The sequence below is a fragment of the Paraliomyxa miuraensis genome (assembly GCF_026337845.1).
GTDB lineage: Bacteria > Myxococcota_A > Polyangia > Nannocystales > Nannocystaceae > Paraliomyxa > Paraliomyxa miuraensis.
This window is the reverse complement of record NZ_JAOVZF010000163.1, coordinates 57672-115342: the sequence shown is the minus strand read 5'-3', so window position 1 is coordinate 115342 and position 57671 is coordinate 57672. Positions and strand designations below refer to the sequence as shown.

Here is a 57671-nt window from a genome sequence, read left to right as displayed (position 1 = left end):
AAGCACCTGCCACACCTCAAGACGCCGTTCTTCACCACCCGACCCGCTGGCTCGGGTCACATCGGGCTGGGGCTGTCGGTGAGCAACGACATCGTCACCTTGCAGCACCACGGTGAGCTGCGGGTACGAACGGTGCTGGGCGAGTACACGGAGCTGACGGTGCGATTGCCCAAGGACCTTCGCACGTCCTGATGCCTTCGGGGGTGGCGCGGGAGCCGGCGGGCGACGCGGAGCTGCGGACGGCCTGATGGCCGGCGGCGGCCCATTGAGGGTCAGTTGGGGCCCCCACTGGGGCCCCCCACTGGGGGTGGTAGACACCGCGATTTCGGTCGTGGCCGTTCGCGGCATCGACGGGCCTTGCCAGTTGGTGCCACGTTGCGTCGGATGGCCCATGCGAGGGCCGCAACGTGCTAGGGCTCGATCGTGGGAGAGTATCGCCGTGGCATCGAAGGCGAGTCTCGCCTGAGATCGCGGCTGTCGGCATTCGTCGATCGCTGGGTTCCCCCCGCGGTGAGAGCGGCGGGCGGCGAGCGTCTGCGCCGAATGCGAGTGGCGGTCGCGCTCGCGTGGATCGGCATCGGCCTGGTGCCCGTGATGGCGATCGAGTACGTGCAGCGGGGTCGCCTGCTGCTGGTCGCGGCGCTCGGCCTGGCCGTGCTCGGCTTCTTCGGGGTGCTGTGGCTCGTGCGCACTCGCGGCCTCGCGGGGCTGGCGGGCCACACCATGGCAGCGCTGCTCTCCGTCACCCTGCTCGAGAGCAAGGGGCTCTACGACCCGCCCATCCTCGGGCCGCTGGTGTTCCCCGTCATGGTGACGTTCGCGTCGGGCCGACGGGGAGGCTGGGTCTGGTGTGGCCTTGGGATCGCTGCGTTCGCGTGGCAAGCAGCCCGCACGCCCGGCGATGCGGCGGCCAACGGAGCGTGGGTCATGGGCCTGTGTCTCATCGTGATCTCGTTGACCGCGATGGCCCACGTGTTCGAGGTGGCCCAGGAGCGCTCGTTCCTCGCGCAGGAGCGGGCCCGCGAGGCGATCCAGAACGCCGTCGAGACCAAGAGCCGGTTCCTCGCCAACATGAGCCACGAGATCCGCACCCCGATGAACGGTGTCCTGGGGATGCTGGGAATCCTCCTCGACACTCCGCTGCGCGACGACCAGCACGAGTGCGCCAAGATCGCGCACGACTCGGGCGTGGCCCTGCTGGGGCTGCTCGACGACGTCCTCGACTTCTCCAAGATCGATGCGGGCCAGCTGGTGCTGCGCCGCGCTCCGTTCCGCCTCTGCGAGCTGGTCGAGAGCGTGCTGACCTCGCTCGAGGTGTCGGCGAGCCGCAAGGGGATCGAGCTTCGGGCCTCGTATGGTCTCGACCTGCCGCCGCTGGTGCTCGGCGACCAGCAGCGGGTGCGGCAGATCCTGATCAACCTCGTCGGCAATGCCATCAAGTTCACCGACCGGGGGTACGTTCGAGTGCGGGTCGAGGCGCGAGCGGCGGGCGGCGATGAGGCGAGGATCCACTGCTCGGTCGAGGACACGGGCATCGGGATCGCGGTGGACGAGCAGCCCAGCGTGTTCGACTCGTTCCAGCAGGTCGACGGCTCCACCACGCGGCTGCGCGAGGGGGTGGGGCTGGGACTGGCCATCGTCAGCGAGCTGGTCCAGATGATGGGAGGCACGCGGGGGGTCCTCAGCGAGCCAGGGCGCGGGTCAACGTTTTGGTTCGAGCTGCCGTTGCCGGCGGCCGACGAGGCAGCGGCGGCCGAGCACTCGGATCGGGTGCACGGGCAGGGGGGCCTGGACGGCGAGGCCGATGAGATCATCCGGGGCATGCGCGTGCTCGTCGTCGAGGACAACGCCATCAACCGGCGGGTGGCGCACAGGCTGCTGTCCAACCTGGGGTGCCACGTCGAGCTCGCGTGCGATGGCCACGAGGCCGTCACGTGCGTCGAGCTCGACGGCTACGATCTGGTGCTGATGGACGTGCAGATGCCCCGCATGGACGGGCTGCAGGCAACGGTCGAGATCCGCCGACGGGAGCAGGGACGAGGCCGTCGCCTCCCGATCGTGGCGCTCACGGCCCATGCGATGCTCGAGGATCGCGAGCGGTGTCTGGCCGTGGGCATGGATGGCTACGTCACCAAGCCGATCCAGCCTCGCGAGCTGGTCACCGCGCTTCGCGAGCACGGCCTGCGCGCGGGTCCGCGCGACGGACGGCTCTCGGTCATGTCGCCGATGCTCCCGCACGTGGCAGAGTGACCACGAACTCGGTGAAGGCTCCCTCCTCGCTGTGCAGCGAGATCGTGCCTCCGGTCGCCTCGATGAGCTCGCGGATGAGCGCCAGTCCGAGCCCGAGCCCGTCCTTGCTGCCCTTGGTGGTGAAGAACGGATCGAAGATCGCGGCGCGCAGCGACTCGGACACCCCGATGCCGTCGTCGTACACGCGAATCTCGACCTCGTCTCCGCGATCGCGCGTCTTGACCACCACGCGCGGCGGAGAGCCGTCGCGCAGCGCGGGATCCTTGGCCCGGGCGGCATCGCAGGCGTTCTGGACCAGGTTGAGCACGACTCGGCTCACGTCCTGCGGGGCCACCCGCACTCGTCCCGCGGCCGGATCGAGCTCGCGCTCGAGCACGACGTCGAGCTCTGGCTCGACCGTGCGCAGGCTGGCCTCGAACAGGTCGAGGTGCCGCGAGATCACCGGATTGAGCTCGATGTCCTTGGCCGGCCCTCGAGTTCCTCGCACCGTGTCCATCATGGTGCGGATGAGATCGGTGGCCCGCTCCGCATGGGCACGGATCTTCCCCAGGTTGTCCTCGAGTCCGGTGAGCGCGTCCTCGACGTCTGCGGCGGCCTCCGTGGCGGGCTGCGAGGACATCCCGGTGCGGAGCTCCTCGACCAGCTCCATCGACAGATCGGAGAAGTTGACGACGAAGCCCAGCGGATTGCGAATGTCGTGGGCGACCCCGGCCATCATCAAGCCGAGCGTGGCCAGGTGATTCTGGGTTGCCAGGGGATCGGGAGGCTGGCCCGGGAGGGCGACGGGTGCCGTGCCGGACTCGTAGGCGGCGAACAGCGCCTCGGGGTCGATGTCGAGCGCCAGCGTGTCGTGTGCCGAGAGCATGGTCTTGTCGGCGGGCTCGTCGGCGCGCCCGGCCGTGCTCTCGGCGGTCAGCCTGCGCAATCGAGCCGCCACGGCGGGCGCGAGCGCGGTGAACCTCACTCGCACCCGGTCGTCGTTCGCTCGCTCCACCACCTTGCCGTGGGTGGTGCTCGGCCGGCCCTCGTCGTCGTGGAGCCGCAGCGCCACCGCGGTGCGGGGCGGTAGTGTCTCCGCGGCGGCGGTGCGGAGCTCGCAGGTGGTCGACGAAGCCGCCACCAGCGCTCCTTCGTACTCTTGCCGCCCGGCATGGCCGCTCACGGAGAACCGCACGGGCAGCTCCGGGGCGAGCTGGCGCGGCTCGTCCTCGATGCTCGCGAGCGTGCGAGCGGGGTCGTCCTTGACCCCGCGGATCTCGTGGACGGTGACCGGCTCTTCGAATCCCTTGGCGGTGAAGGTGACCTGGTCCACGACGTCGAGCTCGAGGCCACAAGCGCGAAGGGTGTGATCCGAGATGAGCACCTGGTTGCCCACCGTGAGCGCTTCGATGCGCGCGGTGAGGTTGACGTGGCTGCCGACCACGCCGTACTTGGTGCGGCGGTCCGAGCCGATGTTGCCCACCACCACCTCGCCGGTGTTGATCGCGATCCCCATCTCGAGCCGGGGCAATCCCTGAGCCGCGCTGCGCTCGTTGACCGCCTCCATCGCTCGCTGCATGGCGATGGCGCAGCTCACCGCCCGGTCTGCGTGATCGGCCTGGTGCAGCGGCGCGCCGAACACCACCAGCATTGCGTCACCGAGCAGCTCGTCGATGGTTCCGCCGTGAGCGAGCACGGTGTCGATCATCGCGCCGAAGTAGCTGTTGAGCAGCGCCACGATGGACTCGGGAGGCAGGCGCTCGCACAGCGAGGTGAAGCCCCGCAGGTCGGACATCAAGATCGACAGCGCGCGCCGCTCCCCGCCCAGGCGTAGACCCTCGGGCTCGTCGAGCAGGGTCTGCACCACGGCGTCGTCGAGGTAGCGCCCAAAGGTCTCCCGGACGAAGCTGGCGCGCTGCTCGAGCTGCGCCTTCTCGTGCTGCAGGCGGCTGCGCTCGCGCAGCGAGTGGAGGTGCGACAGCGCCTTGTCGGTGGTGATGCGAAGGTCCTCGAAGTCGATCGGCTTGGTGAGGAAGTCGAAGGCGCCGCGGTTCATGGCGGTGCGGATGTTGGCCATGTCACCGTAGGCCGAGAGCACCAGCACCAGCGCCGACAGGTCGAGCCGGCGGAGCTCGTCGAGCAGCTCGAGCCCGTTCATCACGGGCATGTTGATGTCCGTGACGATGAGATCGAAGCCCTCTCGAGCGGCCGCGACCACCTCGAGTGCCTCGCGACCATGGCCCGCGAACGCGACCTGCAGCTCCCCGTGGCGCAGCTGCTTGCGATACTTCTGCCGGAGCAACGACTCGAGGTCGGGCTCGTCGTCGACGAAGAGGATGCGCGTGGGCATTGGGCAGCGACGATGGCATCGTACCCGATGGGAGGTGTTGGCTCGGGGATCGGCGCTACGGCGCGCTCAGGACCCGATGCAGGCGCTCGGCGTGGGTTCGCAGGGCCACCTCGCGGGGCGAGGGACCGACATCGCAGCGATCGTGGGCGCGGCCCGCCCTGACGAGCGCGCGCTCGGTCCTCGCCAGCTCGTGCCGCAGCCAGGCGACGAACGTGGGCGCCCGGTCGGCCAGGAGCCGCGGTCCCAGTACGAGCGCATCGTCGCTCCACGCGCTGGCGGGCCCGCGTCGAGGGGTCACCGTGAGCACCACGTAGAACTTGCCGCGATCCTCCACCATGCGCTCGCCCGTGAGCCTCCAGCCCCGCTCTGCGACGAGCCGACGGACGCCGATCCAGTCGGTGTTGGGCTGGAGCACCAGCGCCCGCAGACCCTCGACCCGCGCGGGCTGGGCCTGCAGCAGCCGCACGATCCTCGCGCCTCCCATGCCCGCGAGCACGACCACGTCGATCTCGCCGGGTGAGAGCGGCGCGAGCCCATCCCCTTGCCGCAGCTCCACGCCCTCGATGCCCGCGGCCGTCAGCGTGCGGCGGGCGTGCTCGAGCGGTCCCGGGACCACGTCGATGCCGATCCCCGCCGCGATGCGACCCCTCGCCCGCAGCCACGCCAGCAGCTGCGCGTGGTCGGTGCCCACGTCGGCCACGCGCGACCCCGGGGGAATGGCCTGCGCCACCGCGTGGAGGCGGGCCGAGAGCGGCCGGAGCCTGGCCGGCATCGGGCTCGGAATCGGGGCCGGCATCAGGGGCGCTTCCACGCCTCTCGCACGCGCCCCGGCACGATTCGATAGGCGCACGGCATCACCAGGAGGGTCAGGATCGTCGCGAACGAGAGCCCGCCGATCACGGCCACGGCCAGCGGCTGGCGCAGCGCCGCTCCCTCGCCCACACCGAGCGCCATGGGCAACAGCCCCAGCACCGTGGTCAGCGTGGTCATCACGATCGGACGAATGCGCACCCGTCCCGCGTCGACCAGCGCGGCATCCACGTCCATGCCCTCACCGCGGCGATCGTTGACCGCGTTGATCAGCACGATCGCGTTGTTGACCACGATGCCCCCCAGCACGATCACCCCGATGCCCACCATGGCCGAGAGCGGAAGATCGGTGATCCACGCGGCCAGCGACACCCCCGCCAGCGCCAGGGGAACCGTGAACATGATGAGGAACGGATGCAGCAGGCTCTCGAAGCTCGAGGCCATCACCACGTAGACCAGGAACACCGAGAGCGCCGTGGTGAGCATCAGGCTGCGCAGCGACAGCTCCATCTCGTTGGCCTGGCCCGAGAGCATGGCCTCGACCTCGGGGTCCTCGCTCGCGTGCTCGTCGATCACCAGCTGGACGCGGTCGGCGAGGCCTCCGAGGTCGACGCCCTCGCTGCGGGCCTGGATGCGTAGGCCGCGTCGTCCGTCGATGCGTCGGATCTCGGCGGGACCTCGTCCGGCCTCGACCACCGCCACCGCGTCGAGTCGCACGGGCACGCCGGCCGATCCGCCCGCGGCCGGGTTGACGGTGACCTGCACCCGGGCGACGTCCTCGACGCTGCGGCGATCGACCTCGGGAAGGCGCACACGGATGTCGAGCTGCTCGTCGGGGGCGTAGAGCGTGCTGACCACCTCGCCCTGGATCGCCCGCTGCACGGCCGTCGCCGCCGTGTCGACCGAGAGGCCCAGCCGGCCTAGGCGCTCGTGGTCGAAGCGCACCCGCACCTCGGGGCGCCCCTCGAGGTCGTCGGGCAGCAGATCGCGCAGGCCCTCGACCTCGGCCAGCGCAGGCAGCAGCCGCTGCACGTGGGCGGTGACCCGCTCGGGATCCTCGCCGAACACCTGCAGCTCGATCGGCGGCGCAAACGAGAACAGCGACGGCCGGCCCAATTGCAGCACGGTCGCCGGTTCCGGTCGGGCTCGGCTGGTGCCTGCGGCATCGGAGGCCTCTGGCTCGGGGCACGCGGCGCGCAGCACGTCCATGATGCGCGCCTCGATCTCGTCCTGGCGAACGATCGCCTCCGGTGGCAGGTGGATGTCGAGCTGCCCCAGGTGCGGGGCCACGAGGCTGCCTGCGGCGCTGCCGGCCTGGGTGATGCTGCCGATCCGGGCAAAGCGCAGCTCCACGTCGGGATCGTCGGCCAGCGCGCGGCTGAGCACCTGCATGGTCGCGGTGGTGCGCGGCAGCGACGTCCCCTGGGGCAGGCGCACCTGCACGAACAGCTCGCCCTGCGCCACCTCGGGCAAGAGCGTGCGGCCTCGATCCTCGAGTAGCCGAATGCTCGCCACGCAGGCCACCACCGCGCCGGCGATCACCAGCCAGCGCACCCGCAGCGCCACCCGCAGGATCGGCCCGTAGGTGCGCTCGAGCTGGTCGTAGGCGAAGGTCAGCGGCCGCGACAGGAGCCCGAGCAACGAGCCCGCTACGCGCAGCAGCAGGGCCAGCGGCCATGCGACGAGGGCCAGCGCTCCGCCGAGCAGCCACGCCAGCCACGAGCGGGGGCGCCCGGACTCGGCGTCTTCGTCCGCGCGGTCGCCGATCGCCTGGAGCACGGGGACCAGCGTGAGGCTGATCGCCATCGACGACAGCATGCTGAAGCTGACCGCGTAGCTCAGGTCGCGCACGAGCTGGCCCGCGACGCCCTCCACGAACGACATGGGGAAGAACACGGCCACCGTGGTGAGCGTGGAGGCCACCACCGACGAGGCGACCTCGGCCGTGCCCTCGATCGCGGCGACGCGGCGCGGAGGCACGGGGCTCCCCGTGCGCGCGTGCTCTTCGAGCCCGCGCTCGCGCACGCGGGCGATCGACTCGAGCACCACGATGCTGTTGTCGACCAACATCCCCACGCCGAGCGCCAGGCCGCCCAGGCTCATCACGTTGAGCGACACGTCGAGGGCCGACAGCGGGATGAACGTGGCCAGCAGCGAGATCGGGATCGCCACCGCGATCACCACCGTGGCCCTCAGCTCGCGCAAGAAGAACAGCAGCACCAGCACCGCCAGCGCCCCGCCCACCAGCGTGTTGCCCTGCACCTCGCGCACCGCGGCCTCGATGAACTCGGCCCGGTTGCTCAGCACCACCACCTCGTGCCCGGCGGGCAGCGGCAGGCGAGGGAGGGCCTCGCGCAGGGCCTGGGCCACCGCCACGATGTTGGCGTCGCCCTCGCGGTACACGGCCAGCTCCACCGCCTCGTGATCGTCGACCAGCGCCAGCTCCTCGCGCTCGGTGGGAACCCGATGCACGCTGGCGACCTGGTGCAGGCGCAGCTCCGCTCCGGCCGCACTGCGGATGATCGTCTGGGCGAGCTGCTCGGGCGTGCGCGACTCGTGCAGCGTGCGGATGAGCCACCGGCGGTGGCCCTCGGAGATCGCACCGCCGGGCTGGTTGACGTTGCTGCGCCGGATCGCCTCGGCGACCTCCTCGGTGGTGAGTCCCAGCGCGGCGATGCGCGCCGGGTCGAGCTCGACGAGCACCTCTTCTTCTTCACCGCCGTGCAGCTGCACCGCGGCCACCCCGGGCAGCTTCTCGAGCTGCCGCTTGACGATGCGATCGGCCTGCTGCCGCAGCGTCGCCAGGTCTCGGTCCGACAGCGCCCCCGCCCCCGCGGGGCCCCGCAGGGCCAGTCGCATGACCGGCTCGGCCGAGGGGTCGTAGCGCAGCACCACCGGGCGCTCGGCCGTCTGGGGCAGCTGTACGCGGTCGAGCTTCTCACGCACGTCGGCCATCGCGTGGTCGACCGCGGTCCCCCATTCGAAGTCGAGGATCACCTCCGAGAGCCCCTCGCGCGAGGACGACTCCACCCGGATGACCCCCGGCACCGCGCCCACGCGCTCCTCGATCGGCCGCGTGATCAGCTCCTCGATCTCGGCCGGCGCCGCATCGGCGTCATTGGTCTGGATGGTGATGGTGGGATAGCTCAGGTCGGGCAGCAGCTCGACCGGAAGGCGCGTTGCGGCCACCAGACCGAACACCAGCACCGCCACCGTGATCATGGTGGTGGTGACGGGATGGACCACCGTGGCGGCGATGAAGCCCCGCACTCGCGTCAGCTCCCCGCTGCGTCGGCCTTGGTCCGATCCTTGGCCTGGCCCTTGGTCTCGGTGGCCTCGGCCGCGGCAATCTCCGCCTGGGCAGGGGCGTCGCTCTCGGACTCTCCCTTTGGATCCACTGGGGTCAGCGGCATGCCCTCGGTGATCCCGGCGTTGCCCTCGGCCACCACGAGCTCCTCGGGCCGCAATCCCGCGAGGATCTCCACGCGATCGGTGCCCTCGAGTCCGAGCTGGACCTCGCGACGCTCGGCCTTCCAGCGCTTGGTGGGCCCCGGCTTCTCGCTGCCCGAGGCCTCCACCACCACGAACACGTGCGGCTTGCCCTCGACCTGGAACACGGCCTGGCGCGGCAGCCCGGGCGCGTCGGGGCGCGCGTCGAGCAGCACCTTGGCGCGTGCGAACGCCCCGGGAACCGCCCCGGCTGGCTTCTCGGGGCCGGTGCGCATGGTGAGCTTGACCGTGCCCGTCAGCGGATCGACCACGGGAGCGCGGCGCTCGATCTTGGCCGTGAACGTGGTGCCATCGACCAGCTCGATCTCCACCTCGGTGCCCACCGACACCGTGGCCGCGTCTTTCTCGGGCACGTGCAGCGGGAGCTCGAGCGCGGTCAGATCGGCAAGGTGGAACAGCGGGGTGGCCGTCGATGCGAGGTTGCCCTCGTCGACGTAGCGCGTCACGATCGTGCCCGAGAACGGCGCGCGGATCACCGTTTGCTTGGCTTGGTGCTTGGAGAGCTTGAGGTTGGCGCGGGCCTGCTCGACCAGGTAGCGCTGCTTGTCGATCTCCTCCTGGGAGATCGCATCACTGCGGACCGACTCGAGCCGACGCAGCTCCGCCTCGAGGTTCTGCAGCTCGACGGTGGCGGCGCTGGCCTGGAGCGAGAGCGCGCGACCATCGAGCCGCGCGAGCAGCTGGTCTGCGTCGACCTGATCGCCCTCGTCGACCAGCACCTTCTCGATGATGGCGGGCTGCACGGCGACCAGCTCCGCCGAGCGGATCGCCTCGAGGGTCCCCGAGCTTCGATACCAGCGCTCGATGGGCCCCGGTCGAAGTCGTACGACCTCGACCTGCATGGCCTCGTCGTCCCCTTCGGCCCCCGGTCCGCCGTGACCACGACCGCCTCCGCGCTTGCCCTCGCCCTTGCCGTGGCCGCCCCCACCCGGCATGCCGTCGCAGGCGGGACTGCCCAGGCTCACCACGGCCAGCAGGGCCAGCGCCAGGTGGCCGCGCGCGAGGGACGGGCGATGCATCGGGGGTTTTATGCCATGCTCCAGCCATGCCTGGGCAGACGCGTGCCGTGGCTCCCGCCCGGGAGCTGCTACTGGCCAACCACCGCTTCCCTGGGCCCTACGTGATCAAGGCCTTTGGTCCCGCCTCCGACGAGTTTCGAGCGGGCATTGCCGCTGCTGCCGTGCTCGTGGTCGGCGAGACCCGCGCCAGTGTGGCCCACCGCACGAGCAGTCGCGGTGGCAAGGTCTGCGTGACGGTGACCGTGAATGCCTTCACCGTCGATGAGGTCATCGAGGTCTACGATCGGATCCATCGGGTTCCCGACCTGAAGCTGATCTTGTGAGTTCTTTCACGGGTCAGACCAACCCTTCTATTCGCGGAGCGTGGGGCGCATGCTCCACGCACACCAACCCCCAAGCTCACTCGTCCGCCATGCTGAGGCCCCTCATGTTCCAACCGCATCGCTTCCTCTCGAACGCGCTGGTCGCCATCACCCTTTGCTCCGTGGGGCTGGGCTCGACGGGCTGCAAGCCCAAGGCGATCCGTGGTGGGGAGGGCACGGAGAACCCCGACTTCGACGAAGGAGCGATGAGCACCGGGCTCGATCGCAAGGACCTTCAAGACCTCATGAGCAAGAACATGGCGGACCTGGTGGGCTCGCCGCTGTGGGGTCAGTGGCGAGCCGCGGCCGCACCGCCGGTGGTCGCGATCTGGCCGATCAAGAACGACACCACCGAGCACCTCGACGACCAGATGCTGACCTTGCTCTCCGACATGGAGACCGAGCTCATCAACAGCGGGGTGGTCAGCGTGGTCAGCCGCGAGCGCCAGGCCGAGATGATGGCCGAGGTCGGCATGCAGCAGGGCGCGGACTTCAACCCGACGATGGCGGCCGAGCTCGGCCGTCAGATCGGCGCCCAGTACTTCCTCACGGGCAAGCTGCAGGCGGTCGACGAGCGCATCAACAAGGAGCGGCGGGTCCAGTACACCCTGTTCCTCCAGGTCATCGAGGTCGAGACCAGCATCGTGAAGTTCCAGACCAAGTCCGAGCGCACCAAGGGCATCGTGCGCTGAAGCGCGGCCACCCGCGAGCCACGGCCCACCAGAACGGAAGGCACACGAGGGGAACGGACCGGCCCATGGTGCGAGGGGTGCTTCGAACCGCGACCCGTCGACTGACGTTGGCGGGCGCGTTGGTCCTGGGGATGGCTCCCCTGGCCTGCGCGACCTACTCGGACAAGACCGAGGAGGCCCGCGCGGCCCTGCTGCGAGGGGACTACCCGGGCAGCGTCAAGCAGTTCGACAAGATCCTCAAGGTGCGCGACCACGACGAGCTGCCCGCCGAGTGGAAGAAGAACTTCGCGCTGGTGGTGCTCGAGCGCGCGATGGTGCTGCAGGCCATGCGCGAGTACGAGTCGAGCGCCAAGAGCTTCACGGCGGCCGAGAAGGAGCTCGAATTCCTCGACATCGCCCGCGACGGTGCGGGCAAGCTCGGCAAGTACGTCTATAGTGACAGCGCCACCAAGTACAAGACGTCGCCCACCGAGAAGCTGGCGCTGAACGCCATGAACCTCGTCAACTACCTGGTGCGCGGCGACCTGTCGGGGGCCAAGGTCGAGGCCAAGCGCTTCACCGTGATGCGCACGTACCTGCGCGACTACGATCCCGAGCACGAGCATGGCGCGTTCGGGTCGTACCTCGCCGGGTTCGTCAACGAGCGCCTCGGCAACGCCGACGAGGCGCTGCGCTACTACGACGAGGCGCTGCAGGAGCGCGACTTCGGCAGCTTGACCGAGCCGATCGCGCGGCTCGCCGCACGCGGGAGCTACCGGGGCGAGCGGCTCTTGGACTACCTGCCCGAAGGCACCCCACCCGTGCCCGCGCCGCCGGTGACCAAGCCCGAGCCGAGCGAGGCCGCCCCACCCGGGGACGGACCACCGGCGAGCCAGCCCGCGCCATCGAGCGGGACCGCGCCACCGAGCGAGGCCGCCCCGCCCATGCAGCGGCCCAGCGTCGATGCGCTCGGCAGCCCGCTGCCGCGCCCCACCGCATGGGTGGCACCCAAGGGCGGCCCGCCCACCGAGATCCTGGTGATCGCCAAGACCGGTCGCGTGCCCTTCAAGATCCCCGAGCGGATCCCCATTGGCGCCGCGATCGGCCTGGCCGGGGCCTATGTCACCGGCGACACCACCTTGCTCGAGTACGGGATGTTCAAGGTCGTCGTGTACCCAGAGCTGGTCAAGCCGCACAATCTGTTCGTGGACGCCGAGATGCGGATCGACGGCAAGCTGGTGCCGATGGACCAGGCCTCCGACCTCGGCGCCGAGATCGTGGCCGAGTACGAGGACATCAAGCCCAAGATCATCGGTGCGGCGCTCTCGCGCATGATCGTGCGCGCGGCGGCGGCCGAGGGCGCGCGGGCGGGGGGCAACGCCGCCGCCAAGGACTCCGGCGCCGGCGGGCTGGTGGGCTTTCTGGCCGCGGCCGCCATCGAGGGCACCATGGTGGCCCTCGACAAGCCCGACACGCGCAGCTGGTCCACATTGCCCGAGCGGGTGCACATCGGGCGGGCCGTCGTGCCCGCAGGGGCCCATACCGTCGAGGTGACGGTGTTCGGGCCCGGTGGCAAGGAGCGCCACACCGCCCAGGTCGAGGTCCAAGAAGGGGGCTTCGCCGTGGTCGACGTCACCACCCTTCGCTAGGTGTTCGTGCCATGCTGGATCCCATGCCGTCCCTCGCTCGTTCCGCCGCTGGTCGTCGTCTCCACCGTGGGCGCTCGGGTGCTCGCCGTCGGTGGGGTCTGACCGCGCTGGGAGCCACCCTGATCGCGGGCGGCGTGTGGCTGGGCTCGCCCGCGTCGGCCGAGGCCGCGGTGCAAGGGCGTCGCGGCATGGAGATCGAGGGCGCTCGCGATCGCCGGGGCCTCTACGTGGGCGGCGGGCTGGGCTTTGGTGGCACGTTCTTCTACTACGACGACTTCATCCCGGCCACGCGCCTCGACTTCGCGATCGGGGGCGGCGTCACCCAGCGCCTCACGCTGGGCGCCGACCTGCACGTCACGCCCTATCTCCAGCGCAGCGTGGGCGTGGCGTTCGGCGGCGACATCGAGTTCACCGGCTACGTGTGGCGCGGCTTCTACCTGCGTGGTGGGCTGGGCGCCGCGGGGGTGCCCAAGCGCGATCCCACCCGCTCGTTCGACGAGGTCGAGGGCATGACGGTGGGTCTGGGCGGCGCGGCGGGCCTGGGCTACGAGTTCTTCCTCAACGCGACCGCAGCCATGAGCGCCGGCTTCACCTACGACGCACGCTTCGTGCCGGGCGATACGTTCCCTCGCCAGGCGCTGCTCGTCGGGGTGCGCTTCACCTGGTTCTGACCGAGGCCGGCGAAGGGCCGGCCTACCGGCACAGCTCGACCACGTTGCCGAAGCTGTCGAACACGGGCTGGCAGGGGTCGTCGCGGTTCTCGGGGTCATCGAGCTGGATGCAGCAGCGCAGCGGCACGTCGTCGTCGGGGCAGGCCCCGCCCTTCTTCACGCAGCACGGCTCGTCCTGGCTCTCCTCGTAGGAGATCGAGAAGCAGCCCTCACAGGTCACGGTGGTGGGGCGAAGGTCGTCGCTCGCCGAGACGCACGTGGAGCTGGCCAGCTCGAGATCGAGGATGGAGCTGTCGAAGGCGTCGCCGTCGCACCACTCGGGGACGGCGGTGCTGCCGTCGAAGTCGACCAGCACGTCACCGCCCTCGACCTGGCCGTTGCCGCAGTAGCCGCAGCCGGTGCGATCCCAGCGGCAGTCCTCGCGGCACGAGCCGGCCGAGCCCGAGGTGTAGGGCCGCGTGTCGCCGTAGGGCGACGGCAGGTCGGCACACTTGGGCCTCGAGGCCAGTTCGGTGGGGTCGTCGACCAGGTTGGGGTCGCACTCCTCCTCGGGGTCGAGCATCCCGTTGCCGCAGCGCTTGCAGTAGGTGCGGTCGAGCTCGCACGTGTCGGTGCAGCCCAGGCTGCCCACCCCGCCCGGGCAGACCTGACCGTCGAGATCGTCCCCGTCGCACTCCTCGTCCTCGTCGGCGATGCCATCGCCACACACCGCGCATTGCTCCACGGTGTTGACGATGGTGCAGGTGAAGGGGTCGCAGTCGGCCTTGCCCTCGGGGCGGGTCGTGCCCAGGCAGGCGTCCTCGAAGCTGCCCGGGACCAGGGGGTCGCACTCCTCCCCGTGCTCGATGCTCACCGTGCCATCACCGCACGCGATGTGAGCGTCGAGGGGGAACGTGCAGGCAGCGCCTGCGATGGCGCCCACGAGCGTGCCCACGAGCAGGCTCCACCACCGCGGATGTCTGCGGCTGGTTGCCCGAACGCCATCGATGGCAGGCTCCGTGAGCCCCATGACGCGCGAGTATACCAGTCTGGCGCATCGGGCGGAGCCCACTCATGATGGGTCGAGGGGGCCTAGGGCCGATGGCCGCCCAACGCTTCGATCGCAGCCCGCGTGCGGCGAGGATCGTTGGTGAGGACCGCATCCACGTCGAGCGCAAGCCAGCGGCGCAGGTGATCGCCGCGATGGAGGCGCGGGTCGAGCGGACACACTCGCTGCCCGCGGCGATGCGCGTGTTCCACGTACCGGGGATTGAGCGACAAGAGCGGCCACCATGGGCCCAGCAAGTCGACGTTGCGGGCGCCCAGCGGATCGTGCATGGCGATGTGGCCGAGCACCAGGCCGGGTGCGAGCGCCCCGATGCGACGCAGCCATTGCAGCGAGGCGCACAGCACTCCGACCCGCCGCTCCCGGATGCGGGGGGCCAGGATCCGCCGCAGCCGGTCCAGCGGACCTGGCTCCACGATGGCGGGATCCTTGATCTCGAGCATCACCGGCACCTCGAGGGGCGTCAGCTCGAGCAGCTCGAGCAATCGAGGCACGCCCTCATGGCTCTCGCGGGTCTCGTCGCGCACGTGGAGCCGCCGCAGCTGCGTCGCGGTCAGCTGGCCCACCCGGCGCGGGTCTCCGGTCATTCGCCGCAGGGTCGGATCGTGATGACAGACCAGCTCGCCATCGCCGCTGAGCCACAGGTCGGTCTCGAGGAGATCGGCCCCGTGCTCCAGCGCCAGCGCGAACGCACCCAGCGTGTTCTCGGGGGCGAGGTCGCTCGCGCCGCGATGGGCCATGACCCACGGGCGCGGGCCCGGCAGCTCCAGCGAGGCGAGGGTCATGCCTCGGCCAGGGTGGACCGCCGCGGGGGGTGCTGTCGAGCCCGGGCTCCGCGCTGCGCGGCGGGCGAGCTATCATTCGCCCGATGTCGCTGGCGAACACCACCTTCCTCGACGCCTGTCGGGGCACTCGGCCCGCCCACACCCCGATCTGGGTGATGCGTCAGGCGGGCCGCTACCTGCCCGAGTACCGCGAGGTACGCTCGAAGGTCTCGTTCGAGGAGCTGTGCCGTCGGCCCGATCTGTGCGCCGAGGTCACGCGCCAGCCCATCGATCGCTTTGGTCTGGATGCCGCGATCCTCTTCAGCGACATCCTCACCGTGTTCGATGCCATGGGGGCCGAGGTCGAGTTCACGCCGGCGCCCGTGGTGGCCCAGCCCGTGCGTACCGCCGCCGACGTGGCGCGGCTTCGCTTCGGCAAGGCCGACGATCACCTCGGCTACGTCTACGACGCGGTCTCCGCGTGCAAGAAGGAGCTCGCCGACCGCGTCCCGCTCATCGGGTTCTGCGGCGCGCCGTTCACCACGGCCAGCTACCTGGTGGAGGGCGGAGGCAGCAAGGAGTTCTTCCACACCAAGTCGATGGCGTTCACCGAGCCCGCGTTGTTCGGCCGCCTGCTCGAGTCGATCACCACGGTGCTGGTGGACTACCTCGCCGGCCAGGTGCGCGCCGGGGTCGATGCGCTGCAGATCTTCGAGAGCTGGGGCTCTGCGCTGGCACCCGAGGACTATCGGGCTCACGTGCTGCCCCATCTGGCGCGCCTGGTCGCGGAGGCCAAGGGCCACGGGGTCCCGGTGATCGTGTTCGTGCGCGGCAATGCCAGCCTGCTCGAGCAGGCCAAGACGCTCGGTGCCGACGTCATGGGGATCGACTGGAGCATCGAGCTGTCGCGGGCCATCGAGGTGGTGGGCACCGATCAGGTGGTGCAGGGCAACCTCGATCCCATGGCCTTGTTCGCAACGCCGCAGGAGCTGGAGCGGCGAGCCCGGGCCATCGTGGAGGCGGGGCGGCGGGCGCGGGCGCACGTGTTCAATCTGGGGCACGGGATCTCGCGCTTCACCGATCCCGACGCAGTGGCACGGCTGGTGGCGGCGGTACACGCGGCATGAGGAGCACGACGAGACGGGTGGTGCTCGCGGGCTCGCTCGTGGGCACGGGTGGGCTGGCTGCGTGCGTGCTGGGCTCGGGCGGGGCGGGGACCAATGAGGGCACCGTGACCCCCAGCGTCACCGAGGCTCCGTCGGCCCTCGCGGGCCAGGAAGGACAGCCGCTCGAGTTGAGCGTGCCGCTGCTGGGCGGAGGACGCCAGGACCTGGCCGAGCTGCGCGGGCGCCCGGTGCTGCTCGAGCTCGCCGATGGCGGCTGGGCCGAGCGGGAGCCCACGCAGGCGAGGTACCGCGCGCTGGTGGAGCGTCGCGGGGACGGCATCGCAGTGGTGTGCGTCGCGTTCGACGCCGATGCGAGCACGCTGCCCGCGAGCTGGATCGACCATCCGCCGCCGTTCGTGCTGGGCTGGGATCCGCAGCAGGCGCTCGCGGCTCGGTTGCGGCTGCGGGTGCTGCCCACGGTGGTGCTGCTCGACGGGGCGGGCACGATCGTCAGCGTGCACGAAGGCGCGCCGCCCGACGACGCGACGCTGGAGCGCTGGGCCAAAGGAGGCTGACGAGCACGCGACCCATGCCGAGCACGCGGCGTGCACGAGAGATCGAGCGCCTCGAGGCGCGCATGACGGTCGACCAGGCGCGGGCGCGTTGAGCGGAGGATCGACTTGTGGCAGAACCCGGCCAACGCATGACCACCTCTGCCTCCGCACCCGAGACCGAAGCGCCCTGGACCGTGCGGCGGCTGCTCGGGTGGACCACCGAGCGCTTCGAGGCGGTGGGCATCGAGTCGCCACGGGTCGACGCGGAGCACCTGCTGGCGTTTGCACTTCGGTGCTCGCGGATGAGCCTCTACCTCGAGCACGACAAGCTGGTCGAAGCGTCCGAGCGCGCCGTGTTCCGCGAGCTGGTCAAGCGCCGGCTGGCGCGCGAGCCGGTGGCATACATCGAGGGCAAGCGGGGCTTTCATGCGCTGGGGCTCGAGCTGCACGTGGATCGCCGCGTGCTGATCCCTCGACCCGAGACCGAGCTGCTGGTGGACTGGGTGCTCGAGGAGCTCGCAGGGCCACGGCCTCGACCGCCGTGGCCCGAGGAGACCGAGGTCCTCGTCGAGGACCAGGACGAGGACGAGCCCGCGCTCGAGTCCGCGCCCGCGCCCGCGGTCGAGCCCGAGCCCGCGCCCGAGCCTCCGCCGCCCGACGAGCGTGCGGTGCTCGACGTGGGCACCGGCTCGGGTGCGATCGCCCTCGCGATCAAGCACGCGCGCTCCACTCTACGGGTCATGGCCTGCGACGTGAGCGAGGATGCGCTGGCGGTCGCCCACGACAACGCGCAGCGGCTCGGCCTCGACGTTCCCATGGTCCGCTCCGATCTGCTCTCGGGGATACCCAGGCCCGAGGGAGGCTGGGCGGTGATCGTGGCCAACCTTCCTTATATATGCGCGCCGGTGCTGCGCGCGCTGGCCCCCGAGGTCCAGCGCTTCGAGCCCATGCTTGCTCTCGATGGTGGTACCGATGGGCTCGACGTGATTCGTCGCTTGGTTGCCGAGGCACCGGAACAGCTCGCGCCGGGCGGCGCGCTCTACCTCGAGATCGGCTACGACCAGGGCGACTCGGTGCCGGCCTTGCTCTGCGCCCGAGGGCTCGTCGACGTGGCCGTGCGCAAGGACTACGCGGGCCATCCCCGCATCGTTCGCGGTCGTCGAGCGGGGTAGGGGCCTTCCCGTTTCCGCCGAGAATTTGGCCCTGCCCCGCAGCCGACCTAGCGTCGGGGCATGGCCCGACCTGCGCTCATCCCGATTCTGCTCGTGCTCGCGGCTGCCCCGGCCTGTGCAACCGGAGACGGGATGCAGGAGAAGCTCTACGACGCGACCGCGGCCTACAACCGCTCGGTGCGATGGAACGACTACGACCGAGCCGCGGACTACCTGCCGCCCATGGCTCAGCCGGCGTTCCTCGCCCATCACGACGAGATCGGCGACGCGCTGGTCATCGTGGACTACGAGCTGACGCGGCTGGATCTCGACAAGCAGACGGGGATTGCGGCCTCGCGGGCGGAGATTTCCTGGCACACCGAGCGTCGGTTGATCCTTGAGACCACCGCGGTCGACCAGGTGTGGCAGTGGCACGAGGGTAAGTTCGTGCTGGTCGACGAGCGTCGCTCGGGCGGTACGCCGCTGACGATCTTTGCCGAGCCCGGAGAGGATCCGCACCCGTACCTCCCGGGGCTGCAGGCCTATCGTCAGGAGCACTCGATCGGCGTGGACGAAAAGGAAGCCAAGAAGGCCGCACGACGTCGGCGAAGGATGGCACGGGCCCAGGGCGGGACACCTCCCCAGCCGGCCGCTGCGCCGGTTTCGCCCGTACGCGAGCCCGTGGTCGTGGATGCCCCCCAGCCAGCTGCCGCTGCCGTACGCTAGATCGCCATCGTCGCGTGTGATGATCCGCCGGAGCGCTCGACGGGCGGTCGGCGATGATTCCGTGTGCGACCCGGTGGTCGCCAGCGAGGAAAACAGCGTACAGTTCCCGGAGATGAACCGCGGACGGGGCGATCGTCCGGGCTTTCCGGGTCTGCGCTTGGCGACCGGAAGCGGTGACCTCATCGAGGACATCCACCGGCAACAGCGTCGGCGGACCCTCAAGCGGGCCGCCCAGGTCACCGCCTTGGCCACCGCGATCGTGCTACTCGGGGTGGCGGCAAAGATCGTTCACGATCGCCACGAGCGAGCGACCGATCTCGAGGAGGCCTACGTCCACTACGCGATCGGGACGCCAGCCGAGCTCGAGCAGGCGATCACGAGCCTGCAGGCGAGCATCGACGACCTCTCGGCCGAGCACACGCCGACCCTGGTCGCGCGGGCCCTCGCCCTGGCCCACCGCTTCAGCGAGCTCGGCGAGGGCGAGGACGCAGCCCGTCGGGCGGTGGCGGAGCTCGCCGGCAACCCCCCCGGCGCCGCGCTCGCGCGGGGGTTGCTGCAGCTCGCCGATGGCGAGCTCGATGCGTCGGCCCAGAGCCTCGAGGACGATCGTGCGGCCGACGGCGACCAGGAGGTCGGGCCCTTCGTGATCGCCGAGCGGGCCTGGCTGGGCGCGATGCTGGTGGTGGCGCGGCAGCCCGACGATGCCGACGCTCGCCAGGCCGCGGTGGCCGAGCTGCAGGGCCGGCTGGCCGAGGCTCCCGAGCAGGTGGCGTTGCGACGCGTGCTGGCGCGGCTGCTGCTCCTGGGCGGCGATGCCGAGGCGGCGCTCCACGAGCTCGAGGAGGCGCAGAAGGGACCGGGGCGCTACCACGTGGCGCTGTCGGCCGACTGGGCGCTCTACGACGCCTACTGGCACGCCTCCGAGGCCGACGAGCTGCGCAAGGTGGCCAGCGTGGCCGATCAGCTCCTGCAGGGCACGGGCATCACCCTCAGCCCGCCCGACCGGGCGCACGCCCAGCTCGCGCGCGCGGTGGTGCACGTGCAGAGCGGGGAGGTCGAGGAGGGCCTGGCCCTGCTCGACGAGGCATGGGCCGGGCTGCCGTCGTGGGACCGACTCTCGCGGCGGCTGGCGATCCGCTCGGCGCTCGAGGCGGGCGATGCCTCGCGCACGGCCAAGTGGGTCGAGGCGGTGGCCTTGCCCGAGGCCGAGGCCGACATCTATCGCGCGTGGGCGGTGCTGGTCGAAGGCGACGTGATGGACGCGCTGGGGCGGCTGGCCAAGCTCCCGCAGGACGATCCCTGGGTCGGGTACCTGCAGGCGCTGGCGCTGGTCGACCAGGGGCGCTACGTCGAGGCCAAGGACTGGATCGATCACACCGAGCGCAAGCTGCCTGGGCGCGTCGAGCTCGAGGTGGCGCGGGCCCGCGTGGAGCTGCGCACCGGGGACAAGAAGGTGGCGCTGCGCAAGCTCGAGGCGCTGGCCCAGGAGGAAGCCCGCGCGCCGCGAGCGTGGACGGGCCTGGGCGAGGCCCACGCACTGCAAGACGAGCCCGACTGGGCCGAGGCTCGCAAGGCGCTGCGGCGCGCGGTCGAGCGCGAGCCCCACCCGGCCGAGGCCACGCTCTTGTTGGCGCAGATCGCCGATCGCAAGCGCGGCAAGGATCCCAAGGCCGAGACCGATGCACTCGCGCTCTACGAGCAAGCGGCCGAGGCCAACCGCCACCTGCCTCGCTATCGCGAGGCGCTGGCGATCTACCTCGACGACATCGGATTCCCCAAGCGCGCGCGCGAGCAGCTGCAGGCCGTGGTCGACGAGCCCGGCGTGGGCTGGGAAGTCGTGACTCGACTGGTGCGACTCGAGGCCGAGGCCAACGCCAAGGATCGAGACGGTGAGTTCGATCCCGAGCCGCTCCTGGCCAAGGCGGTCGAGCGCGGGGCCCCGCCCAACGAGGTGGTACGGCTGCGTGCTCGCATCGACATCGACAGTGACGACAAGGAGCGCCTGGTCGAGGCCCAGGAGGCGCTCGCTGTGGTGCTCGCCCAGGATCCGCAGGACGTGGACGCGCGGGTGATGTACGCGCAGACGTTCTCCAAGCAGTTCGATCGCAAGGCGGCCGAGGCGGCGCTTCGCAAGGGTCTGTCGGTGCTCACCGACGACAGCAAGGACGGGCGCCTCCTGTGGGCATGGGCCGAGATCGAGTCGCGGGCGGGCAAGAGCCGGCTGGCGGCCCCGCGTGCTCGTCGGGCCTTCGTGCGCATGCTGGCCGAGGGACGCCCCCCCTCCGAGCTGCTCGACGTGGCCGACCTGGCGATGCGGGTGTGGCTGCGGCTGGGCAAGGAGCGCACGGCGCTGTCGATCGCGAGCCAGCTGACCGATCGCCTCGGCTATCACAGCCAGGCCTGGACGCTGCGGGCCCGCACCGAGCTGGGCGCGGGCGAGGCCGCCTCGGCGCGGCAGAGCGCCGAGCAAGCCATCGCGCTCGACGACGACAACCCCCGCGCCCACGAGATCAACGGGCATGCCCTGCTGCGCTACGGCCTCAAGGACAAGGCGCGCGAAGAGTACGAGCGCGCGCTCGAGCTGGTGAAGGGCACGCCGCTCGAGTCGGAGTACAAGGTGAACCTCAAGCGGCTCTAGTCCCCTGGATCCGAAGCTCCGCGAGGAGCTTCGGATCCAGGGGACTAGAGGGTCCTTGTCTTGATGGAAGGGCTTCGCAGCCCTTCCCCCGGGCCGGCAAAGCCGTCCCGGGGCCCCCTTCCCGGCGGTCGGGCTTCGGCCTCCCTCTTCCGTCCGGGTGTTCTTCTCAGAGCGTGCGTTCGATGCTCTCGCGTAGGCCCCGGAACTCGTCGGCGGTCAGTGACAAGTGCATGCTCACCAGGTCGCCCTCGGTCTCGAACACGATCTTGGTAGGGACCGAGGCGGGAAATCCCATCGTGGGCAGCACGCCCTTGAACAGCTCGAACTGCTTGGTCAGCTCGTCGCGTACGCGGGTCGCATCGGCAGGCTCGCCGGCGTCGGCCTCGAGCCGTAGCTCGAGGTCGCCATCGCGCACCCGCAGGCTCAGGCTCATGTCGACGATGCTCGCCATCGGACCGCCGGCGAGCATCGTCGCGGGGAGCCCCTCGATCCGCCCCACCAGCCATGCCGAGGCGTTCGCGTCGACCCGCGCGATCGTGGGCCGGAGCCGCCCGTCGCTCGCGGCCGTGCCCTCGTTGCGCAGGCGCGCACGCACGTCGGTGACCCACTCCTTGCTCACCATCACGACGGTGTCGTCGTCCACCAAGTAGCCTTCTTCACCGTTGGTCTTGCCGCTCTCTCGGAGCTGGGGGCCCTCACCACGGGGCGTGCCGGTGAGGTCGAACTCGAGCGGCTTGCCGCGCGCGGCGGCCTCCTCGCGAAGGCAACGCCACGTGGCCTCGGTGCCCAGGCCCTTGGCCCGACCGATCATGGCCATGTGGCCCTGGTCGTCGAAGCCGAGCACCATGTGCTCGATCGCCTCGACGCCTCCCATGCACGTGCGCATCACGGCCAGCACCGTGCGGAAATCGTCATTGGACTCCTCGGCCTTGGACCACAGCGAGCGGAACTCCGAGTGGGCCAGGAACTCGGCCGGACGTACCAGTGCGACCCACTGGGCCGACTCGGGGACCAGCGCCAGGGGATCGGCGGCCTCGCGCCGAGCCTCATCGATCATCTCGCGCGCGAGGCGAGTCAGGCCACCGGAACGGGGGCTCGGCTCGGTCGGCGCGACGTCGACGGGAGCCGGAGCCTCGGGCGCGGCCGGGAGGACGGGATCCCGAGCGGGCGATGGAGCGGGCTCGCCAACGCCACATGCGAGGGCCAGCCCGATGGAGCCACCGGCCAGCCGATGCGCGAGAACGCGCAACGAGCCGTGGTAACGTTGTTCTGGTGCCCGCGCGGCCTGGCTCACGCGATGCATGGGATTCATGATTCCTCCCACGAGAGGGCGGCCTTGGGGCAGCCGCGAATGGCGGCCTCGAGTCGGGCCCGGTGGGCGTCGTCCGTCGGGGTCACCACGCGCAAGTGCAGCACGTCGTCGTCATCGAGCTCGAAGGCCTCGGGCGCAAGCCGTACGCAGACGCCATTGGCTTCACACAGGTCCCGGTCGACCACGAGCTTCATGAGCGAACTCTAGCAAGTTCTGGCCTGCGTCATACACCGTCATTTCATCCCGAGAAGAGTTCCCGTTCCGAGAGCGAAATCCCATGAGCACCGAGCCCATCGTCATCGACACCAGCGACCCCGCGTTCTTGGCCAACCCCTACCCGCTGTTTCGCCGACTGCGCAACGAAGCGCCCGTGCACTGGTGGGATCGAGGGCACATGTGGATGCTCTCGCGCCATGCCGACGTGGAGGCCACGCTCAAGGATCCGCGCTTCACGGTCGACAACCGCAAGTGGCGGTTCCATCGCGGGAACGACCAGCTGCCTCGCGAGCTGATCGATCAAGCAGAGAACGGCTTGTTCCAGCTCGGCTCCACCGACCACGCTCGCGTTCGGCGCCTGGTGTCGCCCAGCTTCACCCCGCGGGCCGCGGCCAAGCGCGAGTTGCTCGTGCAGGAGATCGTCGACGAGCTGCTCGCGAAGATCGATCCCCAGTCCTTCGACTTGGTGGCCGACTTCGCCGAGCACCTGCCGTTCCTGGTCATCGGTCGGATCCTGGGGATCTCGGCCGAGCACGAGCACGAGTTCCGCGAGTGGGGTCACGCGCTCATCCAGGTCACGTTCCCGCTGCTGCCCCCCGACGAGCACCTGGCGATGGCGCGCAGCACCGTGCCGGGGTTCGGGTTGCTCGAGCGCGTGATCGAGGAGCGCCGCCGGTCTCCCGGAGACGACATGCTCAGCAGTCTCATCCAGGCCGAGGAGGAGGGCGAGCGGCTGAGCTCGGCCGAGCTGGTGAGCTTGGTGGGAGGTCTGGTCACGGCCGGCTCGGAGACCACGGTGCACCTGCTGGCGTTTGCGGTGCTGGAGCTGCTGCGCCATCCCGAGACGCTCGCGCGCGTGCGCGAGGACCTCGGCCTCCTGCCCGGGGTGATCGAGGAGGTGCTGCGCCACGACAACTTCGGTGGGCTGGGCGTGGCCCGGTTTGCGCTCGAGGAGGTGGAGATCCGCGGCCAGACGATCGCCAAGGGCGACATGGTGATGCTGCTGCTCGGCGCGGCGATGCACGACGAAGACGTGTGGCCCGACGCGGAGCGCTTCGACATCGATCGCGAGCCGGCGCCCAACCTCTCGTTCGGTCGCGGGCCGCACTTCTGCCTGGGGGCCAACCTCGCCCGCGCCGAGGCCCGGGTGGCCTTGCAGACCCTGCTCACGCGATACCCCGACATGCAGCTCACGGGGGAGCCGGTGTTCCGCCCGCACCCGCTGCTGCGGCAGATGGTGTCGCTCCCGCTGCGCCTTCAGTGACCGCCGCCCGAGTCGTCGGGTACGGTCAGCCACTTGGCGCCGAGGAACACCAGCGCCATCACCGAGTAGCCCACCGCCCACGGCCACGCCGGTACGAGCTGGAGCACGGTGTCGCCGGCGGTGAAGCCATAGCTGTGCATGAGGCCCGCGATGCACATAGCAGCGGCAGCGCTGCACCACAGCGCGGCGGTGGTGAAGCGTCGCTCGATCACCGCCACCGTGGTCGCGGCCAGGATCATCGAGGAGAAGATGAAGCCCTGCTCGAGCGCGAACGCCCCGTGGATCCACGTGTCCGAGGCGGCGAAGCGCTCGACGAGCGCCGGGGAGAACGGCGGCCCGTCGGGCCCGCCCACGCCGGCGGCCCGCAGCCCGTTCTTGGCCATGATCGCACCCCAGGCCGCGACGCCCGGCAGCACCCCCATCACCACCGCGGGTGCATGGCTGCGCGGGGTGGCCTCGAACGCCTGCGCCGTGATCACGATGCCGATCCACAGCACGATCGCCATGCCCGCATCGATCGGCACCGCCCACGCGATGTGGGCCAGCGTGCCGCTGAGGCACACGATGGTCACGAACACCCCGTTCAGCACCGAGTAGCCGGCGCGCGCGCCCAGCCCCTTCCAGCCCGGATGCCCGATGTAGATCGTGGTGGGGAAGCACGAGCCGAACGCCCCTGCGGCCAGGGTGCCGAGGCCATTGACGGCCAGCGAGGGCCGCGCCTGATAGCGATCGCCCGCCGCCTCGGCCGACTCGATGTTCTGCAGCGAGCCCACCAGGTTGAACAGGCCCATGGGGGAGGATCACCGAGAAGTACGTGACGAGGTGGCCGCTGCCGAACGCATCGATCAAGTCGCCGATCACCGGCACCGGCACGTGGAAGCCGCTGCCGGTGGGGGCCTCGCCCACGGGGGCAAGTCCCGTCATCCACGCGATGAGGGTGCCCAGCGCCACCGCGACCAGCCCGCCGGGCAGGCCTCCCCGAAAGCGCACGCGCCCGAAGTAGGTGAGCATCACCAGCCCGAGCGTCGTCAGCCCCACCACCGGATGGGCGAAGGTGCGGAACAGGAAGCCCAGCGAGATGAAGCCCAGCGCAATCCCGCTGAGCGTGGCGAGCAGGGCGGCGCGCGGGGTGTGGCGGCGCAGCGCGTCGGCCACCCAGGCCCCCGAGAATTCGATGAGTCCCGATCCCAGCGTGGCCACCAGGCCCGCCTGCCACGCCACGCGCGCGGGGTCCTCCGCTCCCGCCGCGGCGGCCGCCAGCTTGGCCGGCAGCATCACCAGGAACACGTGGGCGAACAGCGAGACCGTGTTGATCCCGTAGGGCAACGCGCAGACGTCGTCGCGGCCTTCGGCCTGGGCCAGGCGCTTGGCCTGGTGCGCATAGTAGAGATTGCCCACCAGCAGCGAGACCGCGACCCCGGGCAGCACGCGCCCGTAGAGCAGCTCGTCGGAGAAGCCCAGCACGAAGCGACACAGCGCATCGATGAGCAGCAACTGGACGAGGTTGTCCAGTGCCAGACCGAAGAAACCGTCGACGTCGCCTCGGACGAGCCAGCGCATGGACAGGCGACTTAGCAGGCTTTCCGGGCTATGGTCCAGCGAGCCATGGACCACAGCTCCGACCGTCTCAGCAGCCTCGCGAACAAGACGTTGTTCATCACCGGCGCCAGCCGGGGCATCGGCAAGGCGATCGCCCTACGAGCCGCTCGCGACGGGGCGAACATCGTGATCGCGGCCAAGACGGCCGAGCCCCACCCCAAGCTCCCGGGCACCATCTTCAGCGCGGCCGAGGAGATGGAGGCCGCCGGCGGCAAGGCCCTGCCGCTGGTGGTCGACGTGCGCCACGAGGACGAGGTGCAGGGCGCGGTGGCCAAGGCGGTCGACACCTTCGGGGGCATCGACATCCTGATCAACAACGCCTCGGCCATCAGCCTCACCGGCACCCTGGTGACGCCCATGAAGCGCTACGACCTGATGCATCAGGTCAACGTGCGCGGGACCTTCCTGTGCTCGCAGATGTGCCTGCCCCACCTGCTGAAGGCCGAGAACCCGCACGTGCTCAACCTGGCTCCGCCGCTGAACATGAAGGCCAAGTGGTTTCGCAACCATGTGGCCTACACCATGGCCAAGTACGGCATGAGCATGTGCGTGCTGGGCATGGCCGAGGAGTTCCGCGGCAAGGTGGCCTTCAACGCGCTGTGGCCTCACACGGCCATCGCCACCGCGGCCATCGACATGATCGGGGGTGAGCCCATGATGAAGAAGTCGCGGATTCCCGAGATCATGGCTGATGCCGCGCACGCGGTCTTGGTGCGAGCCCATACCGAGTGTACGGGCAACTTCTTCATCGACGAGGACGTGCTGCGTAGCGAGGGCGTGACCGACTTCACCGGATATGCCGTCGACCCCACGCAGGAGCCGTTCATCGACTTCTTCCTCGACGGTTGATCGAGGGCGGCGCGCCGAGCTCGGACTCGGTGCCTCACTCGATCGAGTGCGTGGTGCAGGCGCTCGTCTCGACGGTGGGGGGTGCCTCCTCGCGGAGTCGATGGTTCCGCCCGTGCTCAGACAGTTGTCACGGGCCCAGTCGCAGCGTGCGTCGCTCGCAAGGGCCGGTGAACGACCAGGGCCGTGGGCAGGCCCTCGCAAACTCGCGCGGGCGGAACCATCGACTCCACGATCGGCACCTTCGTCGATCGAACCACCCTGCCCGCCACCCCCAGCGCTGCACCGTCACCCCTTCCACGCGAGGTGCTCGGCCAAGCCCATTGGCAAGAGAGGCGATGCCCGACCCATCGCGGCTGAGTTCCGCGGCTGCCGAGAGACCGCGGTGTTGCCGAGCACCGTCACCCCTTCCACGCGAGGTGCTCGGCCAAGCCCCGTGGCAAGCGAGGCGATGCCCGACTCATCGCGGTGTTGCCGAGCATCGCTGGTGGCATCGGGTACGCCGTGGGGGTGACGGAGCGCCGATCGGAGGGTCGAATGTTCCGCCCGCGCGAGTTTGCGAGGGCCTGCCCGCGGCTCTGGTCGTGCACCGGCTCTTGCGAGCGACGTACGCTGCGACTGGGCCCGTGACAACTGTCTGAGCACGGGCGGAACATTCGACCCTCCGAGGAGGCGCCCTCACCGGCACCCCCACCGCCCGCACCACGCCCTCACCACCCCACCGAACCGCGATCGCTACTAACTAATCAATAGAACCCCACGTCGTCGATCACGATCTCGAACGGCGATCCGCTCGGCGCTTCCCACTGCAAGCCCATCAGCGAGCTGGGATCCCAGGCTGCCCCCTGCCCCCAGCCGGCCTGGGCCAGCGAGGCAAACGGGATCACGTGCTGCTGCCACGTGGCGGTCAGCACCACCTGGGTCGCGTGGGAGTCGTTGCACGACCCGCCCGCGTTGCAGGTGCCGCCCTCGCTGGTGGGCACCACGGCCTCGGTCTGCGCCTTGAATTGGATCGTGCCCTGGCCGCGCGCCTGGAACGCGATGCCCGTGTAGCCGCTGGCGTCGAACGGGTGCTTGGTCGCTCCGCCCGAGTTGTCGAGGTCGAAGCCCATGCCCGCGCCCCAGGTGGAGAATCCGCTGCCCACCAGGTGAGCCGAGTAGTTGCTGCCGTTGGGTCCGCCGGCCGTGGGCAGGAAGCCGTCGCCCGCGGCCGGATTGCTGGTGCCGGCCGAGCCGTCGTCATAGGCGTACCAGACCCCGATGCGCCCGCCGATCTCGTAGATCACCGCGTCGCCGTCCTCGAGGTCATCGATGAGATCGTCGGGCGCGATGTCGACCTGGGAGGTGCCGGTGTCGTTCGTGTCGCCCGAGGTATTGGTGGGATCGGGCGGCCCCGAGGTCGCGGCCGTGGTCAACGTGTCGAAGGCCGTGGTCGAGCTGGTGCTGGTGTTGGCGCCGTCGTCGAGCGTGTCGCCGCCCATCGTCCCGTCGCCTTCGCCATCGCTGCCGAGGCTGGTGCTGAACGACGTGGGAGGCGGGGCCGTGGTGCTCTCCTGACCACCATCCCCGCATGCGAGCGCCATGCACGGCCAAACCGCGAGCCAACCCAACGTTCGTCCACCCCGTTGCACGACGCCAGCGTAGCGCAGGCTCGCCTGCGTCGGTGCGAAAAGACGAGGAGGACGATCGGTCGGAATGATTCGTTCCGCCCGTTCTCTCCCGCGGATCGATCCATGCCGATCGCGATTGCAGGTCGAGGATTCGCGAGCTCGGACTCGACTTGGCGTGCATCGGGCTTCGCGAGTGCGCTATGGTCCAGCCGTGGTGTCGTCGAGTATTCGTGGTCCCTTGGTGCTCGCGTGCATGGTGATCGCTGCCGCATGCTCGCCGGGCGGTGGTGCCGGCTTCATGCCCGGCATGAGCGGTACGGGCTCGGCGACCAGTACCGGGGTCACCGGAGACGAGGATGCGGCCGACGACGAGTCGGCGGGCAAGCTCGACGTGTCGGGCGGTGGCATGGCCGAGGGCGGCATGGCCGACGGCGGACCGCCCGGGTGCAACAACGCACTCATCGGGGTGCTGCGCGACTTCCACGAGACCCATCCCGACTTCGAGCGCGATCAGGTGGGCGAGGACTATGGCATCGTCGGGCCGCTGCTCGGCGACGACGACAAGCCGGTGTATGCCGGCGGGAGCTCGGGCACCACCACCGACCAGGCTTCGTTCGATCAGTGGTTTCGCGACGTCGATGGCGTGAACCTGGCGCTCCCCATCAAGGTCACGCTCGCGCCCGAGGGCGACGACAGCTACGTGTTCGACGATCGCTACTTCTTCCCCGCCGACGACGAGGGCTTCGGCAACGAGGGGCGCGATCACAACTACCACTTCACGGTCGAGATCCACGCGAGCTTCGAGTATCGCGGCGGCGAGGTGTTCACCTTCCGCGGCGACGACGACCTGTTCACCTACGTCAACGGTCACCTCGGCATCGACCTCGGCGGCGTGCACCTGCCGCTCACCCGCACCATCGACATGGACGCGGTCGCCGACGAGTTCGGACTGGAGATCGGCAACAACTACTCGCTCGACTTCTTCTTCGCCGAGCGCCACTCCACGCTGTCGAACTTCCGCATCGAGACCTCGATCCAGTGCTTCACCCCCGTCGGATGACGGCGGGGTGACGGCCGGCTGAAGGCCGGACGACGGCGGAACGGGAGGGTGAGGTCACCCCGCCCGGCGCGGAGCAGTGCCCGGCGAGCGCCGCGATCGCGACTCGCGGCGGTGAATTCGGGCCCCATGGGTGGCGTGAAGTGGCCTCCCTGGAGGGGTTGCATCACGTGACGGTCGGCTTATGCTCCCCGCGCGTTGTGCGGGCGCAATCGCTGCGCGTGTTGCGCGGCGCGTTCCTTCGCACGAAAGGCTCGCCGATGATCGAAGCCACCGGGCTCACCCGCTACTACGGCGACTTCCCTGCTCTCCAGGATGCCTCGTTCACCATCGCCGATCGCGAGATCGTGGGCCTGCTGGGCCTGAACGGCGCGGGCAAGTCGACCGCGATGAAGATCCTCGCGGGGTTGCTGCTGCCCTCGGCCGGCACCGTGAAGGTCGGAGGCGTCGACGCCGTGCTCGACCCCGATGCCCTGCGCCGCAAGATCGGCTTCTTGCCGGAGGAGCCGCCGCTCTACCGCGAGATGCGGGTGCGGGAATTCCTGCAATGGTGCGGCGAGCTCAAGGGGCGCACCCGCAAGCAGGTCGCCGATGCGATGCCCACGGTGCTGCAGACCTGCGATCTGACGCACGTGGCCGAGCGCGTCATCGGCGAGCTGAGCCACGGCTACAAGAAGCGCGTGGGGATCGCCCAGGCCATCATCCACCGCCCCGAGGTGGTCATCCTCGACGAGCCGATCTCGGGCCTCGACCCCCAGCAGATCGTCGAGATGCGCAAGGTGGTGCGGAGCCTCAAGGAGTTCGCCACCGTGCTCATCAGCTCGCACATCCTCTCGGAGATCGAGCAGACCTGCGATCGCATCCTGGTGATCCACAAGGGCAAGCTGGTGGCCGAGGGCTCCGACGAGGAGCTCTCCGCCCGGGGCGAGCGCGACCGCAACGTTGCGCTCATGGTCCGCGGCGGCGAGGCCGAGCTGCGAGCGGTGCTCGACCAGGCCTCGTTCGTGGAGCGCTACGAGCTCGCCGTACGGGATGGCGAAGGCCATCGCGAGCTCGCGGCCAAGGTGGTGCTCACGGGTGACCACCGCAAGGCGCTGGTGAACGCGCTGGTGCAGACCGATCTCGAGCTGCGCGAGCTGACGGCGGCGAGCGCCACGTCGGACCTCGAGCGCGTATTCTTGAAGCTCACCTCCGGGGAGGAGGCCAAGGCATGAGGGGCATGATCCTGGTGGCACGCCGCGAGCTGGCCGCCTACTTCAATTCGTACTGGGGCTGGGTCGTCATCGCGGTGATCCTGCTCATCGATGGCCTGCTGTTCAACGCGGTCGCCATGGGCGACAAGCCCAAGTACAGCAGCGAGGTCATCGAGCAGTTCTTCTGGGTCTCGTTCGGCTGCACCGTGATCGCCTCGCTGCCGGTCACCATGCGGCTGTTCGCCGAGGAGAAGCAGACGGGCACCATGGTGCTGCTCGACTCGGCCCCGCTGTCGCGCTGGCAGCTGGTGGGGGGCAAGTACGCCTCGGCCATGCTGGTGATGGCGGTGCTGGTGCTCTCCACCCTCTACATGCCGGCGCTGGTGTTCGTGAACGGCAAGGTCTCCTACGGGCACATCTTCGCCGGCTACCTCGGCCTGATGCTCGTGGCGGCGGCGGCCACCGGGGTGGGCACCCTGGGATCCGCGATCGCCCGCAACCAGATCGTGGCCTTCATCATCTCGGCGCTCTTGCTCGCGTTCCTGGTGCTGGCGTGGCTGCTGGCCAAGGTCACCGACCCGCCGCTGCAAGACGTCATCTCCTACCTGAGCTTCTACGACCGCCACTTCCGTGGCTTTGGCGAGGGCAAGGTGAGCAGCGAGAGCGTGGTCTTCTTCCTCAGCGTGGCGTTCGTGAGCCTGCTGGGTTCCAGCCGCTTCCTGGCGGCGCGGAGGTGGCAATGAGCCCGAGTACCTCGTCGTACCTGGCCGGCATGCTGGCCTTGTTCGTGGGGCAGCGCATCCTCGACGGCATCGACGAGTGGCAGCTCGTCGCCACCGTGCTGGGGGCCGGCGCCCTGGTGGCTGCGGCCGCGCTTCGCCTTCGGGAGCTGCGTGCCGCCAAGGATCCGGGCCTGCGCCTGGGGCATCGGCTGGCGCTGGTGCTCTTGCTCGTGGGAGTGGGGGCCACCGTGCTCTACGTGGGCACCACCGAGCGCTTCGTGACGGGCCTGCACCTGTCCGATCGGGCCGAGGAGCGCTGGCTGGGCATCACTCGCTCGCTGTGGCCGGTGGTGTGGCTCTTGGGCACGGTGCCGCTGCTGGCCGTCGACCACGCCCTGCGCAGCTCACCGGTGGTCGTGCCCACGCGCCGCGTGCAAGAGACCCTGGGGCATGGCCTCGTGTTCGCGATGGGCCTCTGCCTGGTGTTCCCGCTCAATTTCATCGCCACCAAGCGCAACGAGCGATGGGACCTGGCCTACTTCAAGACGCCCACCCCGGGCACGGCCACGCTCGCCCTGGTCGAGGCCCTCGAGGAGCCGGTCACCGTTCGCATCTTCATGCCGCCGTCCTCCGAGGTGGCGCAGGAGCTGCGGGCCTACTTCGCGCAGCTCGAGGGCCCCAAGGTGCAGGTGGAGATCCTCGATCAGGCCGCCAGCCCTCGCCTGAGCAAGGCGCTCGCGGTCCGCGACAACGGCACGGTCGCCATCACCATGGGCGACGTGTCGGCGTTGATGGACGAGTCCGAGCCGGAGCCCGAGCCCACCCCCGGCCCCGAGGTCGATGCGCCCGAGCCCGAGAAGGACGAGGGTCCGCAGCCCGTCACCAAGCGCTTGCGCGTCGACCCCGAGCTCGACAAGGCCAAGCGCGTGCTCAAGAAGCTCGACGCCGAGGTCGGCAAGATGCTCATCGAGCTCGGCCAGGGCGAGCGCGTGGCCTACTTCACCACGGGGCACGGCGAGCTGAACTGGTCGCAGGAAAAGGAGCTGCTCGACGCCAGCATTCGGGCCCTGCGCACGCGGATGCAGGAGCTGGGCTTCTCCGTCAAGCCGCTGGGGCTCACCGAGGGCCTGGGGGAGAAGGTCCCCGACGATGCCTCGCTGGTGCTGGTGCTCGGTCCTCGCAAGCCGTTCTACCAGGCCGAGGTCGACGCGCTGTCGACCTACCTCGACGCGGGGGGCTCGCTGCTGCTGGCCCGCGAGCCCACGCCGATGCTCGAGGGCACCGTGGTGCCGTCCGATCCGCTCGACGGCCTGATGACCAAGCTGGGCGTGCAGATGGGCGAGGGCATCCTCGCCTCCGAGCGCAACGTGATACCGCTGGCCCGCAACCGGCTCGACGCATTCAACCTCGTCACCAACGGCTTCACCTCGCACCCCACCACGCGGCAGGTGTCCGATCGCAGCGAGCAGCTGGTGGTGGTGACGCCCGCCACCGGCCACCTCGAGGAGGTGCCGGGGCAGGAGAACAGCGTGACCTTCGTGGTGCGCTCGCTCGCCTACACCTGGGCCGATCTCAACGCCGACACCCGCTTCGACGGTGACGCCGGTGAGACCAAGGAGGCTCGCAACCTCATGGCCGCCATCGAGGGTGGGGGAGCCACGCGCTGGCGTGCGGTGGCCACGGCCGACGCCTCGATGTTCGCCGACCTCGGGGTTGGCCTGTCGTTGGGCAATCAACGGCTCGCGGAGGACTCGATCAACTGGCTCATCGGGGCCGAGGCGCTGGCCGGGACCACCGAGAGCGAGGAGGACGTGAAGATCGAGCACACCAAGGAGGGCCAGCAGTGGTGGTTCTACCTCACCGTGCTCGTCGTCCCGCTCTCCGTGGTGCTCTTGGGGGCGGCCCGCCTGCGCTGGCGACGACGGTCGAGTTCCGCGTCCGTGGCGGCGACCAAGCCCGCGCCGAAACCCGAGACACCCAAGCCCGCGGCGCCGAAGCCCGAGGCACCCGAGCCCGAGGCACCCGAGTCCGAGGCACCCGAGCCCGAAGCCTCCGAGTCCGACGACGAAGACGACGACTCGACCAAGGGAGGTGCGGCATGAACCGCGCGCTCATCGTCTATGCGGCGCTCCTGCTCGGCTCTCTCGGCTGGGCCTACCAGACCTGGACCCACGAGGACGAGCTCGCGCTCGCCGACAAGGTGGTGGTGCTGCCCGGCAAGGTCGAGCAGCTGTCGTCGGTGGTCTATCGCAGCAAGGATCTCGAGCTGACGATCGAGCTGCGCGAGGACGAGCACGGTCGCTACGCCTGGGGGCACTCGGTCCCGCAGGCCCCGGAGGAGGCCCCACCGACCGAGGACGGCGCCGAGCCGCCCCCGGCCCCCAAGCCCGAGGAGTTCAAGGTGGGCAAGGCCGGCGACCCCGTGCTGGAGGCCCTCGCCCCGTTCGTGGCCAAGCGCCGCCTCGAGGGCGTGGTCGACGAGGATCTGGAGGCGCTGGGCCTCATGCCCGAGCCCGAGGCCACGCTCGAGATCACCCGCGAGGGCAAGGAGCCCAAGCGCTTCGAGCTGGGCGGTAACGTGTTCGGCGGCGCCAACGTCTATGTGCGGGACCCGGACGACGGCGCGATCTACCTCGTGGAGGCCAAGCTCGTGCGTCCGCTGCAAAACGGCGCCAGGACCCTCCCCGATCGCGACCTCACCGGAATCGACGAGCGCAAGGTGGTCGAGGTGACCCTGCGGGTGGGCGATCGCGAGGCTTCCTTCGAGCAGCACAACCCCGATGACAACGACGCCAAGTACTGGAGCGTGGCCGGAACGGACGATGCCAGTCCCGAGGCGGCGGCGTGGGTCGAGAAGGCGCTGCGCCTCCGCTCCTCGCGGTACGTGCTCGGCGACGAGCTGCCCACCGACCTCTCCCAGGCGTTCGACTTCCAGGTGCGGGCCGAGGACGGCACCGAGGTCACCGTGGAGGTCCTTCGCAGCCTGTCCGGTGGCGACGGCGACGAGGGGCAGGAGCAGTTCTTCGCCCGCTCGGCGCACACCCGAGCCCTGGTCAAGCTGCCGCGCGCCGCGGCGGCCGAGGCCTCGGCCGACCTCGATGCCGCTCTGCAGGCCGGCGGGGGCTAGCGCTAGCCATGCCCCCCCGCATTCGCTTCGGCCAAGCATCCATCGAGGTGCCCCCCAAAGGGGGCTGAGCCATGCCCCCCAAGGGGGGCTGACCGAAGGGAGACCCGAGCGATGACCGCCCGCATGGCCGTGTTCTTCTTCATCATGCCGGTCCTGTGGGTGGCGCTCCATGTCTACGTGGGGCGACGGCTCATCGTGGGCTCGGGCTTGCCGCGGCGCGGTCGCCTGATCGCGTGGGCGATGGTGGCGGTGATGGGGCTCCTGCCCCCGCTCACCTTCGTGGCCATGCGCGCGGGAGGGCCCGGAGGAGCGACCGCATGGTCCATGACCCAGTGGCTGGGCTACCTCGTGATGGGGCTGTCGAGCATCGTGCTCGTGATGCTGCTGACCGTCGATCTGCTGCGGGTCGGTCGCAAGCTGGTGCTGCGCCTGCGTCCGGCCAAGGAGCAGCCCGACCCCTCGCGTCGAGCCTTCCTGGGCCGCGCGGTCAACCTGGGCATCGTGGGCGGCGCGGGCTCGGTCACCGGGGTGGGTGTCGTACAGGCCCAGCAGCTCCCCGAGGTGGTCGAGGTCGAGGTCCCGATCGCGGGTCTACCCCCCGAGGCCGAGGGCTTCCGCATCGTGCAGATCTCCGATGTACACGTGGGTCCCACCATCCACGGCGACTTCCTGTCCGCGGTGGTCGATCGGATCAACGAGCTCGATGCCGACGTGGTGGCGGTGACCGGTGATCTCATCGATGGCTGGGTCGACGATCTCCGCGACGAGGTCGCCGCGCTCGGCCGCATCCGCGCCCGGCACGGGGCCTTCTTCGTGACCGGCAACCACGAGTACTACTGGGACGGCCCGGCATGGTGCGAGGAGGTCGCACGCCTGGGGCTCCACGTGCTCAACAACGAACACTGCATCATCGACCACGACGGCGCCCAGCTGCTGCTGGCCGGAGTCACCGACATCTCGGCCGGCGGCATGGTGCCTTCCCACGCCTCCGATCCGGCCGAGGCCTGCGCGGGGGCACCCGAGGGTTGTGCGGCCAAGATCCTCCTGGCCCACCAGCCCCGCAGCATCGATGCGGCGGCCAAGGCGGGGTACGACCTCCAGATCTCCGGGCATACCCACGGCGGGCAGTACTTCCCGATGAACCTGCTGGTGTACCTCGCGCAGCCCTATGTGGCGGGCCTGCATCGTCACGAGGACACGTGGATCTACGTGAGCCGCGGCACCGGGTACTGGGGGCCACCCGTGCGGGTGGGAGCACCGCACGAGATCACGCTGCTGCGGCTCAGGCGGGCGTAGCCAGTGGTCGAACTGGGCGCCGGCCGACCCCACACCGGAGGACGATCCCCACGGCGAATGGGTCGGCCGGCGCCGCCACCACCACCACCACGACTGAAGTTGGACCGCTCGAGAGCCAGTCCGACGTGGAGCATACGACCGGGTTTGGGATCACGCTCGCGCTCGCTTCATGCGCGGCGCGATTCGGCGGCTGTGGGCCGATTGGCGAGCGTCGAGGTCGGCGGTGGTCCACCCCGACCCCGGGCGCCGACCATCGTTCGCAGCGTGCGCGCGGGCGCTACGACTTGGATGGGTAGGCGCAGCGGAACCCGATGCCGTGATTGTGCGAGGACTCGTCCATCGAGTGGCGAAACGCGGGGTCGGCAAAGGTCGCCTTGAAGCTGTTGAACGCCCCCCCTCGGATCACGCGCGCGGTGCCCTCCTCGGGCCCCTTGGGGTTCTTCTGGAACTCGGTGCCGTAGTCGTAGAAATGGTCCGAGGTCCACTCGAACACGTTGCCCACCATGTCCTCCAGCCCACTCTGCGTGCGCCCCTTGGGGTAGCTGCCCACGGGCGCGGTCCCCGGGTAGCCGTCGTCGGCATCGAACATCATGCCGTAGTCGGTCAGCTCGTTCTCGTCGCGCCAGGTCTTGCAGCTCTTGTCGCAGGCATTGGAGCGCTCGGGATCGGGCGGCTCGTCGCCCCAGGGGTAGACCCGGCCGTCGGAGCCACGCGCGGCATACTCCCACTCGGCCTCGGTGGGGAGCCGGCCGCCCTTGTGGGTACAGTAGGCCACCGCCATCTCCCACGTGATGCAGTTGATGGGGTGGTTGAGTCGATCCGGCTGACCATCGTTGCACAGCGGGGTATGGACCTCGCGCTCGTGCTTCCAGGCGTCCTCGGGCGTGCTGCCCTGGGGCCACCAGGTCTCGCGAAAGGCGGGCTTGCAGTCGCCCGCGCCCACGCAGGTCTTGTACTCGGTGACCGTGATCTCGTGGACGTCCATGCACACGGGATCCACCTCGACCTGATGCGCGGGCCTCGCTCGCTTGAGCAGCGGATCCTCGGAATCCGAGCCCATGAAGAACTTGCCCCCCTCGACGTAGGCCGCGCCCTCGGGGCACGGGCTGGAGGGCTTGGGGTCGGTGGTCTTGGCGTCGGCCTTGGCGTCGGCGACCTTGGCATCCGCCTTGGCGTCGGCGGCCTTGGCGTCGGTGGCCTTGGCATCGGCCGCCTTGGCATCGGCCTTGGGAGGGTCCTCGCCCTTGTCACAAGCCGCGGACAGGGTCAGACAGATCGCGCCAAGGGCGCAGGTCCAGGAGGGGCGAAGCGGGACGAGCACGGGAGGCAATCTCGCACAGCGGCACCCCTTGGGGGTAGAGACCTGATCGTTGGGACCGGATCGTCTACGCCGGGCTCTCCCGGAGCAGCACGTGGCGGTCCACCTCGCGTCCGCTCACGGTGACGAAGCGCAGCTCGAGGCGCCCCGTGCTGGCCTCGATCACCATCGCTCCGTGCTCGCCGTTCCAGCGCACCGCGCTGCCGGGCAGCGTGTTCCGCAGCTGGTAGCGCTCGGGATTGCCGCCCAGACCGTTGACCACGTACACGATGCCGTCGATCGCGAGGCGCTCGTAGTGGTGGTCGTGGCCCGCGAGCACCAGATCGGCGCCCCACTGCGCGAACGGCCAGCGCAGCATCTCGCTCGAGCCGTGGTCGCCCGACGAGTACGGGGCGTGGTGCATGTACACCACCTTCCAGGCGCCGTGCGAGGCGGCCAGGCGCTCGCGTAGCCACTGGCCCTGCACGGAGTGCGGGTCGATGCCGTCGGGCTCCTCGCGATCGCTGTCGATCGCGAACAGGTGCACGGGTCCCCACACGTGCTCGTAGTAGCGCTCGTTGCCCGGGAGGGTGAAGTACTCGAGGTAGGGCCACGCGCCATGGGTACGCCAGTCGTGGTTGCCCAGCGCGGGGAAGAAGCGATTCTCGTCGGCCCCGTCTCCGTAGCGGCCCGCGTAGGGGTGGATGAACGCGTGGTAGTACTGCCCCACGTTGTCGTCGATCGTGTCGGCGCGTCCGTTGGGATAGTTGTTGTCGCCCAGGGTGATGATCATCTCCGGGGCCCAGCTCGCGACCAGCTCGGCCACCGCGGCTTCATCGGGCCCGGCCAGGCCGTAGTCGCCGATCACCGCAAAGCGCACCTGAGAGCCATCGTGCGAGACCGGGGAGCCCCGCATCGAAGACGGCGGAGGCGGGGTCCCACAGCCGGCGGCGAGCCCGATGAGCACGATCGGGAGCAGGCGGGCGAGCGCGGACATCGGTGGCTCCATCACATCGGGACCCACATCGGTGGGTCAGATGCCCCCGGCCAGCTCCTGATCGATGACTTCCTTGAACTTGTCGTAGGGCTGTGCGCCCGCGAACGAGCGACCATTGATGAAGAAGTTGGGGGTGCCGCGGGCATCGTTGTCGGTGCACACCTTCTGCTGCTCGCTCACCCGCAGCGCCGTGGAAGGATCGTCGAGATCGCGCTCGAACTGCGCGATGTCGAGGCCCAGCTTGCCGGCGATGGTGACGAAGTCGGCGCGGCTGCGCAGGCTGCGGTCCGCGATGAGCTCGTCGTGCATCTCCCAGAACTTGCCCTGGCGCTCGGCGGCCACCGCCGCCTTGGCCGCGGGCTCGGCTCCGGCATGGAACGCCAGCGGGTTGTGCAGCCAAAGGAGCGCCACCTTGCCCTCGTAGTCGGTCAGGACCCTGTCGAGGGTATCGGTGGCTCGCTTGCAGAACGGGCAATCGAGATCGCCACACTCGATGATCTCCACCCGAGCAAAGCCCGCGGTGCCGCGCCGGGGCAGGCCCGAGCTGTCGATGGCATGGCGCTTCTCGCCCACCGGGGTGCCCACCGTCGTGGGGATGCTCGGGGCCACCACCTCGGGCGCGAAGTGGCTGATCATGTCCTCGTAGAGCCGCTTGCGCGTGTTGCCGCGGCGATCGAGGAAGCGCTCGGCCCGGGCCTTCTCCTCGTCGACCAGCTCGCGGAAGGCGTGCAGCGGCTGTGCACCGACCAGGTAGCGCCCATTGACGAAGAAGCTGGGGGTCCCGGTGGCGCCGAACTTCTTGGCGACCTCCATGTCGGCCCTCACCTGGGCGGCGGTGACCGCATCGTGGAAGTCGCGATCGAAGGCCACGAGATCGAGCCCCAGCTCACCGGCCCATGTGCGGAAGTCGTCGTTGGACAGCAGGTGCTGGTTCTCGTAGAGCGCGTCGATCATCGGCCACTGCTTGCCCTGCTTGGCGGCCGCCAGCACGGCTCGAGCCGCGCTCTCGGCGTTGGGATGCATGGCCAGCGGGTTGTGGCGGAACACCAGCCGGACCTCGCGGTCCGCGGCCAGCAGCTCGTCGAGCGTGGGCAGCACCCGCTTGCAGTAGGGGCACTGCAGGTCGCCGAACATCACGATGGTGACCAGCGCATCGGCGGGCCCGCGAAACTCCGGGTCGGCGCCCACCGGCACGGCGTAGTTGACCTGGGCATCGGGGCGCCCGGTCGCCGTGCCAATCCCGGTACCAGTGGCGCTGGTGTTGGGCCAGATGTCGTCCACGTAGGGCACGGGCAGCGGATCGGGCTGCCCGAGGACCTCGACCGGGGTGATGCCACCATCGCCGCCGCCATCGTCGTTGGCCTCGGCGCGGGGCTGGTCGCACTTGCCGAGCGCGTCGAGCGACTTGGCGGCCAGCATGCACTCGATCTCGGGCTCGGTGGTGTCCTGCTCCAGGCACTTGTCGATCAGCCCGGAGCGCTGCTCGAACATCTGGTCGGCCAGGGGATCGGCGTTGATCTCGGCCTGCATCAGCTCGAAGACGTGATCGACCACCGCCTCGCAGCGCTCACGCCGGCGCTTGGCGGCGAGCTCCTGCACCATCTCGGCCCCGGCCACCTTCATCAGGCCCTGCACCAGGCCCGCCAGCGCATGCTCGTTGGAGGTGTGCAGGGTCCAGCGGATGACGAACGTGCGCCCGTCGAGCTCGCTGCGCATGGTCACGGCCTCGAGCGGCGACAGCACGGGGGACCAGCGGTCCATGTCCTCGACCTCGCGCTCGCTCAGGCGCGCGCGCACCTGCGAGAGCACCTCGCGAAGATCGACGAAGCCGGCCGCGAGCCCGCCCGGGGCCACCGCCTCCGCGATCGCAGGGATGCGAGCCTTGCTGCGGAACGGCTCGCCGCTGCCCTTGATGAGCTCGGCCACGTTCACGTTGCCCACTGCGGCCCAGACGGCGCCTTCGTGGATGAAGTAGGACAGCCGGGGGCGCTCGTCGACCACGTAGACGGTGGTGCCCTCGACCTGCTCGAGGCCCAGGCGCAGCTCGTCCTGCATCTTGCCGAAGAAGCGCTCGGCCGTGCGCTTGGCGGCTTCCTGATCCTTGACCCCGGCGTAGGCCAGCATGCCGAAGTCGTCGTCCTCGCGGCGGCTCGACTCGCCGTCCTCGCGGTCCTTGCGGGGCCCCGGGAGCTTGTGCAGCGTCCAGCCGACCTGGCCGTCGAGGTTGTCGATCAGGTCGGTGCGCAGGTCGAGGCCGGTCTCCTTGCGGAACTCGTCCTCGATGGTGCCGCCGATGCCCCAGGCAAGGGGACCGGCGCTCAGGGTCGACTTGATCTGATCGGGCGAGAACACGCCGTCGAGCTCGGCGAGCACGGGGGCGGGGATCCGATCGAGCAGCTCGCCCTTGCGACGCACGTCCTCGAACAGGGTGAGCGAGGCGAGATCCTCGCGCATGATCGTCTGCACCGACACGTGGAGGCGAGGGCCGTCGTCGGCCACGAGCAGGCCGAAGCCCTCGAGGTCGGCCAGCGCCATGCGCATGGCCATGACCTGCATCCCGTCGCCCGGCAGCGCCGCGCGTCCCGAACCTCCATCCACGTAGAGGCCCAGCAGCAGGTTGCCACGCTCGCTCTGGAGCTCCCCGAACCCGGGGCGATCGGCCAGCGTCTCGCCCTTCTTTTCTCCGGCCTGCACCTCGGCGATGCGCTGGGCATGACGAGCGACTTGCTCGGCGTTGCCGCCGGCCACGAAGATCACCCGCTGGCCGGGCAGCAGGGCCGCAACCGCGACCGGCTCGTCGAGCCAGAGCCCCGGCGTGTCGCCGAACGAGCGCTCGATCCACCGCAGGTCCTCGGGAGGCTCGGTACTCGAGTTGCTGGGGCTGCTCGGTCCCTTCATGAGCTTGGGGATGCGGCTGGCCAGCGACACGCGCAGCGCGTCTCGATCCCCCACGCCCGCCGAGATGGCGAACAGGCCCTCGCCATCGAGCAGACTCACCCCCAGGGGAGCATCGAGGTCCAGGCCCCACGCCTCGTAGTCGGCCGCGGTGAAGGGGTCGAAGCCGAGGGCCATGGTGGCCTCGTCACGAACCTCGGTTGGGATCTCCTGTCCGAGCAGGTCGAGCGCCTCGCGGGGAGACGACATCGCCAGCACGCCCACCGTGTCCTGCGGCATCTCGCGTGCGAGCTGGCGCAGGAACGCCTGGTTGCGGCCGGCGACCATGGCGTAGATGCCGACCACCAGGCCGACCACGCCGGCGGTGACGAGGGTGCCGAGCAGGATCCGCTTGATGAGGCGGCCCCGCGCCGCCCGGTCGACGGGCGCCTTGTGCTTGGCCGACTTGGGGCGCGCATCACCGAGCTTGATGACCGCGTTGGCAACCGGCGCCAGCGGGGCCGACGAGGCCGCGGGCACCGGATGCGGCACCCCGGCCTCGGTGGGGGGAGCCGAGGGCGGATGCGGATGGTAGGGCTCGGCCGGGATCGGCGTCGGGGGCAGGTAGGATTCGGCCGCGACGGGGGCACCCGTGCCGGGTTCGGTCGAGGTCGAGGACTGCACCACGAACGGCGAGGCGTCCGGTGGTGTGCCCGGGGCGGTGGACGACGACGGCACGACCGTCGACGGCACGGCGCCAGGACCGGTGGGCGGCGGTACGGGACCGACGAGCGTGTGATCCTCGGCCAGCGCGGGATCCCTGGTCGGCCCGGTGGGGGACGTGGGGGTGGCCGAGGGAGGAGCGAACGGTGGCGCGAGTGGATGACGTGCGATCGTCTTGGCGGCCTCCGAGGCCGAGGCCAGCGGCAAGGTGGCCGAGGACTCGTCGACGGTGCCGCCCACGGTGCGACGACCGGACGCGGTTCCCCCCGCCACCGGGGCGCCCTCGGCCTCGATCTCCACCAGGGTGATGTCGGTCGTGCCGCAGCGAAAGCTCTGCCCACGGTAGAGGGCGAACTGCGGCAGGCGCTGGCCCTCGCGCCAGGTGCCGTTGCGGCTGCCGAGGTCTCGAATGATGACCGCCCCCTTGGTGAACTCGATCTCGGCGTGCAGCGCCGAAGCTTCGGGATCGTGAAGGAGGATGTCGCCGGACTCACGCCCCACCATCGTGCGCCCGGGACCGAGGGTCACGGTCTCGGGCTCGCGATCGGGGAAGCGGAGCTGGAGGGTGATCTTGGGTGACAGCGCGCTCGCTCCGGTGAGGTGGCCTACGAAAAAGGAGTGTCCGAGTATTCCAGCGGGGCGAGCCCTGCGCAAGCGCGCAGGGGGTCGCGCCAGAACCGCGATGCGAGTCCGCAACGAGTCCCGCAAACGAGTCCCGAGCCGGTCCTCCAACGTGCCACGGTCGTTTCTCGGTTCATGCCACGTCGTGCGCTCGACCGCACTCGGTCGCGCTCGGGCGGTGCCAGGCGGGGTCCCTTGTCAGGACATGGCGCGATTGACTTAGTCTCGCGCGGGTCGGTCCTCGATCGCCGTGGTCGAGGACGAGTGGCGGGCGGCACCGCTCGTCGGCCCCAGCGAATCCCAGGAGTCCCGATGCTCGAGGTCGTCGGATTGAGCAAGTCCTTTCCCCTGGCCAAGCCGCGCCGCCGCGGCCCTCCACCGGGTCCGCCCGATCCGCGCGAGGACGGACGCCTGTTCCACGCCATTCGCGACATCGAATTCACGGTACCCAGCGGCGCGATCGTCGGTCTGCTGGGACCCAACGGTGCAGGCAAGACCACGCTCTTGCGGGTGCTGTCCACCGCGCTGCGGCCGAGCACCGGCACCGCGTCGTTCGATGGCATCGACATCGTGCGCGACCCGCTGGCCGTGCGCCGCACGCTGGGGTTCCTCTCGGGCAATACCGGGCTCTACGGGCGCCTCACCCCGCGCGAGCTGCTGGCCTACTTCGGCGGCCTGCACGGCCTTCGCGGCGAGGCCCTGACCCGGCGCATCGAAGAGCTCTCGGGCCTGATGCGCATGGGCGACTACCTCGATCGTCGCAACGACACGCTCTCGGCCGGCATGAAGCAGAAGGTCTCCATCGCGCGCACGCTGATGCACGACCCGTCGATCGTGGTGTTCGACGAGCCCACCACCGGACTCGACGTGGCCGCCGCCGAGACCATCCTGCGCCTGGTCCAGCGTTGTCGCGACCAGGGCAAGACCGTGCTCCTGTCCACGCACCACATGCACGAGGTCGCGCGAGTCTGCGATCGAGTGGTGGTGATCCATCAGGGGCGCATGTGCTTCTCCGGCACGGTCGATCAGATGCGCGAGCACGGCGGCGATCGGGCGCTCGATCGCGCGCTGCTCTCCATCATCGGACTCGACGCGGAAGGGGAGGCCACCCGTGCGTAGCAGCATCGCCACCGTGTTTCGCAAGGAGCTGCTCGAGGTCGCGCGCGATCGAAGGACGCTGTTCTTCATGATCGCGATGCCGCTGTTGCTCATCCCCCTGCTGATCCAGATCACCACCGACTTCATGAAGGAAGCCGAGGAGGAAGCTGCTTCGGCCATGCTCGACTATGCGATCTTCGGAGACGAGCACCTGCCCGAGGTGGCGCACGCCTTCGCGTCCACCCCCAAATTCGCCTCGGTACCGCTGGCCGACCCCTCCGAGATCCCGGCCGCAATTGCGGACGGGCGCCTGGATCTCGCGCTGGTGATCGTGCCCGTGGCGTCGTCGGGCGACGCGGTCGGCGGGTCCGTCCAGTACCCAGTCCAATACTTGGTCGAGCTGCACTACAACAACGCCCCGCTCAGCTCCAAGGTCAAGCCAAGGACCAAGAAGGTGCTCGATGCCCTCGGGGCCGAGCTGCGTCGCGATCGCCTGGAGAAGCAGGGCATCACCGAAGTCGCAGTGCAGCAGGCGGTCATCGAGCCGGTGGTGATGGTCGAGAAGGGCACCGCCCCCATGCGCGAGGTCCTCGGCGAGCGGCTCGGCGGCATGCTGCCCTACATGTTCATCATCTTCTGCTTCCTGGGGGCGATGTATCCCGCCATCGACCTCGCGGCCGGCGAGAAGGAGCGAGGGACGCTGGAGACCCTGCTGCTGGTGCCGATTCCCCGCCACCACGTGGTGCTCGGCAAGTTCCTCGTGGTCTTCACGGCCGGCGTCGTCGCGGCCGTGCTGACCCTGGTGGGCCTCGGCGGCTGGCTCGCGCTGCAGGGCAGCGAACTCGGCGGCGATCTCGGCGCCGTGCTGAGCGCGATCGGACTCACGGATCTGGTGCTGATCGCGGCCATGCTGATCCCCACGGCGGCGATCTTTGCCTCGCTCCTGCTCGGGATCAGCATCTATGCCAAGAGCTTCAAGGAAGCACAGTCGTACATCGCCCCGCTCAACATGTTGGTGATCCTGCCCGCGTTCCTGGCCATGCTGCCCGGGGTGGAGCTGGACTGGAAGACTGCATCGATCCCGATCACCAATGTCTCACTCGCGATCAAGGAGCTGATCAAGGGAACGATGGACTACTCGATGCTGGTGGTGATCCTGGGGAGCAGCGCGGTGCTCGCCGGAGCGCTGCTGTGGGCCTCGACGTGGTGGTTCGGGCGAGAAGAGGTGCTGTTCCGACAGTAGGCGTCCGGCGGGCAGTGGGCGTCCGGCGGGCAGTAGGCGTCCGGCGGGCCCGCTGGCTCACGAGCCCTCGCGGTCGGGTGGCGGCAGGTTGATCTCGTGCAGGCCGCACTCCTTCTTGTCGAGTGCCTCCCACCACCATCGACCCTCGCGCTCGTGCTGACCCGGGAGGATTGCACGGGTACATGGCTCGCAGCCGATGCTCACGAACCCGCGATCGTGCAGGGCATTGTAGGGGGCGCCGAATGCTCGGATCGCATCCCATACATCGATGCTGGTGCGGCCGGCCAGCGGGTTCCACTTGAGCACGGGCTGGCCGTCGATGCCGAGGTGGGCCTCGTCGACCTCCACGACCGCGAGTCGAGATCGGGTGCCAGGGCTCTGATCGCGGCGTTGTCCCGTAATCCAGCCGCGCACGCCGGCGAGCTCCCGTCGAAGGGGCTCGACCTTCCGAATGCGACAACACTCCAGGTGCCCGTCTTCGAAGAAGGAGAACATGCCCTTGCGTCGCACGAGATCCTCGACTGCATCGGACGAAGGGAAGCGTGCCTCGACTCGAATGCCGTAGTGAGACTCGACGCGTGCGATGAACCGATATGTCTCTGGATGAAGGCGACCGGTGTCCAAGCAGAACACCGGACAGGATCGTCCGATCTGGTGTAGCAACTCGATGAGCAGGACGTCCTCTGCCCCGGAGAATGCCAGCCGTACCTGGTCGCCGTGCTCGCGGAGGGCCGCCTCGAGGATCTCGGCGGGTAGCGCATCCTCGAGGTCTTCGGACAGGGAGTGGGCTCGCTGGTGGAGCTCGGTCATCGGCCGCAGCATGGTAGACGAGATGGGTGGTCTCGCAAGTCGTGGGAGTAATGTCGCTTGCAGGATTGGCCGTCGAGAGCCGAACCGGTGCATGCTCGGGTCCAAGGCTCGACATGACCGGATGTCGGGTCAATGCCCGGAGCAGGCGAGCAATGAGCCATCGTCGTGGTTTGGGGCCGGAAGGGGGAGATCTCCTCACGGCCGAGGGAGTCCCGAGGGAGTCCCGAGGCTCGACGCAGGCATTCCCCGAAAGTGGGCAGGGGGTGGGCGTGACATGATGTCAACCTGCCAGGTCTCTCACATCTCACATGGCCGTCGCATGGGGTCGATGCAAGCTCGAATTGCCGAGCGAACGTGTAATGCGGCGGTCCAGACGCGAGTTTCGTGGAAATCGTGGGACTGGCTGAATGACGGATCCAGCGTCATGTCGTGGATCCAAAGCGGTTTTCGGTACCCAATCGATGGCTTCCCCTTGCGTCGTACACATACACATGATAATCGCCAGTTGCGCGCGTCGCGTTTGACACTGGCTGATGCGCGTTGCATCGTTCAGCAACCTCAAAAGGGATCGGAAGAGAATGTCGGCATTGGAAGAACTCGTTGGGAACATGACCGTCGCCCAGCTCGCCGAAGCGGCCGGGATGGACATCGACGCCGTGGTGAGCCTCGTACTCGGCAGCAAGGGCGCCCCCAAGGCGGTGCCTGCGGCCAAGGGGAGGCCCGGTCGCAAGCCCGGGCGCCGTGCTGCGGCACCCGAGGCGGCTCCGGCGGCGGCGGTGGCGGCTCCGGCTCCGGCTTCCAGCGACGATGGTCACAACACTCGCACCCGCGCAGGTCGTGACGAGCTCGATTCGGCGATCCTCGATTTCCTCAAGAGCCAGGCCGAGCCGGTTCGTGCACTCGACATCCGCAAGGGCATTGGTGGCACTGCGGCTCAGATCCGCACCCGGCTCAACGTCCTCATCGAGAAGGGCAAGGTCACCTACAAGGGCCGAGCCAGCGGGACTCGCTATCGCGCGAAGTGATCGTCGAAGCAGAGCACCACGGAGAGCGTGTCTCACCGTGGCATCTGTGAGCATGCGGGCTCGTGGCGGGCAACCACCACGAGCCCGATGTCTTCGAACGAGGAGAGGAACGCACATGGTGAAGGTCGTCGACTTGGAGATCGAGGGAGACTCGATCGAGGGCATCGAGGGGGGCTTCTTGGCCGTGCGGCGGCTTCGCCTACGGAACGTGCGCGATGACGGCTCGCGGTCGCGCTCGTACGTGTGTGACTTCCTGGTGCGACCCAAGGGCATCGATGCGGTGGTGGTTGCCGTGTATCACCGCGAGGGCGAGCGGGTGCGCGTGCTGCTGCGCGAGGGCCTGCGTCCCGTGCTGGCCAAGGGGCGCGCTCCAGATGCGCTGCCAATCCCCGATGCACGCACGTATCTGCACTTCACGGAGGTTCCCGCCGGCATCGTGGAGGTCGATGATCGCGGAGAGCAGGGGGTGCTCGGGCGTGCGGCGATCGAGGTCGAAGAAGAGACCGGCTTCCACGTGTCGGCGGACGACGTGCGAATGCTGGGAGCGGGGTCGTTTCCCAGCCCGGGATCGATGCCCGAGAAATTCTGGCTCACCGCCGTGGAGGTGAAGGAGCCAGGCCAGCAGCGCAAGGCCGAGGGCGATGGTTCGCCCATGGAAGAGGGCTCGACCACGCGCTGGATGGAGCTCGACGAAGCCCTCCATGCATGCATGGAGGGTCTCATCGAGGATGCAAAGACCGAGCTGGCCCTTCGGCGCCTTCGTGATCGACTCGCGTCGGAGGGCCCAGGCCCGGGTTAGCCACCCGCGGGGGTCGGGGCTCCGGCGACGCCGACGTCGACCGTGAAGATCCGGCCCGGCAGGCCCACGAGGAACAGCGTGGTCTCGTAGGCCTCCCAGCCCGGACCCTGGGCAAAGACGACATTGGCCACGCCGTCGGGGAAGCTGGGCACGAGCAGCTGCGGCGCGCCGACGGGATCACCGGCGGCGTCGAGGAACAGGCGATAGAGCGAGCCAGGGGCGCCCTGGTTCTGATCCACGATGTAGAGGTTGCCGCAGGCGTCCATCGCCACGCCGTCGAGACCCACCTGGTCGCCACCGCCTTCGGAGGGGATGGTGGCGATCGTCAACGGGGCGCCGGGGTTGGCGAGATCGGTGACGTCGACCCGCTGCACGATTCCGGGCCCGTAGCCCACGTAGTAGACGTAGTTGCGATCGGGATCGTAGATGATCCCGTTGGCCTCTGGTGCCTCGTCGCCGCCCAGACCCAGCTCGGTGAGCATCGTGCCGGTCGAGTCGATGTAGGCCGCGAGCTGGCCGGTGTAGTCGGTGAAGAAGATGTTGCCATCGAGCGCGGCGTAGACTCCGTTGCCGATGCCCAGTCCCGACCGCAAGGTGGTGACGGTGCCGTCGGAGGCGATCTGCAGCAGCTCACCGGTGAAGTAGGTGGCCGTGACGATGGTGTCGAACGTGGTCCAGCGAAGGCCCAGAGTCTCGGGCAACATCATGCTGGTCGCGATGGGGGTGACGGTTCCAGCCGGACTCACCTGCACCAGATCCGGACCATTGCGCACCACCAGCGCGCCCGTGGACGTGAAGGTCATGTCCTCCGAGTTGCCATCGAACGGGCTGCCGTCGAACAGGAACTCGTCGACCATGAAGGGCGGCATGGGCAGGTCGTCACAGTCGACGGAGCCGCCGGTCGAGCCTCCGTCGCTGCTGTCGCTGCTGGAGGTGTCGCTGGTCGAGGAGCTGGTGCCGTCGCTGGTCGTCGGGTTGGTGGTCGAGGTCGTGTCGGGTGGCTCGATGGTGGTGCCGACGCTCGAGTCGGTGGTGGAACCCGTGGCGGAGTCGGTGGAGGGTCCCGCGCTGGTGCCCGTGTCGCCGGTGTCGGGCACGGAGGGGTCGAGGCGGTCGAGCAGGGTGTAGAAGAGGCTCAGCTGGTCATCGGTGGCGGTGACGATCTGCTGGGCGGGATCGAGGCGCACCACCGGCAGGGGGCGCCAGCGGCCGACACCGTCGGCGAACTCCTGGGGATCGACGTGGCCGACCGCGGTCGTGCGGGTGTCGTCGGGCAGCGGGTAGCGATAGGTGACGGTGGCGGGGATGGCGAGTGCGACGTTGGGGCGGACCAGGAAGGCGGGACCGTAGGCATCGGGGGCCTCGATGGAGCGCTCGATGGTGAGCTCGATGGTCTCCTCGAGCGCTCCGGGCTGGATGGCGACGGTGAGGATGCTGTCGACGGAGCTCAGCAGGCCGCCCTGGGGGCCGATCTCCCCGCGGGCAACGTCGGGATCGGAGGCATCGCGACACGCACCGACCTCCAGGGCCAACGCGCATGCACCGACGGTCAGAGCCAGCGTACGGGACCGCACGTCGCGACGTTAGCATGATGGGCATCGGGCGGCGAAGGGGCGAGGTGGCAGGCTGGAAGTCGCGCATCGGACGGCCGCCATCGGGCCTGCCGCGACCGGCGCGATGGTGCTAGCGTGGGTTGGTGAGCCGGCTTCGTGAGAGGTGGTCGATGGCGCTCTTGCTGCCGCTATCGTGGGTGGGCCCGGCTGCATGCGGCGACGATGGGCCGGCCGACGTGGTGCGCAAGACCATCGGGCCCCAGGGGGGTCTATTGTCCTCGCACGACGAGGTGCTGACGATCGTGCTGCAGCCCGGGGCGCTGTCGAGCGAGGTGGAGATCGAGGTGTTCCCGAGCGACGAGCCGCCGCCGATCTTCGGCCCGGCCTATCGGGTGCGACCCCACGTCGAGCTGATGGTGGACGCCGAGATCACCTATCGGCGCGTGCTGCCGAGCAACGCCAACGCGGCCGTGGTGGCGGCGATTCGGTGGGACGACTACACGAGCGAGATGGGCTACTGGCAGCCGCTTCCGCGCCTGGCGGTGCGGCCCGAGCAGCAGGTGGTGATCGGCAGCGACGGCGAGCTGTCGCTCTACTACGGGCTGCTGGAGGACTCCGACGCGCCGCCGCTGCCCGAGGACGAGACCACCACCGATTCGCCGCCCGATGACGATGGGACCACGAGCACGGGGCCCATGCCGGGCAGCACCGACGAGGGCAGCACGACGGCCGCGGTCGATCCCACCACTTCGGGGAGCACCAGCGGCCCGGGAACCATGTCGGTGAGCAGCAGCGATGGCCCGGGATCGACCAGCTCCGGGATGGACACCGGCATGGGCACGAGCTCGGACGACGGCATGGGCATGCCGATGTGTGCCGACGGCGTGCCGCAGGCCGGAGAGCTGTGCCTGACGGTGGGGGCCGACTACGCGGCGGGGCTCGATCCCTCGGCGGTGGGGCTGGCCGACTTCAATGGCGATGGAGCGCTCGATGTGGCGACCCTCGATCTCGGCGCGCTCGAGGTGGGCCTGCTGTTCGGCAACGGCGACGGCACGCTGGGGCCGCCGGGGATGGGCACGGCGGTGGGGGGCGTTCCGGTGGGGCTGCAGGTGGGCGACTTCACGGGTGAGGGCCTGGTCGACGTGGCACTCATCGATGCTGCGGCCGGCACCGTGCTGGTGCTCGCGGGCAACGGGGCCGGGGTCCTGGCTGCACCCGCGGCCACGGCCGCGGGCATGGGACCGGTCGATCTCGCCCGTGGCGACTTCGACGGCAACGCGGCGCTCGATCTCACGGTGCTCGATGCAACGGGGGGTGTGGTCCAGATCCTGCTGGGTGGCGCGGGCGGGTTGACCGCTGGGCTCAGCGCTCCGGTGGGGATGGGCTACGAGGCGTGCGTGGCCAACGGGAGCTTCAACCCCGGTGGTGATGCGTTCATCGATCTCGTCGCGGTGGGCACGATGGGCTACCACGCATGGGCCAACGACGGCACGGGCCAGGGCTCCCTGGGCAACATCGCGGGGGCCTTTGGCGCCGGTGGTACGTTCGTCGACGTCGAGGCGGGTGACATCGACGGCGACGGCAACGACGACGTGGCGGCCATCGACGTCGCCGGCGATGCATTGGTGGTGGGGTTGTCCACCGGCGGGGTCGCCAACTTCGTGTTCGGGGGGCCGGTGGCGGTGGGGACCGATCCCTCCGATCTGGTGCTGGCCGATCTCGACGGCGACGGCGATCTCGACGCGGTGGTGAGCAATGCGACGAGCAACGACGTGATGGTGCTGGCCTGGAACGCGGGGGCCTACGGAGTGGCCTTCACCTTTCCCACCGGCATGGCACCGAGCGGAGTGGCGGTGGGGCAGCTCGACGGCGATGGCGTGCCGGACCTCGTGATCGCCAATGCGGGCAGCGACACGGTGACGGTGGTGTTGTCGGATCCCTGAGGGACTCGAGCGCTCCCGAGGCCGACGCGGGATGATCGTGGCAGCGGCGCTACGGCAGCGCGCCGCCGATGATCCAGGCCTCGAGGGTGGCGAGCTCGCCGGCGGTGAGCATGCCACCAATCGGCATCAGCGAGCCGGCACCCGGGAGATCGATGTCGCCGGTGACCTTGCGATACACCCAGCTCTCGTCGGGGTCGAGGCCATCGCAGTCGATGAGGTTGATGTTGGTGATCACCGCGCTGTTGTTGGCGCACAGCCGGTCGTAGGCGCCGGCGGACTGGAGGTCGAAGCCGGCGGCCGGGGCCTCGCTGTCGTGGCACGAGGGATCGAGGCACCCCTGGGCCATCCAGATCGGATGGATGTGGCTCTCGTACGAGAGCTCCGTGGGAAGATCGCCGCTGCTGGTGTCGGCGGGGGTGGTGGTGCTGGTGGCGCTGGCGCTGGTGGTGCTGCTGCTGGCGTCGCCGCTGCTGGTGTCGCTGCTGACCTCGCCGACGTCGGGGTCGCCGTCGAGACCGGAGGTGAAGGCGCCGGGGGGCAGGTCGTCCCCCGTGCCCTGCTCGTTGCAGGCGAGCACGGCCAGCAGGCACGAGCACGAGATCGCGGCGCGGATGTTCATGGGGCGCTCATCCTATCGTAGCGGGGGGCGCTCGCGGGGAGCCGAGCCCGGCCCGGATCACTGCACCGTGAGGCTCCCGCCGCTGCAGCTCGCGCTCACCTCGCTCCAGCTCGCAGACTGCTCCGCGAGCGTGACGAAGTGGGCGCACAGCTCCTGGCTGGTGGTGCCAGGGACCTCGAGCACGGGGTCGGACGCGGGATCCTGCGGGGTGGAGACCACGCCGTCGAGCATGAATTGCGGGGTATTGAGCAGCACCCCGGCGTAGCGGCGCGCGGCCGCGAGCGTCTCGGTCGCGCCGACGTCGGCCACCGTCTCGTCGAGCGAGGCGGCCATGATGCCCTCGATCGCCTCGATCTCGGAGTCATTGGCGATCTCGGGCTCCGCGATCAAGCGATCCTTGAGCGCGACGGCCACGTCCCACATGAGGGTGCCGGGCTGAGCCAGCGCGGTCTCGACCAGCGCCTGGGGATAGTCGACGGCGGCACAGCCCTGGTCGAGGGGGCCGGTGCACGCTCCCTGGAGCTGCGGATCGATCCCGCTGGCGAGCTCGGCTTCCCAGTGCAGCAGGCCGTTGAAGTCGATGCCGTTGAAGCCGCCCTCGGAGGGGTTGATGTAGATCCCCAGGTCGCGCATCAGCTCGTAGTTGTAGGGCGCGTCGGTGCAGGGCGGGCCGAACCCCGCGCCGCACAGGCCGTAGTACCCCGGGCTCCCCGCGGGGAAGTGCGGGTTCAGGTTCGTGGGCACGCTCGCGACGATCTCGGGGGTGTTGGCGAGATAGGGCGCGAGGAATGCATAGGTGGTGGAAGGTCCGAACTGCTGCGGCAGGTTCCACCACATCGAGCGCATGGCCGATTGCAAGAGCACCCACGCCGAGTGGCGATGCAGCATGTCGCCCACGCCGTTGCCCTGCTCCTGTGCGTCGGTGGCCGACTTGGTGAAGGGATCGAACACCGCGGCCATGGGATAGGGCGTGGAGGCACCGCACGAGTCGGGCGGGGCCTGGTTGAAGTAGGGATGGGTGGCGACCTCGGTCACCAGCGTGCGCACCGAGTAGTGGCTGCTGAAGAACGCCTCGGTGAGCGCGGCGAGGGTGTCGCGCTGGGCGGCGTTGCGGGGAAAGCGGTTGGCGACGGTGAGCGGATAGCCCATGCCCTCCTTCCACATCTCGTTGGCCTGGTTCATGGCGAACAGGAACGCCATGCCCACGGTGGGGTCCTCGAGGTAGCCCATGTCGTCGGCGCTGACGCCCGAGCTCGCGAGGGCCTCGAGGCCGGCGCGGAAGCGGGGCTCGAGGTCGAAGAGGTTGGCGGCCGAGCCCTCGGGGAAGGCACCGCTCCAGTAGGACACGTCATCGAGCGAGACGACGGGATCCTCGTAGGCATCGGTGCGGAACAGGCCGCAGTTGAAGTCGAGCCCGAATGCCTGCACCCCGACTGCGGTGAGGGGGTTGCAGACGGGGTCGTTCTCGTTGCACCACGAGTAGTCGACGAAGCCCGCGTGGCGGAAGATCGCGTGGACGGCGGCCTCGTCGAGGGGGTCGTCCATTTCGAACTCGCCGTAGGCGGCGAGCTCGAAGTAGTTGCCCTCGTAGACGGGCCAGTGGCGATCGATGTTCTCGAGTGCGGCGTCGGTGGTGGACCAGCCGGTGGTGTGGCACTGCAAGCACTCGGTCACGCGGCCGAGGTACTGCGACTCGAACAGCTTGCCGTAGTAGGCCCGGTTGGTGATCTCGATCTCCTCGCGGGTGACGTTGCCGCCCGTGATCGGCGCTCCCATGCGCGCGAACAGATCGGCGCTGTAGGCCGGCGTGATGTCGTCGAGCCGCAGCGACGAGATCACCACGTCGGCCATGGTGAAGTTCTGATACTGCGGAGGATCGTCGGCGCGGCTCTGCCGGATCTCGTCGGCGAGCTCGGCGTCCAGCGAGAGCGCGGTGAGATCGGCGTAGCACTCGGGGTTGCGCTGATCTCCGCGGCGATGGACCCGAAGCTGTGTGTAGTAGTAGTTGCGCCAGCGATCGAGGTAGAGGTCGCCCTGGGCGAGGGCCTGGGCCACCAGGCGGCGGCCGGACATGCCCTGGGCGTCGAGCTGCTCGATGGCGGAGACGAGCAGCCGCACCTCGCGGATGCTCTCGGGCTTGCGGCCCTGGATGAACGGGACGGCGCGCTTGACCCACGCCTCGTCGCCGGCGTCGCACAGCTCGGCCTCGGGAGGCGGCGGCTCGTTGCCGTCGTCGCCGGCGTTGGTGGGATCGATGGGGCCGTCGCTGGCGGTGCCATCGGCGGTGTCGGGATCGTCGGTGTCGCCCACGTCGTCGCCGGAGTCGAAGCCCGAGGCGTGCGGCGGCACGAACGGCCCGTCGACGCCGGGGCAGCCGGCCAGGGCGAGGGGGACCAGCAGGCCGCCCACGCGGTGGGTGGTGCGAGGGAGGCGGGAGGCCATGGCGATGCGATGCGTGCTCATGAGCATTCCTTCCCCGGGGCTAGACCGAGATCCCCCAGAGCTCGTCGCGTACGCGGGCGATGGCCTCGATCTCGTCCGCGGCCTGCCGCACGTCGGCGACCGCGTAGCTCTGGGACGAGAACGGGTAGATGCCGAGGGCCGCGAGCATCATGACGCGGTTCTCGGTGGGGCTGACGTAGGTCTGGGCGTAGCCGCCGCTCTCCTCGGTGATGTTGCCGTAGATCGACGCGCCCGGTGAGCGAGAGTCGCCCGCGCGGATGGGGCCGCCGATGACGACGTTGACGTAGCCGTAGGGCCAATGGTTGGTGCCCGAGCTGCCGGCGACCTGGCGATGGGGCGTGCGCCCGAACTCCATGTTGATGACGATCATGGTCTGGTCGAGGTCGAGCAGCTGATCGTCTTGTGGGCCGGGGTTGCCGGGATCGCGGATGATGTTGGCGAGCTGCTGCAGGGTGTGGGGCACGCTGCGCGCGGTGAAGGGCACGTGCTCGTTGTGCACGTCGTAGCCGATCTCGGGGCGCGGGTAGATGCCGGTGTCGATCCAGTTGACGTAGCGCGCCCGGTTGGTGGTGCGGGTCAGCAGGCTCCGAGCGACGTTGGCCATCATCGCGGGCATGTCCAGGCTCTGCGCGGGCACGCCCGGGCCCGGGCAGATCTGCCCCTGGATCTCGGCGAACAGATCGGGCGAGAGCACCTCGATGAGCTCGTTGGCGTTTTGGCGGGCAAAGTTGGCGAACGCGTAGTTGTTGCGCTCGAGTGAGCGGCTGGCCTTGCCCACTCCACCCGAGCGAAAGCGGTTCTCGTAGGCCTGGGTGTAGTAGGAGACGGCGGCGTCGAAGGCCTCGGGATCGCTCTGCTCGAGCCCGGGGCGTGCGAGCAGCTCGGCGAGCACCGAGTCCTGCGACACGGTGACGTTGAGCGGCCGCGCCGCGCCGGGGTGGAAGCCGATGGCCGAGGCCGAGCCCACGTTGAAGCCGGAGAAGCCGGCGCCGCCGGGGTAGAGGATGAACGAGTAGGGCACCGCCCGGGAGCCGCCGGGCTGCTCGTTGAAGTAGCGCTGGATCGGCGCCCCGAGGCCGGCCATGCGAGGGTTGCCCACGAAGTCGCCGGTGAACGAGACGGGGTTGGCCCCCTCGTGGGCGAGCACGGTGTGCGACTGCACCAGCACGCGCATGCGACTGAGGATGTCGGGGCGCTCCTTGAGCGGGTAGAGCCAGGGGCCGAGGCCGACGGTCAGGCCCGCGGCGTCCTCGGCGAAGTCGGTGACGAACGACGACCCGGGACCGTACTGACAGATGTTCTCGTAGAAGTTGCGGGGGCTGTTGTCCGGCTCGTCGTCGAACAGGTTGATGAAGGTGTTGTTGGCGGTGCCCCAGGACTCGACCGCGTAGAAGGTCTCCCAGGCCGTGATGCCGCCGTGGAAGCACAGCTCGAGCACGCTCTGCGGGCGCAGGTCCTCGGGGAGCATCAGGTCCTCGCGGTCGCTGGGCCACGTGCCCCAGCCGGCTGCGTTGGCGCCCCGGGGGTACTTCAGGATCCCGAAGATCCCGGCACCCGCCGCAGCACTGGTCCCGGCCGCGGTCTTGAGGAAGGTCCTGCGTCTCATGTGCCTTGGTCGCTCCTGCTGGCCTGGCCCGAACATGGGCCACGACGGAGATTAGAACAGATCGAAGAAACCCCAGCGCTCGACTCGAGCGAGCACCGTGAGGCCGCCCGCGGTGAATTGCACGCGATCGGTGCGCTCGCGCGTGACCAGCAGGTCGAGCGGACCCACGGTGAGCGCGCCGAGCTCGGCGGCGGCAATGGTGTAGGCACCGTCATCGGCGGCATGCACCGTGATCACGTTGGTGTCGGCGTCGATGACGCGGATGATGATGCGCGCCTCGGGATCGTCGCCGGGTTCCCACTCGATGGTGAGGTCCTCGTCGGCGGCGAGGGGGGCGTCGAGCGCGTCGAGATCGGGAGCGGTCACGACCAGATCCGGGGGCGTGGTCACGCGCTGGAGCAGCACGTTGTCCTCGAACAGCTCGCCGCCGTAGAGCACCACGTCGTAGGTGGTGGCGGCGCTCCAGCCCGTGGGATCGGGACTGCACGCCTCGGCCACCCCCATCGCGGTGCTCGAGCGATAGACGGGGTACTGCCCGGTGGTGCCGGCGCCGAGCAGGCACGCGAGCAGCTCGGGCTCGCCCTCGCTCGGGCTCGTGCGGAGCTTCATGCCGTTGCCGGCGCTGAGCCAGTCGTCGTCGTCGCCCCAGTCGAACGTGGGCACGGGCTCGGCCGGGATCAGGGTGTCGGGCTCCTCGGGCGGGGGCGGGAGTGCGAGCTGATAGGCGAAGACCGAGTGGAGATCTTCGGTGTCGTCCCAGCCGACCTCGGCCGTGCGGTAGGCCCCGGCCAGACCCACCACGTCGTCACTGCTCAGTGCGTGCGCCGGGGTGAAGGTGACGGTGAGGATGCCGTGGATGTCGCCCAGGTACTCGGTGCCGCCCCATGGCTCGCCGCTGGAATCGGGCGAGTTGGTCGTCGGGGAGGCGGTGGTGGTCGTGGGGGGGGCCGTCGTGGTCGTGGTGCCGCTGCCCTGGTCGTCCTGGCCCGATTCCTGGGCGAAGCCCGAGGCCAGGGGCATGTCGTCCGCGGGTGGATCGTCACGGCAGCCTCCGGTGGCGACGAGGGAGCAAAGAGCGAGGAAGCGAAGGCGTGTCATGCGACCGGGGCCGACAACAGTGTGTTGGTGGCTCACGTGCTTTTCAAGCGTTGGCCGGCGATCTGCGGGGACCGCCCATGCGTGCACGCACACACGGAGAGCGCGCGCGCGATGTCGATCACAGGCCGCGGTCGCGCAGATACGCGACGAGATCGGCGTAGAAGTCGAGGTGGTTCCAGGCGTTGCCCAGGCCCGGCGAGTCGCCGATGAGCTGCCCGACCTCGTCGAGGTGATCGGCGGGCACGCAGCCCAGGAACTCGCCCCAGCGGGAGTCGACGACGCGCACGAGCGCATCGTTGGGTTGCTGCGAGAACACGCCGTCGCTCAGGATCACCTCGGGGATCAGGAACAGGGCGTCGGTGGTGTCGAGAGTGTCCTCGAAGTGGGTGATGAGCAGCGGCGGCGGGGGGCTGGTGGGCTCGCAGGCATCGCCGCCGTCGTGGAGGCCGGTGCGACCGGTCACCGAGGTGTAGAGCACGCCCGGCGCGTCGGTATAGGTGGCGTTGAACTCGGTGATGCCGGGCTGTGACATCTGATAGAGCGCCTCGTAGAGCGAGGTCTCGTTGCCGACCTCGTCCCAGATCGGGGCGCCGAGGTTCTGCACCAACCAGTCGACGAGCGCGGCCGCGCCGGCGTTGGGGGTCAGACCCAGCGCGATGTCGGCGATGGGGGTGCCGTGGTGGGGGGTGGCGACGGTGGTGACCGAGGCGACGAGCTGCGGCGCCATGTGGGCGGCGACGCGGGCGTCGAGGCCACCTTGCGAGTGGGCGAGGATGTTGACCTTGGCGTGGCCAGTGGCGGCGGCGCAGTCCTGCGCCCGCTCGAGCAGCTGCATGCCGCGATCGGTGGAATCGTTGAACGGATCGACCTCGCCCACGCACACGGTGTGGCCGAGCGCTTCGAGGTGCTCGGGCACCCCGTACCAGTAGGGCACGAAGTCGAGGCCGGCGAGGTTCTCGAACCCGAAGAAGCCGTGGGCGAGGACGATGGGGTAGGGCGGACCGAGCAGCGGCTCACCCCCGGTGCTCGAGTCACCGGTGCCATCGACGACGGGGCCGGTGGAGCCCATCGAGCCCTCGCCCTCGGCGGGTCCCGTGACGTCGGCTCCGCTCGACGACGATTCACCGGAGCTGCTGCTGCCCGTGCCCGTGCCCTCGTCTCCCGGTACGGGCTCCCAACCACAGCCCATCGCGATCGGCACCACGAGCCACCAGCCACCTCCACGCCGCATGGAGGGCAGCATGGAGCGCGCGTTCGCCCTCCGTCAACCCACGAGTCGCCCGGCGCCGCCGCGGGCGCTGCCGGCGGCTCCGCCGGCCTAGTCCACGCCGCCGCTGCGGCGCGTGCGGGTTCGCGTGCGGTCGTCGACGACCTTGATCACCTCGAGGTAGATCGTCCGCAGCTT

46 protein-coding genes (2 of these 46 cut by a window edge) are annotated in these 57671 nt (G+C 69.7%); 25 read left to right on the top strand and 21 right to left on the bottom strand.

Features of this window, described 5'->3' with window-relative positions:
- Both OEB96_RS40675 and OEB96_RS40670 read left to right on the top strand, forming a co-directional pair.
- Positions 1-192, top strand: partial view of a trifunctional serine/threonine-protein kinase/ATP-binding protein/sensor histidine kinase gene (locus OEB96_RS40675; RefSeq protein WP_266222323.1) — the 3' portion only. It extends 5205 nt beyond the left edge of the window; 192 of the gene's 5397 nt are visible here — the last part of the coding sequence; the start codon falls outside the window, past its left edge; it ends in the stop codon at positions 190-192.
- A 351-nt stretch (positions 193-543) separates the two neighbouring features.
- Entirely contained in the window at positions 544-2250 is a 1707-nt protein-coding gene (locus OEB96_RS40670; protein ID WP_266222322.1) for a response regulator, read from the top strand.
- Here the strand turns inward: OEB96_RS40670 and OEB96_RS40665 are convergent.
- The 4 genes from OEB96_RS40665 to OEB96_RS40650 are packed head-to-tail and all read right to left on the bottom strand — an operon-like array spanning position 2216 to position 9918.
- Positions 2216-4579, bottom strand: a complete 2364-nt coding sequence (locus tag OEB96_RS40665) for a response regulator (protein WP_266222321.1) — start codon at positions 4577-4579, stop codon at positions 2216-2218. The two genes, OEB96_RS40670 and OEB96_RS40665, sit on opposite strands and share 35 nt — an antisense overlap.
- A 55-nt stretch (positions 4580-4634) precedes the next feature.
- Positions 4635-5351, bottom strand: a complete 717-nt coding sequence (locus OEB96_RS40660; protein WP_266222320.1) for a tRNA (adenine(22)-N(1))-methyltransferase — start codon at positions 5349-5351, stop codon at positions 4635-4637.
- 23 nt (positions 5352-5374) lie between these two features.
- Positions 5375-8659 carry an efflux RND transporter permease subunit gene (locus OEB96_RS40655; protein ID WP_266222319.1) on the bottom strand — a complete coding sequence of 1095 codons (3285 nt, stop codon included), beginning with the start codon at positions 8657-8659 and terminating at the stop codon, positions 5375-5377.
- 5 nt (positions 8660-8664) lie between these two features.
- Positions 8665-9918: an efflux RND transporter periplasmic adaptor subunit gene (locus OEB96_RS40650; protein WP_266222318.1), complete on the bottom strand. Its 1254-nt coding sequence runs from the start codon at positions 9916-9918 to the stop codon at positions 8665-8667.
- Between the two features lie 26 nt (positions 9919-9944).
- Between OEB96_RS40650 and OEB96_RS40645 the strand changes: the two genes are divergently transcribed.
- The 4 genes from OEB96_RS40645 (at position 9945) to OEB96_RS40630 (ending at position 13271) form a co-directional block, all read left to right on the top strand.
- Positions 9945-10241, top strand: coding sequence for a DUF493 family protein (locus OEB96_RS40645; protein ID WP_266222317.1), 297 nt, complete (start codon positions 9945-9947; stop codon positions 10239-10241).
- A gap of 89 nt (positions 10242-10330) precedes the next feature.
- A complete protein-coding gene (locus OEB96_RS40640; protein ID WP_266222316.1) occupies positions 10331-10972 on the top strand; it encodes a penicillin-binding protein activator LpoB in 642 nt (213 codons plus the stop codon).
- 77 nt (positions 10973-11049) lie between these two features.
- A complete protein-coding gene (locus tag OEB96_RS40635; RefSeq protein ID WP_266222315.1) occupies positions 11050-12600 on the top strand; it encodes a hypothetical protein in 1551 nt (516 codons plus the stop codon).
- Between the two features lie 23 nt (positions 12601-12623).
- Positions 12624-13271, top strand: coding sequence for a hypothetical protein (locus OEB96_RS40630; protein ID WP_266222314.1), 648 nt, complete (start codon positions 12624-12626; stop codon positions 13269-13271).
- A 22-nt stretch (positions 13272-13293) separates the two neighbouring features.
- Here OEB96_RS40630 and OEB96_RS40625 read toward each other — a convergent pair whose 3' ends face one another.
- Both OEB96_RS40625 and OEB96_RS40620 read right to left on the bottom strand, forming a co-directional pair.
- Positions 13294-14280, bottom strand: a complete 987-nt coding sequence (locus OEB96_RS40625) for a hypothetical protein (protein WP_266222313.1) — start codon at positions 14278-14280, stop codon at positions 13294-13296.
- 62 nt (positions 14281-14342) lie between these two features.
- Positions 14343-15101: a glycerophosphodiester phosphodiesterase gene (locus OEB96_RS40620; protein WP_266222312.1), complete on the bottom strand. Its 759-nt coding sequence runs from the start codon at positions 15099-15101 to the stop codon at positions 14343-14345.
- Positions 15102-15184: 83 nt separating this feature from the next.
- Between OEB96_RS40620 and hemE the strand changes: the two genes are divergently transcribed.
- From hemE to OEB96_RS40595, 5 genes are all read left to right on the top strand, one after another.
- Complete coding sequence (gene hemE, locus OEB96_RS40615) at positions 15185-16207, top strand: uroporphyrinogen decarboxylase (RefSeq protein WP_266222311.1); 1023 nt, start codon at positions 15185-15187, stop codon at positions 16205-16207.
- Positions 16204-16761: a TlpA family protein disulfide reductase gene (locus OEB96_RS40610; protein WP_266222310.1), complete on the top strand. Its 558-nt coding sequence runs from the start codon at positions 16204-16206 to the stop codon at positions 16759-16761. The genes hemE and OEB96_RS40610 overlap by 4 nt, the downstream gene beginning before the upstream one ends.
- A gap of 128 nt (positions 16762-16889) precedes the next feature.
- Positions 16890-17912 carry a peptide chain release factor N(5)-glutamine methyltransferase gene (prmC, locus tag OEB96_RS40605; protein ID WP_266222309.1) on the top strand — a complete coding sequence of 341 codons (1023 nt, stop codon included), beginning with the start codon at positions 16890-16892 and terminating at the stop codon, positions 17910-17912.
- A gap of 60 nt (positions 17913-17972) precedes the next feature.
- On the top strand, positions 17973-18617 hold the full coding sequence (locus tag OEB96_RS40600) for a hypothetical protein (protein WP_266222308.1): 645 nt from the start codon (positions 17973-17975) through the stop codon (positions 18615-18617).
- 19 nt (positions 18618-18636) lie between these two features.
- Entirely contained in the window at positions 18637-21255 is a 2619-nt protein-coding gene (locus OEB96_RS40595) for a tetratricopeptide repeat protein (protein WP_266222307.1), read from the top strand.
- 166 nt (positions 21256-21421) lie between these two features.
- On the opposite strand, the gene OEB96_RS40590 is transcribed toward OEB96_RS40595, so the two are convergent.
- Together OEB96_RS40590 and OEB96_RS40585 are read right to left on the bottom strand one after the other, a co-directional pair.
- On the bottom strand, positions 21422-22558 hold the full coding sequence (locus OEB96_RS40590) for a hypothetical protein (protein WP_266222306.1): 1137 nt from the start codon (positions 22556-22558) through the stop codon (positions 21422-21424).
- A gap of 5 nt (positions 22559-22563) precedes the next feature.
- Entirely contained in the window at positions 22564-22761 is a 198-nt protein-coding gene (locus OEB96_RS40585) for a ferredoxin (RefSeq protein WP_266222305.1), read from the bottom strand.
- A gap of 83 nt (positions 22762-22844) precedes the next feature.
- On the opposite strand from OEB96_RS40585, the gene OEB96_RS40580 reads away from it, so the two are divergent.
- Entirely contained in the window at positions 22845-24047 is a 1203-nt protein-coding gene (locus OEB96_RS40580; protein WP_266222304.1) for a cytochrome P450, read from the top strand.
- Here the strand turns inward: OEB96_RS40580 and OEB96_RS40575 are convergent.
- Entirely contained in the window at positions 24041-24838 is a 798-nt protein-coding gene (locus OEB96_RS40575; RefSeq protein WP_266222303.1) for a hypothetical protein, read from the bottom strand. The two genes, OEB96_RS40580 and OEB96_RS40575, sit on opposite strands and share 7 nt — an antisense overlap.
- Positions 24839-24869: 31 nt before the next feature.
- On the opposite strand from OEB96_RS40575, the gene OEB96_RS40570 reads away from it, so the two are divergent.
- The gene (locus OEB96_RS40570; RefSeq protein WP_266222302.1) at positions 24870-25622 is read left to right on the top strand and encodes a hypothetical protein; all 753 of its coding nucleotides are present in this window, start codon (positions 24870-24872) and stop codon (positions 25620-25622) included.
- 30 nt (positions 25623-25652) lie between these two features.
- Positions 25653-26495, top strand: a complete 843-nt coding sequence (locus tag OEB96_RS40565; protein WP_266222301.1) for an SDR family oxidoreductase — start codon at positions 25653-25655, stop codon at positions 26493-26495.
- A 743-nt stretch (positions 26496-27238) separates the two neighbouring features.
- Here the strand turns inward: OEB96_RS40565 and OEB96_RS40560 are convergent.
- Entirely contained in the window at positions 27239-28075 is an 837-nt protein-coding gene (locus tag OEB96_RS40560; RefSeq protein ID WP_266222300.1) for a CIA30 family protein, read from the bottom strand.
- Positions 28076-28313: 238 nt separating this feature from the next.
- Between OEB96_RS40560 and OEB96_RS40555 the strand changes: the two genes are divergently transcribed.
- The 6 genes from OEB96_RS40555 to OEB96_RS40530 all read left to right on the top strand — a co-directional run bounded on the left by OEB96_RS40555 (position 28314) and on the right by OEB96_RS40530 (position 35497).
- Positions 28314-29162, top strand: a complete 849-nt coding sequence (locus OEB96_RS40555) for a fibro-slime domain-containing protein (protein WP_266222299.1) — start codon at positions 28314-28316, stop codon at positions 29160-29162.
- Positions 29163-29419: 257 nt separating this feature from the next.
- The gene (locus OEB96_RS40550; RefSeq protein ID WP_266222298.1) at positions 29420-30373 is read left to right on the top strand and encodes an ABC transporter ATP-binding protein; all 954 of its coding nucleotides are present in this window, start codon (positions 29420-29422) and stop codon (positions 30371-30373) included.
- On the top strand, positions 30370-31095 hold the full coding sequence (locus OEB96_RS40545) for an ABC transporter permease subunit (protein ID WP_266222297.1): 726 nt from the start codon (positions 30370-30372) through the stop codon (positions 31093-31095). The genes OEB96_RS40550 and OEB96_RS40545 overlap by 4 nt, the downstream gene beginning before the upstream one ends.
- The gene (locus tag OEB96_RS40540) at positions 31092-33176 is read left to right on the top strand and encodes a Gldg family protein (RefSeq protein ID WP_266222296.1); all 2085 of its coding nucleotides are present in this window, start codon (positions 31092-31094) and stop codon (positions 33174-33176) included. The genes OEB96_RS40545 and OEB96_RS40540 overlap by 4 nt, the downstream gene beginning before the upstream one ends.
- Positions 33173-34201, top strand: coding sequence for a DUF4340 domain-containing protein (locus OEB96_RS40535; protein ID WP_266222295.1), 1029 nt, complete (start codon positions 33173-33175; stop codon positions 34199-34201). Before OEB96_RS40540 ends, OEB96_RS40535 begins: the two co-directional genes overlap by 4 nt.
- A 111-nt stretch (positions 34202-34312) precedes the next feature.
- The gene (locus OEB96_RS40530; RefSeq protein WP_266222294.1) at positions 34313-35497 is read left to right on the top strand and encodes a metallophosphoesterase; all 1185 of its coding nucleotides are present in this window, start codon (positions 34313-34315) and stop codon (positions 35495-35497) included.
- 277 nt (positions 35498-35774) lie between these two features.
- Here the strand turns inward: OEB96_RS40530 and OEB96_RS40525 are convergent, their stop codons facing one another.
- The 3 genes from OEB96_RS40525 to OEB96_RS40515 all read right to left on the bottom strand — a co-directional run bounded on the left by OEB96_RS40525 (position 35775) and on the right by OEB96_RS40515 (position 41916).
- Positions 35775-36818: a formylglycine-generating enzyme family protein gene (locus tag OEB96_RS40525; RefSeq protein ID WP_266222293.1), complete on the bottom strand. Its 1044-nt coding sequence runs from the start codon at positions 36816-36818 to the stop codon at positions 35775-35777.
- A gap of 64 nt (positions 36819-36882) precedes the next feature.
- Positions 36883-37791, bottom strand: coding sequence for a metallophosphoesterase family protein (locus tag OEB96_RS40520; protein WP_266222292.1), 909 nt, complete (start codon positions 37789-37791; stop codon positions 36883-36885).
- Positions 37792-37827: 36 nt separating this feature from the next.
- Positions 37828-41916: a DsbA family protein gene (locus OEB96_RS40515; RefSeq protein WP_266222291.1), complete on the bottom strand. Its 4089-nt coding sequence runs from the start codon at positions 41914-41916 to the stop codon at positions 37828-37830.
- A gap of 405 nt (positions 41917-42321) precedes the next feature.
- On the opposite strand from OEB96_RS40515, the gene OEB96_RS40510 reads away from it, so the two are divergent.
- Together OEB96_RS40510 and OEB96_RS40505 are read left to right on the top strand one after the other, a co-directional pair.
- Entirely contained in the window at positions 42322-43128 is an 807-nt protein-coding gene (locus tag OEB96_RS40510; protein WP_266222290.1) for an ABC transporter ATP-binding protein, read from the top strand.
- Positions 43121-44350, top strand: coding sequence for an ABC transporter permease subunit (locus tag OEB96_RS40505; protein ID WP_266222289.1), 1230 nt, complete (start codon positions 43121-43123; stop codon positions 44348-44350). The genes OEB96_RS40510 and OEB96_RS40505 overlap by 8 nt, the downstream gene beginning before the upstream one ends.
- 57 nt (positions 44351-44407) lie before the next feature.
- Here OEB96_RS40505 and OEB96_RS40500 read toward each other — a convergent pair whose 3' ends face one another.
- Complete coding sequence (locus OEB96_RS40500; RefSeq protein ID WP_266222288.1) at positions 44408-45160, bottom strand: phosphoadenylyl-sulfate reductase; 753 nt, start codon at positions 45158-45160, stop codon at positions 44408-44410.
- Between the two features lie 608 nt (positions 45161-45768).
- Between OEB96_RS40500 and OEB96_RS40495 the strand changes: the two genes are divergently transcribed.
- On the top strand, positions 45769-46185 hold the full coding sequence (locus OEB96_RS40495) for a hypothetical protein (RefSeq protein WP_266222287.1): 417 nt from the start codon (positions 45769-45771) through the stop codon (positions 46183-46185).
- A 115-nt stretch (positions 46186-46300) separates the two neighbouring features.
- Positions 46301-46984 (top strand): NUDIX domain-containing protein, encoded by a 684-nt coding sequence (locus tag OEB96_RS40490; protein ID WP_266222286.1) that lies wholly within the window; start codon positions 46301-46303, stop codon positions 46982-46984.
- Here OEB96_RS40490 and OEB96_RS40485 read toward each other — a convergent pair.
- Positions 46981-48558, bottom strand: coding sequence for an SMP-30/gluconolactonase/LRE family protein (locus OEB96_RS40485; protein WP_266222285.1), 1578 nt, complete (start codon positions 48556-48558; stop codon positions 46981-46983). The two genes, OEB96_RS40490 and OEB96_RS40485, sit on opposite strands and share 4 nt — an antisense overlap.
- A gap of 122 nt (positions 48559-48680) precedes the next feature.
- Between OEB96_RS40485 and OEB96_RS40480 the strand changes: the two genes are divergently transcribed.
- Complete coding sequence (locus tag OEB96_RS40480; protein WP_266222284.1) at positions 48681-50480, top strand: FG-GAP repeat domain-containing protein; 1800 nt, start codon at positions 48681-48683, stop codon at positions 50478-50480.
- Between the two features lie 49 nt (positions 50481-50529).
- Here OEB96_RS40480 and OEB96_RS40475 read toward each other — a convergent pair whose 3' ends face one another.
- The 6 genes from OEB96_RS40475 to OEB96_RS40450 form a co-directional block, all read right to left on the bottom strand.
- On the bottom strand, positions 50530-51099 hold the full coding sequence (locus tag OEB96_RS40475; RefSeq protein WP_266222283.1) for a hypothetical protein: 570 nt from the start codon (positions 51097-51099) through the stop codon (positions 50530-50532).
- A 57-nt stretch (positions 51100-51156) separates the two neighbouring features.
- Positions 51157-53562, bottom strand: a complete 2406-nt coding sequence (locus OEB96_RS40470; protein ID WP_266222282.1) for a hypothetical protein — start codon at positions 53560-53562, stop codon at positions 51157-51159.
- A gap of 19 nt (positions 53563-53581) precedes the next feature.
- Positions 53582-55168 (bottom strand): DUF1501 domain-containing protein, encoded by a 1587-nt coding sequence (locus tag OEB96_RS40465; RefSeq protein WP_266222281.1) that lies wholly within the window; start codon positions 55166-55168, stop codon positions 53582-53584.
- Between the two features lie 51 nt (positions 55169-55219).
- Positions 55220-56266 carry a hypothetical protein gene (locus tag OEB96_RS40460; protein WP_266222280.1) on the bottom strand — a complete coding sequence of 349 codons (1047 nt, stop codon included), beginning with the start codon at positions 56264-56266 and terminating at the stop codon, positions 55220-55222.
- Between the two features lie 118 nt (positions 56267-56384).
- Entirely contained in the window at positions 56385-57497 is a 1113-nt protein-coding gene (locus tag OEB96_RS40455) for an esterase/lipase family protein (RefSeq protein ID WP_266222279.1), read from the bottom strand.
- A gap of 87 nt (positions 57498-57584) precedes the next feature.
- Positions 57585-57671, bottom strand: partial view of a hypothetical protein gene (locus OEB96_RS40450; protein WP_266222278.1) — the 3' portion only. 579 nt of this gene lie beyond the right edge of the window; only the last 87 of its 666 coding nucleotides appear in the window; the start codon falls outside the window, past its right edge; its stop codon occupies positions 57585-57587.

Bases quoted from the DNA above. Each gene is read 5' to 3' on its own strand.
- OEB96_RS40670 (WP_266222322.1), top strand. From the start codon at position 544: ATGCGAGTGGCGGTCGCGCTCGCGTGGATCGGCATCGGCCTGGTGCCC.
- OEB96_RS40665 (WP_266222321.1), bottom strand. From the start codon at position 4,579: ATGCCCACGCGCATCCTCTTCGTCGACGACGAGCCCGACCTCGAGTCG.
- OEB96_RS40660 (WP_266222320.1), bottom strand. From the start codon at position 5,351: ATGCCGGCCAGGCTCCGGCCGCTCTCGGCCCGCCTCCACGCGGTGGCG.
- OEB96_RS40650 (WP_266222318.1), bottom strand. From the start codon at position 9,918: ATGCATCGCCCGTCCCTCGCGCGCGGCCACCTGGCGCTGGCCCTGCTG.
- OEB96_RS40645 (WP_266222317.1), top strand. From the start codon at position 9,945: ATGCCTGGGCAGACGCGTGCCGTGGCTCCCGCCCGGGAGCTGCTACTG.
- OEB96_RS40640 (WP_266222316.1), top strand. From the start codon at position 10,331: ATGCTGAGGCCCCTCATGTTCCAACCGCATCGCTTCCTCTCGAACGCG.
- OEB96_RS40630 (WP_266222314.1), top strand. From the start codon at position 12,624: ATGCCGTCCCTCGCTCGTTCCGCCGCTGGTCGTCGTCTCCACCGTGGG.
- OEB96_RS40625 (WP_266222313.1), bottom strand. From the start codon at position 14,280: ATGGGGCTCACGGAGCCTGCCATCGATGGCGTTCGGGCAACCAGCCGC.
- OEB96_RS40620 (WP_266222312.1), bottom strand. From the start codon at position 15,101: ATGACCCTCGCCTCGCTGGAGCTGCCGGGCCCGCGCCCGTGGGTCATG.
- hemE (WP_266222311.1), top strand. From the start codon at position 15,185: ATGTCGCTGGCGAACACCACCTTCCTCGACGCCTGTCGGGGCACTCGG.
- OEB96_RS40610 (WP_266222310.1), top strand. From the start codon at position 16,204: ATGAGGAGCACGACGAGACGGGTGGTGCTCGCGGGCTCGCTCGTGGGC.
- prmC (WP_266222309.1), top strand. From the start codon at position 16,890: ATGACCACCTCTGCCTCCGCACCCGAGACCGAAGCGCCCTGGACCGTG.
- OEB96_RS40600 (WP_266222308.1), top strand. From the start codon at position 17,973: ATGGCCCGACCTGCGCTCATCCCGATTCTGCTCGTGCTCGCGGCTGCC.
- OEB96_RS40595 (WP_266222307.1), top strand. From the start codon at position 18,637: ATGATCCGCCGGAGCGCTCGACGGGCGGTCGGCGATGATTCCGTGTGC.
- OEB96_RS40590 (WP_266222306.1), bottom strand. From the start codon at position 22,558: ATGCATCGCGTGAGCCAGGCCGCGCGGGCACCAGAACAACGTTACCAC.
- OEB96_RS40585 (WP_266222305.1), bottom strand. From the start codon at position 22,761: ATGAAGCTCGTGGTCGACCGGGACCTGTGTGAAGCCAATGGCGTCTGC.
- OEB96_RS40580 (WP_266222304.1), top strand. From the start codon at position 22,845: ATGAGCACCGAGCCCATCGTCATCGACACCAGCGACCCCGCGTTCTTG.
- OEB96_RS40575 (WP_266222303.1), bottom strand. From the start codon at position 24,838: ATGGGCCTGTTCAACCTGGTGGGCTCGCTGCAGAACATCGAGTCGGCC.
- OEB96_RS40565 (WP_266222301.1), top strand. From the start codon at position 25,653: ATGGACCACAGCTCCGACCGTCTCAGCAGCCTCGCGAACAAGACGTTG.
- OEB96_RS40560 (WP_266222300.1), bottom strand. From the start codon at position 28,075: ATGGCGCTCGCATGCGGGGATGGTGGTCAGGAGAGCACCACGGCCCCG.
- OEB96_RS40550 (WP_266222298.1), top strand. From the start codon at position 29,420: ATGATCGAAGCCACCGGGCTCACCCGCTACTACGGCGACTTCCCTGCT.
- OEB96_RS40545 (WP_266222297.1), top strand. From the start codon at position 30,370: ATGAGGGGCATGATCCTGGTGGCACGCCGCGAGCTGGCCGCCTACTTC.
- OEB96_RS40540 (WP_266222296.1), top strand. From the start codon at position 31,092: ATGAGCCCGAGTACCTCGTCGTACCTGGCCGGCATGCTGGCCTTGTTC.
- OEB96_RS40535 (WP_266222295.1), top strand. From the start codon at position 33,173: ATGAACCGCGCGCTCATCGTCTATGCGGCGCTCCTGCTCGGCTCTCTC.
- OEB96_RS40530 (WP_266222294.1), top strand. From the start codon at position 34,313: ATGACCGCCCGCATGGCCGTGTTCTTCTTCATCATGCCGGTCCTGTGG.
- OEB96_RS40520 (WP_266222292.1), bottom strand. From the start codon at position 37,791: ATGTCCGCGCTCGCCCGCCTGCTCCCGATCGTGCTCATCGGGCTCGCC.
- OEB96_RS40510 (WP_266222290.1), top strand. From the start codon at position 42,322: ATGCTCGAGGTCGTCGGATTGAGCAAGTCCTTTCCCCTGGCCAAGCCG.
- OEB96_RS40500 (WP_266222288.1), bottom strand. From the start codon at position 45,160: ATGACCGAGCTCCACCAGCGAGCCCACTCCCTGTCCGAAGACCTCGAG.
- OEB96_RS40495 (WP_266222287.1), top strand. From the start codon at position 45,769: ATGACCGTCGCCCAGCTCGCCGAAGCGGCCGGGATGGACATCGACGCC.
- OEB96_RS40490 (WP_266222286.1), top strand. From the start codon at position 46,301: ATGGTGAAGGTCGTCGACTTGGAGATCGAGGGAGACTCGATCGAGGGC.
- OEB96_RS40475 (WP_266222283.1), bottom strand. From the start codon at position 51,099: ATGAACATCCGCGCCGCGATCTCGTGCTCGTGCCTGCTGGCCGTGCTC.
- OEB96_RS40470 (WP_266222282.1), bottom strand. From the start codon at position 53,562: ATGAGCACGCATCGCATCGCCATGGCCTCCCGCCTCCCTCGCACCACC.
- OEB96_RS40465 (WP_266222281.1), bottom strand. From the start codon at position 55,168: ATGAGACGCAGGACCTTCCTCAAGACCGCGGCCGGGACCAGTGCTGCG.
- OEB96_RS40460 (WP_266222280.1), bottom strand. From the start codon at position 56,266: ATGACACGCCTTCGCTTCCTCGCTCTTTGCTCCCTCGTCGCCACCGGA.
- OEB96_RS40455 (WP_266222279.1), bottom strand. From the start codon at position 57,497: ATGCGGCGTGGAGGTGGCTGGTGGCTCGTGGTGCCGATCGCGATGGGC.